The following is a 48,218-nucleotide window of genomic DNA, read 5'->3' as shown; positions in this document are numbered from 1 at the left end:
CAGGGTGCGCAGGGAGCCCAGGGTGCGCAGGGTGCGCAGGGTGCGCAGGGTCCTCGGGGTTACCAGGGTGCGCAGGGTGCCCAGGGTGCCCAGGGTGCGCAGGGTGCCCAGGGAGCCCAGGGTGCGCAGGGAGCCCAGGGTGCGCAGGGAGCCCAGGGTGCGCAGGGTGCGCAGGGTGCGCAGGGTCCTCGGGGTTACCAGGGTGCGCAGGGAGCCCAGGGTGCGCAGGGAGCCCAGGGTGCGCAGGGTGCTCAGGGTCCTCGGGGTTACCAGGGTGCTCAGGGTGCGCAGGGAGCCCAGGGTGCGCAGGGAGCCCAGGGTGCGCAGGGTGCGCAGGGAGCGCAGGGAGCCCAGGGAGCCCAGGGTGCGCAGGGTGCGCAGGGTGCGCAGGGTGCCCAGGGAGCCCAGGGTCCTCGGGGTTACCAGGGTTACCAGGGTGCGCAGGGTCCGAGTGTTGGCAGGAGCAGCTTCGTGGTCTCGGCCACGGCCCTGCGCACCGCCTACGCGTTCTGCCCGGCGGGCACCGCCGCCATCGGCGGCGGCGGCCTCTCGTCGAACGGCAGCGCTCTGACGGCATCGGTTCCGGTGCCGCTCAACGGCGCACCGGCCACCGGGTGGGCAGCGCGGCACAACGCCAACACGAACATCACGGCCTACGCGATCTGCGCGGTGTGAGCCGCGGCGGTCCGGTGCCTCGCCCGCCCGGAGCACCGGACCGCACCCACACCGCGTGGTCGTGCTGCCACGACGTCACGTAGGCAGTACCCTTCGCGTGCCCGACGGCCCCTGACCCACCGGACGGCCTAGCTGAGTGGCCGAAGTTCGAGGTCCGAGGCTCGAGATCCGAAGTGCAACGCCAAAGATCCAAGGTGCTCGGGGGCACCCAGGCATTCGCTCCGGAGCAGATTCCGTCCTGCGCCGGAGCCCGTCGGACAGGTACTGAGCGATGACATCACCCGCCCCCACCTTCTCGGTGTTCACCCCCAGCCACCAGCCGCGCTTCCTCGATGAGTGCCTGCAGAGCCTGCGCGCGCAGAGCCGCTCCGACTGGGAGTGGATCGTGCTGCTCAACAGCGGCGCCCGCTGGCGGCCCGAGGTCCCGGACGACCGGGTCCGGGTGGAGATCGCCGACAGTCTGCGCGGCGTGGGTGCCGTCAAACGGCGGGCCTGCGAGCTGGCCAGCGGCGAAATACTGGTCGAACTCGATCACGACGACCTGTTGGCGAAGGACTGCCTTGCGGAGCTGGCCACGGCGTTTGACCAGAACCCGTCCGCGGGCCTGGTCTACAGCGACGCCGCGCAGATCACGCTGGGCGGGGAACGGGATGACAGTCGGTTCGACGAGATGCACGGCTGGGAATACCAGGAGACAACCGTCGACGACCGACCGGTCCTGCAGGCCTTCTCGCTGCCACCGACTCCGCACAACATCTCCTACATCTGGTATGCGCCGAATCATGTGCGGTCATTTCGGCGTCAGGTCTACGAGCAGATCGGCGGATACGACGCGAGCCTCACGGTGCTTGACGACCAGGACCTGATGTGTCGTCTTTATCAGGTGGGGGATTTCCACCGGATTCCGCGCTGCCTCTACCTGCAGCGGATCCACGAGGGGAACACGCAGAGCGACGCCGAGGTCAACGGCCATATCCAGCGGGAGACCGTCGTTCTCTACGACCGTCACATCGAGGCCAACGCGCTTGCCTGGGCGCGCCGTCGTGGACTGCTTGCACTCGACCTGGGCGCGGCCCATCGCAAGCCGGCGGGTTTCCTGGGAGTGGACCAGTACCCAGGCGACGCAGTGGATATCGTCGCCACGCTGCCCGATCGCTTGGACCTGCCGGACGGATCGGTGGGTGTTATCCGGGCCGTCGACTTCCTGGAGTACGTACCAGCCAAGATTCCTCTGATCAACGAGCTGTACCGCCTGCTGGCGCCGGGAGGAATGCTCCTGACACTGACCCCGAGCTCGGACGGACGGGGCGCCTATCAGGATCCGATGCATCTCGCCTTCTACAACGAGAACTCGTTCTGGTACTACACCGATGACCAGTACCGCACCTTTGTCCCGGAGATCGAAGCCCGGTTCCAGAGCTCCCGTCTTGTCACCTACTACCCGAGTGAGTGGCACGCCGCCAATCACATCCCGTATGTGGCGGCCAACCTCATCGCGGTCAAGGAGGGCACCGAGCGCTGCGGGGGGCCGCTGCTGTGCGACCCTCGTGCTGATGTGCGTGCGCTGGTGGGCGGCCCGCCGTGGGCCCGGGCCGGCGGTGTCGACGTACCGATGGTTCCGAAGGCCCGGGATGGTCGCAGCGGGGAGCGGGAGACCGCCGGGCAGGAGATCGCCGGGTGAGACCGGCCGGTGGGGATCCGCGGCCGTGGGTGGGCCGCTGGGCGCGCCGGGAGAGCGGTGAAATTGGAGTAACCCGGCGCGGGTGATTGGCGCAAGCTGTGCCGATCCGGAGCGCGAGAGAACTTCCCTAGTGAGGTGGGCGTGTTCATCCCGGTATTTCCGTGAGTGGAGGTGCGGGCTTCGTCGCGTTTTAGCCGCGGCCCACGGGAAAGGCCAACTCTGGTAGCGACCGCCTGCTCGCGGCGGGCCGGCCGTCGGGTCGGGCTGCCGCGAGCAGGCGGTGAACGACGGTCGGGCGCTCGCGGTAACCGCATCGGAGCTGGTCGGGACGCCGGTCGCGGTCAGGGCGGTGACGTATGTCTGTGCCGACGCGCGCGCATAATGTCGATCAGGTGACGCGGGCGGCTTCCGTCCAGCCGGGCCGCGCGGGAGGTTCGCGCGCGAGCCGTCATGGTCGGTGACCGCCAACGGCCTACCTCGCCCGTCGCCGCGACCAGCTGGGATGAAGCCGGTCGCCGCCGTCTTCTCGGCAGGCGCGGTCGGCGTACAGGCGGCGTTGCGCCAGCTTGATCCTCGCATGGCCGAGAATCTGGATGTCCCGGTCCGGTACGGAAGTCAAGCCCAGCCGACCTAACCAAGCCCGACCTGGGCTTTTGCGCTTGTCGGCGCGAACTGCCAAGGACTGCCCAGCCCGCCACGAATGGCGGACACCCGGGATCTCCGTCTCGTTCCCGCCGACGGCTCGGCTTGCCGGCGGCCGGCGGGATGGCCGTGAAAATTGGTTTGTGATACATACTATATGTGGAGCCCATCAAAACGTCGACGGCTGCAACGCCGGCGACGACACCGACAGAGCCAGCAGCGACGGAGGCGGACGCGGCGGTGGGGGAGACCCGGGCCGCGGTAGCGGTGGCGCGGCCGCACGTGCCGCTGGCCGCGGTCGTCGCCCTCGCGTGCACGGCGCAGTTCATGGTGGTGCTGGACACCACGATCGTGAACGTCGCGCTGCCGGACATGCGCCGCGCGCTCGGACTGTCGGTGGCCGGGCAGCAGTGGGTGGTCACTGCCTATCTGGTGACCTTCGGTGGTCTGCTGCTGCTCGCTGCCCGTGCGGGCGACCTGCTCGGACGGCGGCTGGTCTTCCAGGTCGGTCTGGTCGTGTTCGGTCTCGCGAGCCTTGCCGGGGGGCTTGCTGGTAACGGCGCGACCCTGCTGGCCGCGCGGGCCGTGCAGGGGATCGGCGCCGCCGCACTGGCACCGGCCAGTCTGAGCCTGATCACCGCCAGTCACCACGAGCCGGCCGCGCGCACTCGTGCGCTGAGTTTCTGGAGTGCCGCGGCGTCCGGCGCCGGCGCGGTGGGGATGATCCTCGGCGGTGTGCTGACCGACGGCCTGAGCTGGCGGTGGGTGCTGTTCGTCAACGTTCCCATCGGGGTCGGGCTCCTGCTGGCCACGATCAGGGTGCTCGCCCCGTCCGAGCGGGGTCACGGCCGGAGCCTGGACGTGCCCGGGGCGGTCGTCATCACCGCGGCGGTCGCCACGTTGGTGTTCGCCGTCTCGCGGGCGACACAGAGCGGATGGGGATCGGCCCAGGTCATCGCCGGGCTGGCGGCCGCCGTCGTGCTGCTTGGCGTGTTCGCGGTGCTCCAGGTGCGGGTGGTGCAGCCGCTGGACGGCCAGCCTCAGACGAGCATCGTCTGGCCGCACGCCGACGACCAGCACATCCTGGTCGGGACCCAGACCGGCCGGCAGAAGTACCGAGACATCCTCGCTGACCCGCGGGCCACCATCCTGCTGCACGACAGCGCCAACCCGCGCCGTTACATCGAGGTCCGTGGCCGGATCGTCGCCACCGAGACCGGGCCGTCCGCCATCGACCTCGCCCACCTCACGTTCACCAGGTGGACCGGCGGCCCGACCCTGCGCCAGGCCGAGGGCGAACGGGTTCTGCTGCGGCTGCGAGCCGACCACATCCACCGAAAGGGCTCCCGGTGAGTTCACCCCTGTCGTCCGACCCGGCCCCGGGCCCGGCCGCCGACCGAGACCCGAACGGCGCCGCTCGCGCGGGCAGCCACGACACCTGCCCGCACCAGGAGGCGACGCGATGAGCGCGCTGTCCGGGACGCGGCTTGTGTTCGGGGCCGGTGGTGTGGTCAGCGGACTGTCGGCGGCGCAGACCCTCGATCTCGCCCAGGGGGCCGACGAGCTTGGCTACGACCTGTTCAGTCTCAGCGACCACCTGCACAGCGAGCGTCCCACCGACGATCCGTTCACCACGCTGAGCTGGCTGGCCGGCCAGACCCGCCGCATCGAACTGGCCACGAACGTCCTGGCCCTGCCCTACCGGCCACCGCCCGTGGTCGCGAAGATCGCCGAGACCCTCGACCGGCTCTCCGGTGGACGGTTCGTCCTCGGCCTCGGCGGCGGCGGGTACGACGCGGAGTTCCACGCCTTCGGCCTCACCGAACGCACCGGTGGGCAGAAGATCGTCGGGCAGCGGGAGGCCATCACGATCCTGCGAGGTCTGTGGTCGGGGAAGCCGACCACCCTGGCCGGCCAGGAGTTCTCCGTGCACGGCGCCCGGATCGACCCGCCCGCTGCCCGCCCGATCCCGATCTGGCTCGGCGCGTACGGGCCGCGCGCGCTGGCGCTCACCGGCGAACTCGCCGACGGCTGGCTTCCCTCCATCGGACGGGTCGGCCTCGACGGCGCCCGTCGGATGCGCACGGCCGTCCTGACCGCCGCCACCCGGGCCGGCCGTGACCCCGCGTCGATCGTCTGCGCCACCAACGTGATCGTGCGGCTCGGCCAGCAGGCACCGCCGGGATCGGGGGTGGTCAGCGGCAGCGTCACCGAGGTGATCGACCAGCTCGTGGACATCGTGGCCGTGGGGTTCACCGCCCTGCTACTCGCCGTGCCCACCGTCGGCGAGCTCGAGACCCTGGCCCGCGACGTCCTACCCGCCGTCCGCGCCCAGGCCGCTGCCCGCACCGCATCGTCGTAACCGTCGCCATGGCCGTCGCGGTGGCCGTCGCGGTGGCCGTCGCGGCACAGTGGCGAGCCAGCCGGCTCGGCCGGCTCATGCCGAGGGTTGTTCGGGATGTCAGGCCGGAAAACCAGAACAGCCCTCGGCATCCTCCCCAATAACCCTCGGCGTGTCGGAATCGGCCGCCGGTATGGCGGTGTCGATCCTCAGCGTGGCGGATCGGGTCTCGGCATGGCGGGTTGGTCAGACGCGACGTCGTCGATCCGTAGCTGTATGTGCCTGGTTGGTGATCTGTCGTGGCGCGCTGCGATCGAGGGAGCCACAGCGACGTTGTGGCAGTGGATGTTCGAGTGGGGCGCCAGGTGCCACCGGGGGAGGGGCCGCGTGATGGTGGCGGGGCAGTTGCTTTGTGCTCGGATGAAGTCGCGCATCGTCGTCTCGCCGGAAATGGGCGGCTAACCCGAGGCAGGTGAAACCAGGGTCGGCGGAGGGTCGGAAACGTGACGGGCTGCCGGCGGTCACCGGGATGATCCCGGCCTGGTGCTTCGTGGCACGTCATGCTGCGGGCTTCGTCACGTTTTAGCGGCGGGGTCCGTGGGAGAGGAATCCGAGGAGACCGCGGCCGCCCGATCGCGGCGGGCCGGCCGACGGACCGGGCTGTCACGATTGTCCTGCAGGGCGCTACGGGCACCGCATCGGAGCAGGTCGGGACGCCGGCCCACGGCCAGAGCGGGTGGCGTATGCCGGTATCACAGCGTGTGGGTAATGGTGGTGTGCGCAACGGTGACGGACGCCGTAGCGGTGGACGGATCAGTGCCGGTCACAGCGCTGACGGACGCGGCGCTGGCGAGCGCGGCCACGACGGACCCGGCCAGGACGGACATAATGGCAGATCCGGACCCGGAGATACCTGCCCGTCATGCATGTGTAACCGGCTGGTCGTAGCGTAGCCGGCCATGAGCGACGCGCGAATGGTTTCCGTCGGCGTCGAGGAGGAGTTCCACATCCTCGATCTCAACACCCGTCAGCTTGTTCCCCGTGCGGAGGAAATACTCGCTCGGCTCGATGGCGACTCGTTCTCCCCGGAACTGCTCAAATCGGTCGTGGAGACGAACAGTCGGCCGACGGTGGATCTGCTGGCGTTGCGGACGAACCTGCTTGATCTGCGCCGCCGGCTGGCCGAGGCGGCCGGGGAGCTGGGGCTCGGGCCGGCGGCGTCGGGCACCGTGCCGATCCTCGACGTGGACGCGCTCGACGTCTCCCGTGACGCCCGCTACGAGCAGATGACCGAGGACTATCAGATCGTCGCCCGCGAGCAGTTGATCTGCGGTGCGCAGGTGCACGTCGACGTCGCCGATCGTGATCTGGCGATGGCGGTGGTGGCCTGGACGGCGCCGTGGCTGCCGATGCTGCTGGCGCTGTCGGCCAGCTCGCCGTACTGGCTTGGCGCCGACAGCGGCTATGCGAGCATGCGCACGCTGGTCTGGCAGCGCTGGCCGACGGCGGGGGTGGCCGGGTCGTTCCGTACCGCCGCCGAGTACGACCAGCTCATCGCCGATCTGATCAAGTCCGGGGTGATCAGCGACCCGGGCATGGTCTACTTCGACGTCCGCCCGTCGGCGCACCTGCCGACCGTGGAGCTGCGCATCTGCGACGCCTGCCCGGACGTCGACAACGTCATTCTCATCGCGGGTCTGTTCCGCGCGCTGGTCTGCCGGGCGGTGGAGCAGATCGCGGCGGGCGGCCAGGCGCCGCCGCCGCGCGCCGAGCTGCTGCGCGCCGCGACCTGGCGGGCGGCCCGGTCGGGGCTGGAGGGCGACCTCGTCGACATTCTCGGCGCGGGGCCGGGGCCGGTGCCGGCACGGGCGATGCTGCGCCGGCTGCTGGAGGAGGTCCGTCCGCAGCTGGAGCAGTACGACGACTGGGAGCTCATCGACAACCTCGCCGAGCAGGCCGCCGGGCGCGGCAGCTCCGCGCAGCGCCAGCGTCGTGCGTTCGCCCGCCGTGGGCTGCTCACCGATGTCGCCGACCTGATCCTGGCCGAGACCCGGGACGTCCCGCCGGCCGGTGCGGTGATCGGTGTGGCGCCGGCGGTGTCGGCTCCCGACCAGATCGCGCCCACGCTGCTCGAGCGCTACCAGCCGACCGGCTACGACGAGGTCGTCGACGACCGCGGTGCGGTGCGGCCCCAGTACCGGGCGGTGATGCGCACCCTGGAACGGCTCGGCCCGGACATGCTCGACGAACGGGTCGGCACCCGCGAGGCCGAGCAGCACGACCGCGGCATCGTGTTCAAGGTCGCCGGGGACGAGCGCAGCCGACCGTTCCCGTTCGACATCGTGCCGCGGATCATCGCAGCCCAGGACTGGGCGGTGCTGCGCTCGGGCCTGACCCAGCGGGTCCGGGCGCTGGAGGCGTTCCTGCGCGACGTCTACGGCGAGCGCGCGGCCGTCGCCGACGGTGTGGTGCCACCCTGGGTCGTCAACGACGCACCCGGGTTGCGCCACGGCGGACGGGCGGTGGCCGACGAGGCGATCCGGGTGACCACCGCCGGGATCGACCTGGTCCGCGGCGCGGACGGCGGCTGGCTGGTGCTCGAGGACAACCTGCGGGTGCCCTCCGGGATCGCCTACGCCCTGGAGGGACGCCGGCTCGCCGAGTCGGTGCTGCCCGAACTCGGGCCGCCCAGCGGCATCCTGCGCCTGGACGGCATCCCGGCGCTGTTGCACGAGGCGCTGCTGGCCGCCGCCCCGGCCCGTCCCGGCGGCGGGAGCAGCACCGGTGGCGGCCGGGCCAGCGGTGGCGGTGAGCCGGTGGTGGCGGTGCTCTCCGGCGGGCCGGGTGACTCGGCCTACTTCGAGCACACCATGCTCGCCGAGCAGATGGGGGTGGCGCTGGTCGAACCGGGCGAGCTGCTCGTCGACGACGACGGCGCGCACCGCGTCGACGGCGCCACCCGGCACCGCGTGGACGTGCTCTACCGACGCATCGACGAGGACGAACTGTTCAACGCGGTCGGCGCGGACGGCGCGCCGCTGGGCCCGGCGTTGCTGAGGGCGATGCGTGCCGGGCTGGTCAGTGTCGCCAACGCGCCCGGCAACGGGGTCGGCGACGACAAGGTCACCTATGCCTTCGTGCCGCGGATGGTCACCTACTACCTGGGTGAGCAGCCGGTGCTCGACGACGTGCCCACCTACGTCTGCGGCGACCCGGAGCAGTGCGAACACGTGCTGGCCAACCTCGACCAGCTGGTCGTCAAGCCGGTGGACGGCTTCGGCGGCGCGGGCGTGCTGATCGGCCCGCACGCCGAGCCGTACCAGCTCACCGAGGCGCGCGAACAGATCCTGGCCGACCCGCGACGCTGGATCGGTCAGGAGGTGGTGGCCCTGTCCACCCATCCCACCTGGCATGACAGCCAGCTCCAGCCCTGCGCGGTGGATCTGCGGGCGTTCGTCTACGCCGGGTCCGAACCGGTGGTGATCCCCGCGGCGCTGTCCCGGGTCGCCCCGCCCGGCAGCCTCATCGTCAACTCCTCACGCGGCGGCGGCTCCAAGGACACCTGGATCCCGCGCCGCTGACGGAACCGCGGTCGGCGATCGGCGGTCGTCCGCGGGTGGTGAACGCCCGCGGACGCCGACGGTCGGCGCCACGTTCCCGAACGGTCGGTGACCAGCTCGGCCGCACCGGCCCGGTGGTGCCGACGGTGCGAAGCGGGGCCGCTACGGCCTGCGCGGATGTGGACCGTGCGTGACCGCAACCGGGCCGACACGACTGTGAAACGTCCGGCATCGATCGTGTGGGGACGACGAAGTCTCTCGACGCCGGGCAGGTACGTCCGGAGAAGGGATCATGCCTGATCCCAGTAACCCGACGGGAGCGCTATGTGTGGGCTTAGTGGCGAGCTGAGGTTCGACGGCCGGGCGGCCGACGTCGACGCCGTGGTTCGGATGACGGCGACGATGGTGGCGCGCGGTCCGGACGGCGTCGGGATCTGGGCGTCCGGGCCGGTGGCGTTCGGCCACCGCCGACTGAGGATCATCGATCTGTCCGAGCGGGGCGCGCAGCCCATGGTCGACAGCGAACTGGGCCTCACGACCGCGTTCAACGGGTGCATCTACAACTACCAGCAGCTGCGGGACGAGCTCACCGCCGCCGGTTACCGGTTCTTCTCCACCTCCGACACCGAGGTGATCGGCAAGGCCTACCACCGGTGGGGCGTCCGCTGCGTCGACCACTTCGTCGGCATGTTCGCCTTCGCCGTCGCCGAACGCGACACCGGCCGGCTCGTGCTCGCCCGCGACCGGCTCGGCATCAAGCCGCTCTACTACGCGGTGGACGCCGAGCGGCTGCGGTTCGCCTCCACCCTGCCGGCGCTGCTGGCCGGCGGCGGGATCAGCTCCGATCTGGACCTCGTCGCCCTGCACCACTACTTCTCGTTCCACTCGGTGGTGCCGGCGCCGCACACCATCCTCGCCGGGGTGCGCAAGCTGCCCGCGGCGACCGTGCGGGTCGTCGAGCCGGACGGTCAGTACACCGACGAGGTGTACTGGAGCCCGTCGTTCACCCGCGACGACGCCTACGCCGGCTGGGACGCCGGTGACTGGCAGGACGCGATCGCCGCCCGGCTGCGCACCGCGGTGCGCCGGCGGATGGTCGCCGACGTGCCCGTGGGCGTGCTGCTCTCCGGCGGGCTGGACTCCAGCCTGATCGTCGCGCTGCTGGCCGAGGCCGGGCAGACGGGCCTGGCGACCTTCAGCGTCGGGTTCGAGGCGGCCGGCGGCGAGTCCGGCGACGAGTTCGCCTACTCGGACATCATCGCCGAACACTTCGGCACCGATCACCATCAGATCCGGGTGCCCGGCAGCCGGCTGCTGCCCGCCGTCGACGCCGCCATCGCCGCGATGAGCGAGCCGATGGTCAGCCACGACTGCGTGGCGTTCTACCTGCTCTCGCAGGAGGTGTCCCGCCACGTGAAGGTGGTGCAGTCCGGGCAGGGCGCCGACGAGGTGTTCGCCGGCTACTCCTGGTATCCGCCGCTGGCCGACGTCCCCCGTGAGGCGGCTGTCGACGCCTACCTGTCGGTGTTCGCCGACCGGCCGCACCGCGACCTGCCGGCCATGGTGGAGCCGTCCTACCTGCTGGAACGGGACGCCAGCCGCGACTTCGTCGCCGCCCACTTCGCCCATCCGGGGGCGGCGACGTCCGTGGACGCGGCGTTGCGCATCGACTCGGCCGTCATGCTCATCGACGACCCGGTCAAGCGGGTCGACAACATGACGATGGCCGCCGGCCTCGAGGCCCGCACCCCGTTCCTCGACCACGAACTCGTCGAACTCGCCGCGGCCTGCCCGCCCGAACTCAAACTCGCCTCCGGCGGCAAGGGCGTCCTCAAGGACATCGGGCGCCCGCTGATGCCGGTGGACGTCATCGACCGGCCCAAGGGCTACTTCCCGGTGCCGGCGATCCGTCACCTGAACGGCCCGTTCCTCGAGCGGGTCCGCGAGGCGCTGTTCGACCCGGCGGCCAAGGCCCGCGGGCTCTACCGGCCGTCCTGGGTGCAGTCGATGCTCGCCGCCCCCAACGACAACCGCACCACCCTTGGGGCGAATGCGCTCTGGCAGGCTGCGCTGCTCGAGATGTGGTTGCAGAATCATGGCCTGACCTGATCCGACCGACCCGACCGGCCAGCCCAAGCCGAGCCGAGCCGATGCCGTAGGGAGTTGAGATGACCCGAGCCTCCTACCCCGAGGACCTGACCGCGTCGACGCAGGCCCTGGCCCGCGATGTGCCGGCGCAGCGTCCCGCCGTCCTGGACGTGCTGGCACCGCTGCCGACGGACCTCCCGAACGCCTGGGCGACGGCGGTCGGCGTGCGCGCACCGGCCCTGGCCGCCGACGGTCGGCTCGCCTACATCGCGGACGGACCCACCGGCCCACGGCTGTGGGTCCGCGCGATGGCCGTGCCCGCCGGATCCGGCAGCGTCGACGGTGCCGGGAACATCGACGGCGCCGGGGCTGTGGGCGGCGTCGGGGAGGGCGGTGCCGACGGTGACGGTGTCGGGTACGGGGTGGCCGTCGACACCGGGCCGGGGCATGTGCGGGCCGCGATGTGGTCACCGGGCGGGGAGCTGCTGGCGGTGCAGGTCGCGCCGGGCGGCGGGGAGCTCACCGAGGTGCGGATCGTCGATCCTGCGTCCGGGCTCGGCGCGGGTGGCCGTCCCGGCGGGGCATGGCGGCTCGCGGGCGGCGACGGATGGGCCGCCGCCCCGGCGCGGTGGACCACCGACGGCCAGGCGCTGCTGGTCACCGAGTCCGACCGGACCGACCCGTCCGGACACACCGTGGCAGTGCTGATCACCCTGGACGGACGGCGGGTCGTGCTCGCCGAGGGCGTCGCCCTGCAGATCCTCGATGCCGTCGCCATCGCGGATGGCCACCGACTGCTGCTGCGGGAGGGGCCGCGGGGGGTCCGCCGGGCCCTGATCGTCGACGCCCGGCTCACCACCGCGGCCGAGGACGGCACCACCTACGCGTCCTGGGAGCTGCCGGGCGGGCGGGCGACCGTGCTGTCCGGCCGGTTCGTCGCCGGCGGGCACCGTGCCCTGCTCGTCACCGATCTCGGCGGTCGTGAGCGCGCCGCCCTGCTCGACGTGGCGGTCGACGGTCCGGGCCCCGCCCGGGTGCTCGCCGCCCGCCCGGACGCCGATGTCGAACGCATCGCCCTGCTCGACACTCCCACCGGACAGGTGGCCGCCCCCCGCCCGGAACTGGCCGGTGTGGAGCTGGTCGACACGGCTCTGGGCGGGATGGGTCGGGGCGGGACGGGACGGGGCGCGACGGCACGGGCCGAGGCGGAGCTGATCGGGACGGGGCTGGGCGCCGCCGGCCTGGGACGGGCCGTCGTCGCGTGGAACGTGGCGGGACGCAGCGAGCTCACCGGAGTGGATCTGTCCACCGGCGAGGTCCACCCGTTGCCCGCCCCGCCGCGGGCGGTGATCACCGCGCTGCTGGGTCGCCCCGGTGGACGGGAGCTCGTCCTCGCCGTCGAGGACGCCACCGTGCCCGCCGAGCTCTGGACCTGCCACCTCGGCGCCGACTCAGGAGATGCCGACGCGGGGGATGCGCGGTGGGGCGCCGTCCACCGATGTCTGGTGTCGCGCGCACCCCGGCAGCCGCGCGCGCTCGTCGAACCGGAACCGCGCACCCTGGTCGCCCATGACGGGCTCACCCTGTCGGGCTTCTGGTACCGCCCGCCGGCGCCGTCCGGGCCGATGCCGACCCTGATCTACCTGCACGGCGGGCCCGAAGCGCAGGAACGGCCCACGTTCAACCCGCTGATCCACGCGCTGAACGCCCGGGGAGTCGCGGTGTTCGCGGCGAACGTGCGCGGCTCCACCGGCTACGGCCGCTCCTTCGAGGAGGCCGACCATCTGCACCACCGCTTCGACGGCATCGAGGACGTCGCGAGCTGCGTGCGCGATCTCGTCGCCGCCGGACTCGCCGACCCACAGCGCATCGCCGTCGCCGGCCGGTCCTACGGCGGCTACCTGACGCTGGCCGCCCTCGTCGCACACCCCGAGCTGTTCCGCGCCGGCGTCGACGTCTGCGGGATGGTCGACCTGGAGACCTTCTACCAGCACACCGAGCCGTGGATCGCGGCCAGCGCCGTCACCAAGTACGGTGACCCGCGGACCGACCCGGCCCTGCTGCGGGCGCTGTCCCCGCTGCACCGGATGAGCCGGCTCGCCGCACCCCTGCTGGTCGTGCACGGCGAGAACGACACGAACGTGCCCGTTCACGAGGCCGAGCAGACCATCGCCGCCGCCCAGGCCCGCGGGGTGCCGTGTCGTTACCTGCTGTTCCCGGACGAGGGCCACGAGGTGGTCGGACTCGCCGGCCGCCTGCGGTTCGTCCGTGAGACCGTCTCCTGGCTCGCCGCCCAGCTTCTCGCCGATCGCCAGTCCGAGGACGCCGTCGCCTAGACACCTCCACCCGCCGTGCCGCCTGGCCTCATCCACAGGCCACATCCACCAGGCGAATCCGTCAGTCGAATCCGTGGATAGCGGGTGGAGTCGGCACGTCACACCGGGTGGGCGAAGCGCTCCCAGGAAGGTACTGACAGAATACGGACCGTGAAGATCGAGGAGCTGGAGGCGGACCGGACCTGGCTGGCGTTCGACCCCATGCGACAGCTACGACCCCACCTGACCTCGACGGGGTTCGTCCGCCTCGTCAACGAGGTGCAGCGCCCCGAGGGCTACCGGCTGATCGCGTCCTGGGACGGCGAACTCGGCCGGGTCGCCAGCGCGCTCGGCTTCCGCCAGGTGACCTCGCTGGCCAGCGGACGGCATCTCGCCGTCGATGACCTGACTACCATCCTCGTCGCCCGCGGCCGCGGCCACGCCACCCGCCTGCTCGCCTGGGCCGACCGGGAGGCCCGCCGTCTGGGCTGCGAACACATCCAGCTCGGCATCGATACCCACCGCCACGAGGCCCACCGCTTGGCGCTGCGCACCGGCTACGCCATCTCCACCTTCGGCCTCACTCGCCGCCTGTGAGTCGCTGGTCACCGACGCGTGTTGTTCGGCTGTGTCCGCAGCCATCGACCCCATCGAGTCCGACCGTTTCCTGCCCCCGGAGCTGACCCGAACATGAGCGGGAGGAACTGCCAGACGTCAAAGCGCTCGACGCCGTGACGGCTGTCGCGATGGGTCAGCCGCATCTCCAGGCCATCCCCGCGAAGCTCGCCCCAGTAGTCGACCTGGCCATGCTGACTGGTACTGCTGACCGTGATCTGCTGCCCGGCGATCCGGTAGTGGCCGCCGACGGGCGGCCGGGGCACCAGCATCTCGGCCACCGCGGGCAGCGACTGGTTGCTGGTGGTTCCGCACGCCGAGCCGTGGCTGAAGAAGCGAAGGTAGAAGTTCCACCCCGGCTCCGGCCCGGCTGCCACATACAGCCCGTCGAAACGCGGCGCCACCTGCGCGATCCGTGGCAACGACGGTAGCGTAGGCAGCGGCGGCATCGACCAGCCCTGCGGGTTCTGCGGAAAGACCATGGTTCCCCCCAGCCATGCGACGAGAGATCAGCGGTGCGCGGCGAGTGCGGCCCTGCTGAGGCGATCTGCTGCTCGGGTCGTTTCGGGAAGCCGGTACTTCGGGCATAGTTCGAGAACCCACCGGCAGGCTGAGTCGAGATTGGACCGGTGCCCTACCGATAGGTACACCTCCCGAACGCCATCGCGAGTGCGAAGCGCAGCCCCGACGGGCTCCCCGTCGAGCAGGATTTCTGTGCGCTCGCCACGCCGCTGCCCAGGAGAAGTGTGTGTGCCGACGAAGGGTGTCTTTGCAACCCCGATCGTCGGTAGATTAAGGGTGATGCCGAGATGGCAGGCCAGCCCGAAACGCCGTGGGTGGGCGATCCCGTGGCCATCGCAGAGTACCAGGTCGGGGGGTGTCGACAGCTTCGGAAGCACCTCGTCCCATGCGTCGAGCAGCGGCGGCAGCTCCCGAAAGGAAAGCAGCCCGGGAACATAGGGGAATGCTGCCCGGCCCACTGTCGTCGCTGAACCGACGACCTCCCAGGTCGGTGCTGCAAGGATGACGACTGCGCCGGCTACCACGTCGGATTCGGTGTCGTAGGCGACGTCAAATCCGGCGACTGTCGTGACTTGATCCGGACCGGCAACATCGGCTTGGACGTGCCCCCTCAGCTGAAGCTGCAGTGCCTCCGCCTCCGCGATTTGCAGCACCATTTCCTCTGCGGCGTGCATCGCAAGGATCCCTCGCTGTCATCGCTCGACGTCTGGAACTTCCGGGCCTGGAATTATTTTACTCGAGCGCCATCCTCCGCCCACAGGATCTCTTCCAGAACGACACCCCTCCTGTATCGCGTCTCGCTTTTTAGCTGACCATTGGGGAACCAGGTCCGCCCGACCCCCTCCCAGCCTCCGTCTATGTTCTCGTGTTCCGACTTGATCGATCCATCGGCGTAGAACGAACGTTCTACGCCGCTCTTACGGCCGCCTTTGTAGGTCTCCGTCTTGCAGATCTGGCCGTTTTTGTAGTAGTCGACCGCCTGGCCGGTGAAAAGCTTTCCTTCGAAAGTGACGAACAGATCGTCTGTGTATTCTATGTCGTCCATGTTCACGGTCTGGCTGGAATTTACTTCCATCGCCTACCTGTCTGTCAGTCGATTTGAAATTTTCCCCGGAATTGATTCTACCCCTTCACTGTCGCCAAGTATAGCAGTGCAGTTCGCGCAGCATGGAGCTGCCGACTTCTCGCTCGGCCGGTACGGGAAGTAGTTGTCGACAGTCATTTCGTGGAGTGAATCCGATGTCGCCGGGTATCCCAGCGCCTCTCGGTCGTGCAGTGCGCGGCTCGCATTGTGTACTTCGGCGTGGGTTCCTGCGACGCTGAAGTGCGGATACCCTCCGCGTGTTCCGTCGCTGTACTCGTATCCCTCGGGATTTCCTTCGGCTGTCCTGTTCAGTTGGTCCAGGCGCTCCTGTAAAATCGGGTGGAGGTCTCGAGGTGGCTCGGCGCTGTTGACGGACTCATACAGGCGTCCGGTGCGTCGGTCGAGGAGATCAGACACAACTGGAGCTACCTCCGATCGTGGGATGGATCCATTCTCACGGGCGTCCTGATAGCCTTGCCGTCGCTCGCCGGCAAGCTGGTGAAGATAGTCATTCGCGGACCTCCCATCGATCGAGTCGATCAGACCGTCTGGCCCTCGTCGGACCTGGTCTTCACTCAGCGTGGGTAGGAGTTTTTCTCGATCAAGTGGAGATCTGGTCGGGGAAATTTCGCCGTGCCGGGGAGATCCATCTGCCGGGTCTCGGGCAGATGTGCTTTCTGGTAGTCCTTCGTTTGTGGTCGTCTGATCTGGCTGATGAGGCTGCGGGCCGAGCGGTGGGTCCCTGCGGCCGGTATCGACCAACCGGTCGGCGACAGCTTGTGCCGGGATGTCGGCTGAAGGCGGTTCGGTGCTGCCGTCGCCACGTGCGGGGGGCTCATCGACTTCGATGCTCTCCTCGGAAAACTTGCTGACCAGCGGCGAGGGCTCGGCCTCGTGCAGAGGACTCGGCTTGCTGAGAGGCCACACCACATCGTTATGCCCCTCGTCCGGCGCAGGCGGATCGCTCTGCCTGAGCGGCTCACTTCCAGGATCTCCCGAAGGCATGAGGGTCGGGTGCTCGTGGACAGTCTCGATACTTCTGACCGACTCCCGCACCTCGGCTGTTGTCACTGGTGCCCGTGTTGTCGAACCGGAATTTTCGCTGCTGGTAGCAGCATCGGTTGAACCGTGTACGGAACCGGACTCGGGATTCCGGGCGTGTTGGGGTCGGGCGTCTTGGGGCACCGTGCTGTCCGTCGTGCTCCTGCGTTCGTCCAGCGCGGCCTGGAACTCGGGTTTCGGCTCGAGACCCTGGCGCGGTGGCTCGAGGCCCTGCGGTTCGTGGTCCGCGGACTGTTGTGGTGTGGCCGGCCGCTCGGTGTCGGTCTCTTCGGTGCTGCGCGGGACGGACTCGAGCGGCGCGCCGTCCTGCTGCTCGAGGCTGGGGGGTTGCTCGCCGTCCAGCGCGGTAGCCTTGTCCTGAGCGGTCCGCGCGGCTGGCTGAAAAGCGGGTATGTCGGTGCGCTTCGGAGCCTCACCAGGCTTGGGCCGAGCGGTCCTGCCGTCGTCGCCTGATGACGCAGCTTCGTGGTCTCCGGATTCCGCAGTGCCGGCACCGTCGAGCACGGCAGCCTTGTCCTGAGTGGCCGTCGGAGCCGAGGATGTGCCCTCGCTTTCGGGCTCAGGGGCGGCGTCGCCAAGGGACCTGCTGCCCTCTTGGTGGTCGCCGGTGTCGGTCGGGTTCTCGCGGACCGTGCCCAGCCGGTCGGTGTCGGCTTCCTGAGCGGATCTCGGACCGGCCTCCCCCCTGCTGCCAGCTGTCTGTTGCTGCTCGTGTCCGGAGCTCTGGACACGGTCGCCGCCATCCAGTGCGGCGGTTTTGTCTCGGGTTGAGGTGTCGGGTGGAGGCGGCGGTGGGGGAGGAGGCGGAGCGTCGGTCGTCGACGGAGTATCGGTGGCCATCGGATGTCAGCGCCCTTCACCGGCGACACGGGATTTCGGCACGCTCGTGACCTGGAATCGGATGGGCGGCCAGGGCGCCGGAGCATTCCGTCGTAGCGGCTACTGGCTTTCGAGGGCGAGGCTGGCCGATCGAATTGTTTCCTTCGCTGGCGCCACGTAGCGGAAGTCCCGGCTGCGAAGATAATGGAGGAACTCCGGTTCGGGTGGGAGTTCGTGTTCTTCCAGGTAGTAGGCGACGGAGGCACTCCACACCCACTCGCCGTCCGTGTGAAACGCAATCGGGACGGACTTTCCACGGCTGGCGTCGAGACGATCCACTGACCGTCCGGCGGCGCGCAGGACGACCGCACCCCCGTCGAGATAGGCGAGGAGCTTCGATCTTTCCGAGCCGGCTGGAAGTGCGGGACGATCGCTGACGAACGGAGTGCCGTCGCGGGTTCCGTCGAAGAGCTTTGCGATTTTGAAACCGTTGATGACCTCAGGCATTCATTTCCCCTTTCGGGTCGGGGTGGAAATCGATCCATATTCCGTCGTAGGGAACTGTCTGTACAAGGCGACCGTATTCGTTCTCGGTCATCGACGTCGTCCAGACCCTACCGGTCTCCTGGTCGGAGAACGCGAGTTCGGTAGGTGCCGTGACCACGACCCCCAGCTCGTTGGCCAGCTTCTGCGCTACCGGGTCGTCGCCCTGGCCGGTCTCGCAGGACATGAGTCGTACCGGTCGGCTCTTCCAGGCATCGTCCCGGCGAATAAGGGAGGCGAGGTCGCTGGCGTCGAGGTCGACGTTGCCGACGTGGAACGCGTCAGGGCTGCCATGCAGATCCGCGGTGTAGCAGCCTGGCTCCGTATCTGCGGTGGCGGCAGCTCGGCGCATCGTGTGATCCGTGACAGAGTAAAAGGCGCGGCCGTCCGACGTGGCCTTGCTGGTGTGCCAGATCCACGCCATGCGCAGGCCGGACACCTCGGAACTGTCCGGCTTACGGGCAGCATCCCGGTCTCCCGTCGGCCCGCCTTTGTGCGTGTCCGCTGCGTTGTGTTCGACCGGAGGCGGGTCCTCGCTGTCGGAGTCGGCTGAGGGCTGTGTTGCCGGCCCGTCCGACCACTGCGGTGTCTGCGGTGGGTCCTCCAGGCCAGGCTGTTGTGATGGCCGGTCGACCTCGGGCTCGGTTGACCCGGTCCGATCGGATTCGGCTGCAGGTTGTTCTCCCACCTGGTCATGGCCATCGGCCATGGGAGCGCGGTCACCGGCGTGCTCTCTCGAGCCCTCGCCCGTGGCCGGTGCGGTCGCACGGTTGCCGGGGACCGAGCGAACATCGGGTTCCCTGGGCTCGAGGTCGGGTTCGGGATCTGTCGCTCGGGATTCCTCCCGCAGTTCCTGGCCCGGAAGCGGCGCATCCTCGGGTGTATCTCGATGGGCGGTCGGTGCATCCGACTCCGGTGATGCTGGAGTGGTACCCGGGTCTGTGCCGGTGGCCGGATCGGCGGGATCGGCCCGGCGGGCGTCGATCGCGACTTTACGTTCATCGAGGGCGGCCTGGAACTCCGGCGTGGGTTCGAGACCCTGACGGGGCGGTTCAAGGCCCTGCGGTTCGTGCTCCGCGGGCTGCCGAGTGTCGAACGGTGTATTGCCCTGATGCTCGAGACCTGAAGGTGGGTCACCGTCCAACGCGGCAGCCCTGTCCTGTGTGGTCTGGGGGGCCGGTTGCACGGCAGGCGTGTCGGTGGGCTTCGGCGTCTCAGCGGGCATTGGCCGGAGGGTTCTCGCGTCATGCCCGGACCGTGTGGCCTCGTGCTGGCCGGAGGCCCCGGCGTCAGTCCTGGCACCGTTGCCCGAGTCGTCCAGCGCGGAAGCCTTTTCTCGGATGCCGGTGGCTGCCGAGAAGGTGGTCTGGGCGGTTCCTGTCTGCGACTCACGGCCGGCCACCTGAGTGTCGCCTCCGGAGGGTTGAACACCATCGCCACCGTCCAGCGCGGAGGCCTTGTCCCGGGTGGAGGTATCGGGTGGTGGCGTCGGCGGAGTGTCAGTCGTCGTCGGAGTATCGGTGGCCATGACGTCAGGTCCCCCCGCCCGCGACGTATGCGTCCAGCAGGCTTGTGACCTGGAAGCGCAGGGCGGCCAGGTCCGCGTCGGCACAGGCCTGGCGTAGCGCCAGGCGCAGGTGCTCCGCGGACGTGCCGCCGGTCAGGGAACACACCGCGCTAGCAAGACCGCTGGTGGCCAGGTCGCCGAGGCTGACGGCGTCGAGACCAGGGGCGTAGTACGGGCTGCGGGCGATCTCGTCGAACTGCGCGGCGATGGTGGTGCCGGTCAGGGACAGACCGCGGTGTTGCCATTCGGCAGTCAGCGGATGTGGTCGCTCCGCGCCGGGGCGGCGGCGAGCCTCGGTCAGAGCACGGCGAACGTCCTGATAGCGGTAGGAGCCGGCGGTCCAGCGGCGGGTGTCCACGGTGCCCGCATCAGAATCGGCTGGGGCGCCGGTGAGCAGCTGGCGCAGCGTCTCGTGGAGCTGGCTGGCGAAGTCGTCCGGGTCCACGTATCCGCGCAGCACAGTGGCGCGGGCGGCCACGGACCGGTCGACGGCGTGGGCGAGCAGACAGTCCCGTGTGCGGACCGGCTGGGCGAGCAGCTCGTCCCGCAGCGCCGGGGTCGGCGTGGGAGGTGCCTCGCCGAGGAGGTGGGCGAGGCCGATGACCTGGTGTGCGGCCACCGCCTCGACCCAGACGACCAGCAGCGGGTCGGCAGCCAGATGCGCGGCGTCGTTGACCTGGCCGAGTGTGCAGGCGCCGCGGGTGGTGCAGTCGGTGCCGCACAGCAGGCTGCGCCGACCCGTCAGCGGGATGTTGTCGTGGCGGGCGGCCTGCACCGACTCGCGGTGTCCGCCGGGCAGCATCCGGGTGAGGACCGGGCGGTCCATGCCGTCCACGGTGACCGCGGCCACGCCCGGGGGCAGGGCGACGACGAGTTCGGACTGTTCGTCGCGCAGGTTCATGGTGGCGCCGACGGCCTGGCGGTCCTCGGCGGAGGGCAGCCGGTGCATCACCTTGAGGGCGGTGTTCTTCAGGACGTCCGGCAGGATCTTCGAGGGGATCTGCTCGACGACGAGCACACCCTCGCCGTAGGCGCGGATCTCGGCGAGCAGTGAGGCGAACAGCTCGACGGCGGCCGCGGCCGGGCCGTCCGTGACGTTCCTGAGCAACCGATGGGCCTCTTCGACGACGAGGACGTGGCGCAGCTCGTCGGTACCGGAACTGCCGTGGCGCACCCGCAGGTGCTCGACGATGCGGATCAGGATCGCGCCGAGCAGGAACGCCTTGTCCTGGTCACTGGTGATGTCCTCGAGTTCGACGACGACGTTGCGGGTCAGCAGCGCGCCGATGTCGAGGGGATGGCCGCCCTCGAAGAACCGGCCGGGGGTGCCCTCGCGCAGCGAGCCGATCCGCACGTCGACGAAGCCACGGACGTCGGCGGTCACCTCGGCGCCGTAGCCGATGGTCTCGACCACCCGGGTGGCGGTGCGTTGCAGGTCGCCGAGGTTCGGATAGCGGCGTCGGGCCACCACCAGCGGCTCGTCGTCGCGGAACCTGGGTCGGTGCTCGGGGCGCATCCGGCCGGCGACGAGATCCCAGCCGGCGTCGGTGTAGCAGACGGTCAACGCCCGGGCCAGCACCTGCGGGAACGGCTCGTGCGCCTCGAACGCGGCCAGGAACAGGGCCCGGACCAGGTCGATGTGGCTCTGCAGCGGGAAACCCGGCTCCGGTTCGAGCGGGTTGAGCCCGGCCGGCGGCGCATCCAGGCGCCCCGGTCGGATGACGAGGACCTCGGCGTGGCCGGCGAGCCGTCCGGCCATCCGGGCGTATTCGGCCTTGGCCGGCTCCAACACGAGCCACGGGACGGGACTTGCGGCCCGCGCGAGCGACTCCAGCAGTGACCGGACCGTCTGCGACTTACCCGAGCCGGTCGCCCCGCAGACGAAGCCATGCCGGTTCAGGGTGGCGCGGGGTACCGCCAGCACGCCGGCCGGTGACCAGCCGGCGTCGAGTACCTGGCCGAGCACCAGCGCCTGGTCGCCTCCGGAGGAGCCCGCGTCGGCCCTCTCGGTGCCCGCGAGCAGGCTTGGCGCTGGCGCCATCGGTGGACGTCTGCGCAGGTCCCCTTCGGGCGTGACATCGAAGGTGTGGGCGGTGACCAGCGTGATACCGGGCAGTTCGCGCCGGGGCGGCCGGGCCAGCGCCGCCACCAGTTCGCCTCCGGCCCGGAACGGATACCGCGCCTCGACGCCGGCGGTGGCCGCGCCACCCAGGCGCGGCTCCGGTGGCTGCCCGGGTGGCCCGGCGGATCGCGCGGTACCAGCCGGTCCTGGCGGGCCAGCCGGTCCGGGCGGGCCGGGCGGACCGGGCGGTCCGGGCGGTCCGGGTCGGCCGAAGCCGGGTTGCGACGGGGCCGGTCGCACGTTGAGGAGACCTCCCCTGGCACCGGTGCCACCGACCCCACCGCCCGAGGCCCCACCGCCGGGTTCCGTACCCGGCCAGTAGTCGGCGCCGATGGCTGAACCGGGGTGCCCGTGGACGCCATAACCGGAGGTCGTCGGCCCGTGGGGACCGGTGTGCCCGTCGGTCCCCGGCCGACCACTGGCCGCTGGTCCCGCGTCCGGAGCCTGCCCGTGGTCGGGGCGGCCGATGCCGAGAGCCCGCGGTGGCGGGCCGGAACCGCCGGCTGATCCGGGCAGGTCGAGCGGTTCGAGCGCCTCGGCGAGTGAGACCGGCCGGGTGCGCTGCGCGGAGATCAGGTAAGGCAGATCGTCAAGTTCACCGGAGCCGCACAGGAGGGCGGCGGTCAGTCGGGCCTCGGTAGCCGTCGACGCACCCACGAGGACCCGCACATCCCACAGGCCGGCGGCGGACGAGCGGGTCAGCTCGCGGTACCGCGCCTCGGCGCGTTCCAGTTCGAGGCGGGCATGCCCATCCTGTTCGCGCCGCCGCAGAAACGGGATCATGCGCACCAGGTCGCCTCGCTCGGCGTCGACGACGTCGGCGGGTACCGGCTGCGCGATCACCAGCCAGGCGAAGGCGCCGGGCAGATGGGCGGCGAAGTCGTCGAAGGAGCCGTGCCGGGTCGGACCGCTGTCAGGGTCGCGACCCGTGACACCGGACCGGTCGGCGGCCCACAGCGCGTCCGCTGTTCCGGCGCACCGCAACCAGTGGGGGAAGCCGGCCATCGCCGTGACAACCTCACCGGTGTCCACCGCGACACCGGTGCTGCCCGGCGGATACAGCACCGGCACGGGCGAACTCCATCCCGCGACCCCCGGCGTGGGCGCATCCGGTGCCGGGATCGTGCCGGCCAGGGGAACGCCGGCCGTGGCCGGGCGCGCCGGCGGGAAGGTGGGCGTCCCCCCGACGAGAACCCGCAGGTGCGGATCGCCAGGCACCCGCAACCAGGCGACCGCGATCGCCGGCGGATCGACCGCACCGTCCTCGGCGGCGCAGGTCAGATCGGCGTGGGCGGCGATGAGTGCGGCGAACAGCTGCGCCGGCGCCGGGTCGGGCCCGTCCGCCGCCGCGGGAGGCCGAGGGACGGTGAGGAGTCGATGGAAACGCAACCTGTCCAGCATGCCGGCGCCCGAGCTACCACTGGCCAGGCTGCTGGTACGGGTAGCCGCCGTGACCGGATGGCTGCCCGCCCTGCCCGCCCTGCCCGCCCTGGGAGTACGGGTAGGCCCCCGGGTAGGCCTGCGGCGGTGCCTGATGGGTGGGCTGCGGCGCGCCGATCTGCTGGGTCGCGGTGGTGGCGCCGTGGGTGAGGGCACCCGGGTCCCGTGAATGCGGAGCGGCGCTGAAGTCCCGTGGTGTGCTGGCCACCCTGGGCAGCAGGACGAGGCCCGGGTTGCAGTCACCGGGACGCACGCGCCCGGGCCCGCCACCGGTGCCGACGAGGATGAACGCGGTGGCCGCGAGGCTCTGCAGGGTTGTCGGTTCGACCATGAAGTCCTTTTCCCGTTGCATGGTCGTGCCGGCGTTCTGGTTCACGGTGTTCGACACGTTGACGGTGTTCGTCCAGGACGCCGAGTGCGAGGTGGTGGTCGACTGGTTCCAGTTGTCGCCGCTGGTGTGCCCCCCAGCTCCCAGCCCGCGGCTGCCGCCGGTGCCTTCGGTGTAGGAGGTGCCGTCCTGCTCGCCGTAGCTGTTGGCGAAGCCCTCGGTGAAGCTGGTGCCGACCTGGTTGGTCACCTGGGAGAGCACGAAGCGGAAGCCCCGGCCGATGTGCTCGGCAGCGGCGGCGGCCTCGCGGGCATTGCCCAACCGCATGAAGATGGCGGCGCTGTGGCCGGTGCCGATGAGCGCCTGCGCATCGTTGCTGAGGCTCTTGAACAGCAGGATCAGCCGGACCTGGGCCCGCTCGGCCTGCTGGGTCAGGGCGGTCAGGGTCTCCTGGCCGAGCTGGTCGGCGCCGGCGATGACGGCGACGTCACCGACGTCACCGTCCATCCCACGGGCGTCGTTGCGAAGTCGGTAGAGCAGGGTCTGCACGAGGACCCGGTCGATCAGCAGTTTGCGGCGCGCCGAGCTGTCACGGCCCGCGCTGGTTGTCCCCAGCACCCGCAGCCCGCCGCGCGGCCACCACCGCGCCGCCGGATCGACCTCCGCCGCCTTGCTGGTGGCAGCCGCTGTGGCTGGCTCGGCGCCGGCCAGGGTCTCCAGCTCGGTGCGCAGGAAACCGATCTGCTCCGCGGTCCGCTCCCGCTGCCCCAGGTCGTGCAGGCGCTGTTGCAACGCGTCGATCTCGTACGCGTCGAACACGCCCTCGTGGATCGCGGTGCTCTGGTTGTCCAGGATGCGCAGGGCGGCGGCGAGACGAGCGAAGGTCACCGGGGCGTGGATCGAGGATGTCGCGACCCGCAGGATGTTGACGTCGATGGCGCGCAGCGCGCGGTCACCGCCGCCGCGACGGTCGGCGTCGAAGGCATCGGCCAGTAGTTCGGCGATCTCGCGGGGTTCGAGCCCGTCGAGCAGACCGAGGCGTTCCAGCGCGGCGGGCAGCTCACGGACCTCGACCGGTGACGCCTGAGCCGCGGCGTTCGCCGCCTCGTTGGCGAGCATGACCAGCCCCGCGCCGACGCTCTGTTCGGACAGGTCGAGCAGCAGGATGCCGGCACCGCCGCCGAGCAGGGATGCGCCACCCGTGGCCAGGATGCTGGTCCAGCCGGCGCCGGTGCCGCCGAAGACGTCGACCCGGGCCGGACCCAGCGGGTCGAGCGGATAGAAGTCCATCGCGGTGGCGACCCGGTGGCGCTCGGCCTCGTCATGCTGGTGAACCCGCTGCTGCCAGGCCGCGTAGACGCCCTGGAACTCGTGCTGGCGGCGGGCGAGCTCGGCCTCGTAGGCCGCCAGGTACTCCTTCTTCTGCCGGCTCAGCGCGGTCAGCGGCAGGACGTACCAGACGATCAGAGCGACACCAATGATCAGGATGAACAGCCCGCCCCCGGGTGACTCGCCCAGCGCACCCAGGCCGGAGAGGGTCAGCAGGCCACCGACCGCCGGCTTCCAGACCTTCCTCGCCAGATACTGGCGGCGGAACTCCAGCCCGCGCAGGTCCGGCGGGGGCACCGGGAACTGCGACGGCGGCTGGTGGGCCTCGGGATGGGGCACCGGCGGATGCGCCGGTGCGAACTCCCAACCCCAGCGCTCGGCCGGGCTGAAGATCCGCGCGACCAGCTCCCTGCCGAGCGCATCCGGTTGTGGTGCTGTCATGCGATCACCCGTCCGACCCCCCGATACGGATCTGCTCCGACTGAGCAGTTCTCGGATGTAACCACCATCCGTGTGCAAAGGGTAGCGAAAAACGCTATCCCTTTACGCCCCACGTATGCAGTCAGATCGGGAGAGTCATGTCCAGGGGGTGATCCCGCGCGGCCTCGCCGCAGGTCAGCGGAACCAGCCGCGGCGGCGACCGAGATGTTCGAGCTGCTGGTGGAGCAGGCCGCCGAGGGCCTGGCGGTCGAGGTCCTGGTGGGACAGGCGGAAGCGGGTGAGCTCGTCGCCGCCCGAGGACAGCAGGCCGCCGCGGCGGTCGGCCTCGAGCACGACGTCGGTGCCGGCGCCGTCGACCAGGAAGGTCACCTCCAGCTCGCGGATCCGCCGGGCGTAGTCACCGGAGGGGCGCAGTTCGATCTCCTGGTAGAACGGCAGATCCGAACCGTGCAGGCGACCCTTCTCGACATCGGCGGAGTGGAACTGGAAGCCCAGGTCGCCGAGCGCGGCCAGCACCGCCTCCTGGATCGGCAGCGGATGCACCTCGACCGGGTCGAGGTCACCCGGGTCGACCGCGCCGGGGATCGCGAGCTTCGTGCGCACCCCGATCTTCATTCCGCGCAGCTGCCAGTCACCGACCGTGGTGATCGGGGTCTGCCACGGCACGGCCAGCTCGAACCGACCGCCGATCCGCTGGCCGGGGGCCACCGTAAAGCCACCCCCGACCTGCTGGGTACCGAACGTCACCTGCTCATACCAGGTGGAGTCGTCCCGCTCGACCTCGACGGTGGCCTCCAACGAGACCAGCACCTTCTCGATCTCCTGCTCGACCTTTCCGCCGACGATGTTCGTCACGCCGGTGACAACCGTGCCCGGCTGGGCCTGCGGCCGGTCCAGCACCGTGTCCACCTCGGCCGCGCCCACCCCGAGCCGCGACATGAACCGCTTCATCACCATCGCCGTTGCTTCCCTCTCGTCCCGGCCTCATCGCCTGGCTGTCTGACTCTCTGACTGGCCGCGGCCAGGCCACGGCTGGCCGCCCGGTCGCCGGCTCGTGCCGCTCGCCCACGTCCGCGCATGCCGCGCCGACGGCTGTCCCGAGCCGTCATGGTCAAGCCTTTCATGCCAGGCCGCCGGGACGGCTGAACCGTCGCCTTCAAGACGGTCCGTGACGAAGACGACGGAGGCTGACGGGTGGGGCATCCGCCTGCGGTCAGAACCGGTACCATCCCGCTTCGTGACCTGCATCGTCGGTGTACAGAAAGACGGCCGGGTCGTCATCGGTGGGGACAGCGCCGGCGTGGCCGGCTGGTCCGTCACCGTGCGTGCGGACACCAAGGTGTTTCGCAACGGTGAGTTCCTGATGGGCTTCACCGACTCGTTCCGGATGGGCCAGTTGCTGCGGTACAGCCTCGTGCCGCCCGTCCCGCAGGACTGGGATCTCGACCGGTTCATGTCGACGGAGTTCATCGCCGTGGTCCGGGACTGCCTGCGCGACGGCGGCTTCGCCCGCAACGAGTCGGGCAACGAAAGCGGCGGGCTGTTCCTGGTGGGTATCCGCGGGCACCTGTACCGGATCGACTCGGACTACCAGATCGGCCGCAGCGTCGACGACTACTACGCGATCGGCAGCGGCGACGAGTACGCCAGCGGCTCGCTGCACACCACCGCCGGCCTCGACGCCGACGAGCGGGTCCGGCTGGCCCTGGAAGCCGCCGCCCACCACTCCACCGGTGTCTGCCCGCCCTTCCACTACATCACGTCCGACGACGTCTACGCCCCCGACGGCACCGTCCGCGCCCCCTGACAGCACGGCCCCTGACACCGGGGGCGTCCGCGGCAGCGTGGGTGGGTCAGGGCAGTTCGGCGTCGCCGTCGAGATTGGCGATCATGCGGCGCAGGACGGTGAGGGCAGCCGCGTACTGCTCGGTGGTGATGCCCTGGTGCATCTGGGCATGGGCCTGACGGGTCCGCTCGACGGCCCGTGCCCGTCCGGCTTCGCCTGCCTCGGTGAGCGTGAACACGGGTGTTCCTGCCGGCTGCGGCGAGGGTGTCAGCCAGCCACGGGCGAGCAGATCGTCGAGGACGGCGTCGAAGTCGGTGCCGAGATCGTCGAAGCGGGCCAGCCGGCGGATCAGCCCTGGCCGGTCCCACCGGGCGGGAGCTCCGGCCACATGGTTGAGGATCCACCAGTGTGGCTGGGTGAGATCGTCGACGGCGAGTTCGGCGCGGATGCGGCCCACGATCGTGCGGTGGGCCGCACCGGTCCAGTAGCCGGCCGGCTGGCGGGCCAGCACCTCGTCCGGATGGGGCGTGATGTCGGTGGCCATGGGTGCTCCCGCCGGCGACGCCCGGCAGCCCGTACCGCCGGGTGGCAACGTCGCGCTGTCGTCGGACGGTGACGCTAGAACATGAACGTGGGTTCAGGTCAACAGGGGCCCGCGGGGGCGTGCGCGGTCAGCGGCGCAGGGCCTGGGTGGCGAGGGCGGTGGCGGCGGCGCGGCCGGCCACGGGGGTGAACCGCTCCGAGGCGGTGGTGAGCGCGGCGTACTCGTCGTCGGCGAGGGTGATGTCGGCGGCCGCGGCATTGCTCTCGACCTGGGCGACACTGGACGCCCCGGGGATCGCGATCACCTGGGGATGGTGGATCGCCCAGGCCAGGGCGATCTGTGCCGGCGTCGCGTCGTGGGCGGCGGCGACGTCGCGCAGGGTGTCGAGCAGGGGCAGCACCCGGTCGAGGTTCTCGGGCAGGAACAGCGAGTTGGCGGAACGGACCCGGCCGGCGGGCCGGTGGGTGGCGGAGTAACGGCCCGACAGCAGGCCCTGGGCCAGCGGGCTGTAGGCGATGACGATCCGGTTTTCGGCCGCGGCGAACTCGAGCAGCGCGGCGCCCCTGCGGGGCCGGGCAAGGCTGTACTCGACCTGGTTGGACAGCACCGGCGCACCGAGCGCCGCGTCCGCCTCCTGCCAGCGTTGCAGCGAGTAGTTGCTCACGCCGACGTCCCCGACGAGCCCGACGGTGCGCAGCGCCCGCATTCCCGGCATCGTCCACCGGTCGCGGACCAGCGGGTTCGGCTGGTGCACCTGGTACAGGTCCAGGTGACGGACGCCGAGCCGGTTCGCGCTGGCGACGGCCCGCTGCTCGACGACGGCCGCCACCGGCAGCACCGGCATGATCTTCGTCGCGAGGTACACCTCCTGGGAGGTGCCTGCGGCGAGGGCCGCGCCGAGGATGCGTTCGCTGCGTCCGAAACCGTATGCCTCGGCGGTGTCGAACACGGTGATCCCGAGTTCGAGCGCCCGCCGGACGACCTGGGCCGCGCCCTGGTCGGCGTATTCGCTGCCGTAGCCCCACTCCCGGGATCCGAACTGCCAGGTCCCCAGGCCGATCTTCGACAGGCGTTTCGGGCTGCTGCTGACGCTGTGCTCGACGTGGCGCATGCGTCCAGTCAACGCCACCGGTGCATCCAGTGGCGAGACGGCTGCCGTCCGAAGTGATGTGAACGGGCGTGCGCGACGCAGCCAGCGGCCGGTCGGGCCGGGCTGGGCGAAAACGCGAGGTGGGGTGGCCCGGGCGCGCGCACAACCGGGAGATGTGGTGGGTGTCCCGTCCACGACAGGCCCTGGATGGTCGGCGTGTGCCGTGGGGCCGGTGGGTAGCTGCTAGTTTGCCCGCAGGTCCGGCGAACATCCGGGCATGGCGTGGCCCGGCGGCCCACGGGCGGCGGCAGGCGAGTGAGGGGAGTGCCGTGGTCACCCAGTTCAGTCGCGGGCAGAAGACCCAGCTGTCGGCAGTCACCCCGAACACCGACCTGTACGTCGGCGTGCAGATCAGCGCGCCGGGGGAGTGGGACATCTCCTGCTTCGGGCTCGACACCGGTGACCGGCTCTCCGACGACCGGTACTTCATCTTCTTCAACCAGCCGTCCTCGCCGGAGGGTTCGGTCCGCCAGGTCGGTCCGCAGCCGGGCGACAGCCAGGGATTCCAGGTCAGTCTGGACCGGGTGCCGGCGTCGATCGGCCGGCTGTCGTTCTGCGCCGCCCTCGACGGGGCGGGCAGCGCCGCGGCCATCGCCTCCGGCTACCTGCGCATCGTCGCCGGCGGGGTGGAGGTGCTGCGCTACGCGTTCACGGGTGCCGACTTCACCAGTGAACGTGCGGTGATGATCGGCGATGTCTACCGCAAGGGCGTGTGGCGGGTCGCCGCGGTCGGCCAGGGTTTCCAGGGCGGGCTCGCCGAACTGATCCGCTCCTACGGCGGCGAGGTCGCCGACGAGCCCGAGGCCGCCGCGCCGCCGCCGCCCCCACCCCCGGCCCAGCCGGTCCATGACCGGCACAAGGCGCAGCCGCCCGCCGCGCCGCCGCCACCCCCGCCGCCGTCCGGTGGCCAGCCGGGCTATGGAACGCCACCCGGCCAGCCGGGCTATGGCGCCCCACCCGGCCAGCCGGGATACGGCACCCCCCCAGGTCAGCCGGGATACGGCGGCACCCCATCGGGTCAGCCGGGTCAGCCGGGTCAGCCGGGCTACGGTGGCCAGCCCGGTTACGGCGGTCAGCCGGCGCCGGGCGGGCAGCCGGCCTACGCCGGCGCGGCGGCGGGTGGCATGCCGGGCGGCCAGCCGCCGGTGCCCGGTGCCGGGTTCGGTGGGCCGGAGCCGCTGCCGTCGCAGGTGCAGCCGACCCAGCCGGGGGCGCTCAACAGCCTCGCGCCCTACCGGGAGCGCCCGACCGCCGGTCGCTGGACGCAGCAGAACGGCAAACTCGTCAAGGTGACCCTGGGCGAGGACGCGCTGGCGCTGCGCGGCGCCATGGTCGCCTACCAGGGCGACGTGGAGTTCGACTACAAAAGCGGCGGCCTGCGCGGCATGATCGAGGGCAAGCTGACCGGCCAGAAGCTCAAGCTGATGACCTGCAAGGGCGTCGGCGAGGTCTTCCTCGCCCAGGACGCCGCCGACCTGCACATCGTGGAGCTCGGCAGCTCGTCGTTGTGCATCAACGCCAACAACCTGCTGGCCATGGACGCGACCGTGCGCACCGAGGTACGCCGGATCGAAAGCCCCGGCATTCCCGGTGGCGGCCTGTTCCATTTCGAGGTGTCCGGCCCGGGGTCGGTGGTCGTCATGACCAGGGGCACGCCGATGACGCTGCCGGTGGCCGGACCGACGTTCGCCGACATGAACGCCCTGGTCGCCTGGACGACGGGGATGCGGGTCAGCGTCTCCACCCAGGTCCGGATCTCACGTCAGATCTACGCTGGCAGCAGCGGAGAGGCACTGGCCCTGCAGTTCATGGGCTTCGCCGGGCACTTCGTCGTCGTCCAGCCCTACGAGGTGTGAGCATGTACGGCAGCCTGATGGACCACTACGGGCCGACGCCCGTCATGGAACGGATGAGCAAGCACGGCTCCAAGATCGTCAAGGTGGTGATGAATCCCGGGCAGGACCTGTTCGCCCGCACCGGGTCCATGATCGCCTACGAGGGTCTGATCGACTTCAACCCGCAGCCCCCGCAGCTGGGCCGGATCGCGTCCTCCTGGGCGACCGGCGAGGGTGTGCCGCTGATGACCGCCACCGGGCAGGGCCTGCTCTACCTGGCCGACTACGGCAAGGAGGTCATCGTCGCCCAGCTCGCCGGCGAGGGCCTGTCGGTCAACGGCAAGAACATCCTGGCGTTCGACGCGTCGTTGCAGTGGAACATCGAACGGGTCCGGGGCATCACGATGCTGTCCGGGATGGGCATGTTCAACGTGGTGCTGCGCGGCCACGGCTGGGTGGCGCTCACCGCGAAGGGCAACCCGATCGTGCTCGACACCCGCGAGGCCCCGACCTTCGTCGACACCGACGCGCTCGTCGCCTACACCGACGGCCTCCAGGTGCAGCCGCGGCGCACCGCGCGCCTGGGCGGGCTGATCGGGCGGGGCTCCGGCGAGGCGTTCCAGCTCGGCTTCTCCGGGCAGGGTTTCGTCGTCGTCCAGCCCAGCGAGGACGAACGCCCCACCATGTCGCTGCGGGGTTAGCGGACATGCGCCGCGGCAACCGAATCCAGTGGATCCCCTGCCGGCCGGGGACGGCGGAGAGGACGAGGACATGACGCAGGGTGGGTACGGCAATCATCCCGGCGGACCAGGCGGCTACCCCGGCGGGCAGGGCTATCCGCCGCCCGGGCAGGGCTATCCGCCGCCTCCGCCCGGGCAGGGCTACCCGCCACAGCCTCCGCCCGGGCAGGGCTATCCGCCGGGAGGTCAGGGGCCAGGTGGCTATCCGCCGGCCGGGCCAGGCCAGGGCTATCCGCCTGGGCCAGGCCAGGGCTATCCGCCTGGGTCAGGTGGCGGCTACCCGGGTGGGCCCGGCACGCCACCCGGTGGGCCGGGTGGGCCCGGGGGGATGCCGCCCGGCGCGGGCGGACCAGCCGGGGGGATTCGCTCCAGCCTGCTGGACAATCCCGAGCGGCAGTCCAACGAGCCGTTCTCGCTGCAGAACTCCAAGCTGCTACGCGCGAACCTGGGCCCGAGCGGCATGCGTGAGTTCTACGCCCGCAAGGGTGCCATGGTCGCCTACCAGGGCGGCGTGAACTTCGACGCGCACTGGGAGGGCTGGGGCGGGCAGTTCCGCAGCTTCTTCAGCGGCGGTGAGGGCCTGAACCTGATGAAGGTCTCCGGCTCGGGCAACGTCTTCCTCGCCAACCAGGCCCAGGACATCCACCTGCTCGACCTCGACGGTCGTGACGGGCTGACCGTCGACGGCAAGAACGTGCTCGCCTTCAGCACCGAGCTCAACTGGGACCTGGTCCGCGTCGACACCCAGGTCGGCATCGCCGGCGTCGGGTCGTACCAGATCGAACTACGGGGCGCCGGACGGGTCGCGGTCTGCACCTCGGGTGCGCCCCTGGTGATGCGGGTGACCTACCAGAACTACTACTTCGCCGATGCCGACGCGGTCGTCGGCTGGTCGGCGGGCCTCCAGGTGAGCATGCAGGCGGCGGTGACCTCCTCGTCGGTGTGGCGGCCGCGGGGCAACACCGGTGAGAGCTGGCAGATGCAGTTCAGCGGCGACGGCTACGTCATCGTCCAGCCGTGTGAGCTGTTGCCGCCGTACAACGCGCTGGCGGGGGCCGGTGCGGCCGGCCACTTCGGATTCGGTGACCAGGGCTTCCAGGGCAACCAGCTGGGGGGCCACGGCGGCGGTCAGCAGGGTGGGCCCGGCGGCGGGTTCGGCAACCTCGGCGGCCTGGGCGGCCTGTTCGGCAACCGCTGAGCAGGTGGCTGGCGCGGCGCGGTGCGTCGTGGGCGGGGCAGGGCGGCGGGGCGGGACAGCAGATACACGCCGCTGATCACGAGTCCCGCCGCGACGGCCACACCTGCGGTCACCCCGGGTTGCCGAGGTGTGGGCACGTCGAACACCGACAGGCCAAGCGCGTAGGCCGCGGTCGGATTGGTAATGGTCATTGCGGTGATCGCCGCGGCCAGCGGGCCCACCGCGAAGGCCGCCTGACCCAGCCACAGGCTCGTCAGTGTGACCCCGCACAGGGCATATGCGGGCCAGCGCGTGACTGTTGCGTGCAACCCGTTTGTGAGGGTTACGTCGGTGGTCTCTTTGAGCAGGAGCGCGCTCAGCGCGTAGAGCAGGCCGGCCGCCGTGCCGAGCAGCGCCGCCCGCGCCGCCGGCCGCCGCGCGTACGACACCCCGACCAGCGTGACCACCGCGACCGCGATCGCCGCGGTGGCGATCACCATCCGGGTCCGGTCCAGCGGTGCGTGCGCGGGCGGATGATCCTGCACGGCGAGCAGCAGAGCGAGCCCGGCGCAGATCGCCGCGATCGCCCACCAGGCCGTGCGGGCCATCCGTAGCCGGGTTCCGACGAGCGCCAGCGGGAGCGCGAAGACGAGCTGGGTGACCATCAGCGGCTGCACCTGCGTGAGCGTGCCCAGGTGCAGGGCCGCGGCCTGCATGAGAAATCCCGCGAGGTTGAGCAGCCAGCCCACCAGCCACAGGGGCCGGGTCACGAGGTCGAGGAAGTGGCCTGGTCCGGGCACGACGGCCCGCGCGTCGTCGTCGGCGACGTAGTGGCTGCGTGCGGCGGCGCGCTGCTGCACCGCCGCGGACGAGGCCAGCAGGAACGCGGCGAGAAGCGAGAGTGGAACGAAGGTGGGCACCGGCGACCGCGGCAATCAGAGGGTGACGCGACGGTGGGAACGTGCGGGTCCGGACGACCGGGACACATCGACCGGACCGGAAATGGTGGACACGATGGCGCGAATGTACCGGTCCGGCGCCGGCCGCGGGGGTAACCACGAACACCTGGCCAGGGCATGCACCCCCCGATTCGGCTAACCGTCGCGGTGTGAGCGCATCGGGCTGTACCCGGGCCATCCCTTCGTACCGTGTCAACTGCCCGCAAGAACCATGACGACGCGGGACCGATCGGGCCTGGACGCCTCTGCCAGAAGTAACGGGGGCGGGTCCTCGGTGACCTGTTCGGGGGGGAAGGACGGCGATGCTGACGCCGGCAATGATCCTGCTGGGATTTCTCGTCGCGCTCGCGGCGGCGGAGCGGCGCTTGCGCCGACGGACCGCGAGGACGGCGCTCCCACGCCACTGTCCACCAGAAGACGTCTCCACACGCGCGCAGCCGTCCCAGGACGGCGCACCATCTGACCCGCGACCCACCACCGGGAGTTCGAGCGAGGGTGCCTCCTCGCTGGCCAGCGTCTCGCTGCCGGCCAGCACCTCGATGACGACGACCCTGACCCCGTCGGTCACCGAGGTGATCCCGCCAGCTCCCGCGGTGGGTTCCCGTCCGCTCGATATAACCTCCTCGGCCAGCGTTGCCCCGCTCGCCGAGGCCCCTCCCGCGGCGGAGGTGGCACCGGGTAGCGACACCGGTTCGCTCACCATCCCGATGATCAGACGTGCCGCCCTGCCCACCGCGAGCACCGGCACCATCCCGGAGGGAACGCCCGAGCGGCCAACGACGCCACCGGCATCGACGCCAGCTGGGACACCGCCGACGACCGCCCCGACGACCGCCCCGACCCAGCGTCCGTCGATCCCGGCGCTGCCGCACCGACAGCGACCACTGACGCCGCCGACCGTCCCCGGACAGCGCCCGGCGATACCACCGCGACTGCCCCGACAGCGGCCACCGGGCGCCGCGCTGCCGCCCTGGCATCCCTCCTTCCCGACGCTGCCGCCCCGGCCCGCGCCCCGGCCCGCGCCACCCACGGCCGGCCAGCCATCGGCGCACCTGCCAGCGCGGCCGCCACGTCGGCCGGGATCCTCGGGGCCGGGTCAGCCGCCCAAACCGTCCTCGGGTATCCCCCCGCGGCCGGACATCCCGTCGCAGTCCGGTCCGCCGGACGCGGCCGCCCGCGGGAACTTCGCCCCGCGGGCGATCAGCCCACGCCAGCCCCGCTGCCTGCGTCCGACGCTGGTGCCGCGGCGGCGTACCACCTCGACCCCGGTCACCGGCAACGACGCCGGCTGACCTCGCCCACCGCCCGGCCGCGGCGCCGTCCACGGCGACCGCCGGTGCGGCCTTGATGTCCGGACGCCCTGCCCCGCCGTCCGGCGGCTCGTCCAGGGCCGAAAACGTCCTCCCTCCCCGTCGAACCTGGCGGGGAGGGAGGACGCCGGGCTGCGCCGAAGAGCTCGGGGTCCAGCCGAAGGGCTCGCGGCTGCGCCGAAGGGCTCGCGGGTCAGCCGGCAGGCTTGCGGGTGATCCGGTAGTGCAGGACGAGAAACGGAATACCGAAGATCGCGAAGGCGTGTTCGGCGCGTAGCTCACCGTCGACGGTGTGGACCTCCAACGTCTCGGCGAAACCATGGACGGCCAGCGCCGTCAGCCGGCCATCCGAGGAGTCCCGGGTGGCCAGGTAATGGCCGGGATGGTCGAGTTCACTGCGACTGGTCAGGACGAGACCCCCACCGGGCCGGGCCTGTGGCACCAGCGTCGCGGTGAAACTGGCCTGCGGCAGCGGAAAGCCGACACTGACATAGCCACGGTCGCCGAACCGGTACGTCGTGTAGATGCCGACGTAGATCGGCTCGTCGGTGTCGGCGAACGAGCGAATCCAGCCGCGCACCGCCACCGGCGCCACCGCCTCTGACTCCACCGGCTCTGACTCCACCGCCTCCGACCCCACCGGGGCTGAGGCTGGCTGACCGGAGACCGGCCGGGCCGAGCCGGGCGGGGTGGCCGCGGGCAGGGTGATGGTGTCGATGCGGCTGTGGATGCCGCGCTGGGTCTCACGCTGGTTCATCGGCACGTTCGCCTGCCCGAGCGGGCGGGCCAGCAGCGTCCGGTAGAGCAGGTAGCCGGGGCGCACCCACATCCGCCAGCGCGGCTCGATGTCGAGGGCGAACCGGGTGGTGTGCTCGTAGAACTCGCGGACCAGCGGGTCGACGCCGGCGGGGTCGAACTCCGGCCCGGCGAGTTCCCCGAGATCGGCGACGATGCCGACGTCGGCCGCGGCAGCCTCGTACCGTCCGCCCAGCTCATCGGCCAGGTCCCGGATGTATCCGGTGCCGACCCGGCGGGCGGTGGCCTGGCGGGGCACGACGAACGGGAGGTCCGCCGGGTCCACCCGCTCGGCGAGCAGGCTGACCTGGGCGTCCCGGAAGAGCAGCGCCGACAGGGTGCGCCAGCTCGCCATCGTCGTCGCGGCGACCACCGCGCCCGGCACCGGACGTCGCCCGGGCAGCCGGGCCGCACCGGCGCCGAGGGCCGCGCCGAACAACGGTCCGAGCAGGACCTTCTGCGGACGTAGCCCGAGCAGCCCGGCCACCGAACCGGTCGCCGCCCCGACGGTGCGCGGGCTCGCACCGGTGACCTGCTCGGCGGCCCATCCGACCGGGGCCATCAGCGCCGCGGCCGTGGCGATCCGCTGCCAGAGCGCGGGGATCTCCCCGGGTCGCTGCCGGGTCCGGGCCAGCGCCTCGGATGCCCCCAGCGCCACCCCGCCGGCCAGCGCACCCCCCGCCGTGGCCCGCCGACCGCGGCCCGCGGCCAGCGCCGCACCCGCCACACCCCCGATGACCACGGCCGAGCCGACCGCCACCCGCAGGTCCGGTCCGGGCAGGTCCGGACCGGGCGGGTTCGGCTCGGGCGGGTTCGGCTCGGGGATGCGTCCCGTCTCGTCGACCGTCACGGGCACCAAACTACGACCTGCGTGGATACCGCCGGATGAGGTTGGACAGGTGCCGTCCGTGGGCGTTGCCCGCCGTGCGACCGGCGGTGGGCGCTAAAGTCCCCCGCGTGCTGATCGGTGAGGTCGAGTCGCGGTGATGGGTCGGACGCACGCGTTGAGCGGGGCGGTGCTGTGGCTGGCGGCCGCACCCCTGCTGGCGCGGGAGCAGTGGTGGGGGTCGCACGCGTTGTCGCTGTCGACCGGGCAGGTGATCGCCGGGGCGGTGGTGGCCGCGGGCGCGGGCCTGCTGCCGGACATGGACCATCCGTCGGGACGGATCGCGGGGACGCTCGGGCCGATCTCGCGCCAGTTCTGCCGGTGGGTGAGCCGGCTCAGCGGGGGGCATCGCCATGCCACCCACTCGTTGCTGTTCGCCTTCGCCATGGGCTACGCGATGTCGATGTTGGCCATCCATTTTCGCTATGGCTGGTGGGCGGCGCTGTTCATCCTGGTCGGCTTCGGGCTGCGTGGCCTTGGTCTGGACTTCGAGGGCCACGAGTTCTGGTCCGGACTCAAGGACTGCGTGACGGCCGCCGGCGCGGTCTGGGCCATGCACGACCTGGACATGGGCTTCGCCGGTTACCCCGTGGCCATCGGCTGCCTCGCCCATCTGCTCGGCGACTGCCTCACCCCACGCGGCTGTCTGCTGCTGTGGCCGGTGCCCTGGCGGATGGAGACGGTGCTGGTGCCCCGCACCGACGGCCGGGTGGAACGGCTGGTCGTCGTGCCGCTGCTGGCCTGCGCCGGGGTCGTCCTGACCGTCCAGGTCCTCAGCGGCGGCGCGCTCTACCACTGGGTGCGCTGACCAGCGGGAAGCGAGCCGATCCGCGGGTGATGTCGGTTCCGCGGGTGGTGTCGGTTCCGCGGGTGGTGTCGGGTCAGGCGGTGGCGTAGCGGTTCGCGGGGCGGGCCAGGCCGAGGTGGCCGCGCAGCGTGGTGGCGGTGTAGTCGGTGCGGAACCGGCCGCGCGCGGCGAGTTCGGGGGCGAGCTCGCGGGTGATGGCCCGCAGGTCGTCGGGCAGGACGGCGGGACGGAGCCGGTAACCGGTGATCCCCGCGTCCTGCCAGTCCAGCAGCAGGTCGGCGAGGTCCGCGGGCGTCCCGGTGAAGATCCGGGCGTCGGAGCGGTACGGCTTGTCCAGCCGCTCGTCCAGACGAGCCCGCCGGGCGGCGGCGGCCTCGGTGGTGCCGGCCAGCAGGACGTCCAGATCGGCGAAGACCTGCACGGTCTCGCCGCCCCGACCGGCCCGGTCCTGCTCGTCCCGGACCTCGGCGACGATCGACCGCGCGTGGTCGGCGTCCAACGGGGTGACGTGGACGATGTCGGCGGCGCGGGCGGCGAACCGGTAGGGGACGCTGGCGTGCGCCAGCGCGGTGACCACCGGCTGGCCCTGCGGCGGGCGCGGGGTGATCGACGGGCCGCGCACGTTGAACCAGCGGCCGGCGAACTCGATGTGGTGCAGCTTGTCGCGGTCGACGAACCGCCCGGTGGCGACGTCGCGGATCTCCGCGTCGTCCTGCCAGCTGTCCCACAACCGGCGCACGACCTCGACGTGGTCGGCGGCCTCGTCGAACCAGTCGACGAGGAGCGCCTCGTGCTCAGGGCTGGTGCGGTTGTCCCGGGTGAGCGTCACCGGCGCCCGCCGGCCGAGGTGGGGGATCTCCCCGGGCCGGCCGAGCTGAACCCGCCAGCCTGCGCGCCCGGCGCTGACATAGTCCAGGGTCGCGATGGCCTTGGAGATGTGGAACGGTTCGGTGGCCAGCGCCGACGTGCTCGGTACCAGCCCGATCCGTGAGGTCGTCGGCGCCACCCGGGAGGCGATCAGGACCGCGTCCAGACGGCCCTGGACCCGGTCGGTGCGTCCGTCCGGGCCGGAGAAACGGGCCGACTGCAGCGCGAGGGCGTCCTCGATCGTGACGAAGTCCAGCCGGCCGCGTTCGGCCTCGGCGACCAGCTCCGTCCAGTAACCGGCGGTGAACAGCTGCGCGGGCCGGGCGTTCGGCTCGCGCCAGGCCGCCGGATGCCATCCCGCGCCGTCCAGCGCGGCGGCGAGATGCAGCGGAGCCGATCCGGTCATGAGGTCCTCTTTCGATCTGGCGTCGGTACGCCGGCTCGGTCAGGGTGGCGGACGGGTCAGCCGGCGTGCCCGCGGCGGCGCCACTCCCTGGCGAGCAGTTCGTACGAGCGGACCCGGTCGGCATGCTGGTGGGTGATCGTCGTGATGGCCAGTTCCTGGGCGCCGGTGGCCTCCAGCAACTGCTCGAGGCGGTCGGCGACGGTGCTCGGCGAACCGACCAGCTGCGTCTCGGTGCGGTCGACGACCAGATCCCGGTCCTCGTCGGTCCACACATGCGCGGCGACCTGCTCCGGGGTCGGGAACCGGATGGCGCCCGCGCCCGTGCGGATGCTGCGGACCCACAGGCCGTAGCCGGCGGCGAGGTGGGCGGCCCGGGCGTCGTCCTCGGCGACGACGACGTCCGCGGAGACCGACAGATGCGGCTCGGCCAGTTCGGCGGAGGGCCGAAAGGCCTTGCGGTAGGCGTCGACCGCGTCCAGCACGGTGCTCGGGCTGTGATGGTAGGACGCGGCGAACCGCAGACCGCGTGCCCCGGCGACCTCGGCGCTCGACCCCCCCGAGGCACCCAGGATCCAGACCTCCACGTCCGCGCCCTCGCCGGGGCTCGCGTGCGCCTCCTGGCCGTCCGGCGAACGGTACGTCCCGGCCAGCAGCGCCAGGATCTCGTCGACCTGTTCGGCGTAGTCCTGGCTGTAGGCGCCGGGTTGTTGGAGCAGTCCCGTGATCAGGTTGATCTTGGCGGGGGACAGCAGCTTCGAGATGTCGACCTGCCTGGGCAGCAGCAGGCCGTTCGCGGCCCGCGCCTCGACGCTGTGATCGCCACCGCCGCGCGAGGCCCGGTAGGCCTCCAGCACACTGACGGCCGCCGCGTCACGCTGCTGGGACGCGGCGCCGTTCGCCGACCCCGCCGACCCCGCCGACCCCGGGCCGTCCGGTGAGCTCGCGGAACCGCTGGCGTCCGGCGAGTCAGGACCGGCCGCGGGGCCCTTGCCGGCCGCGGGTGTCGCCCCGCCCGGGGACGCCTGGGGTGGACGTCGGCCGAAGGACCGCCCGATACCGAGGTCGAGGCGACCTGGGTGCAGCGCCGAGATCAGGCCGAACTCCTCGACCACCGACAGCGGGGTGCGGTGGCCGGCCTGCACGCCGGCCGACCCCAGCCGGATGCTCGAGGTCGCGCCGGCGACCAGGGCGATGGACACCGCCGGCGACGAGCCGAGCACACCCGGATTGAGATGGTGCTCGGCGAACCAGTAGCGGTGATATCCGAGTCGCTCCGCGACCTGCACCAGGTCGACGGTGTTGCGCAACGCCGCGCCGCTGGTCGAACCATCACTGAGCGGAACGAGGTCGAGGACTGCCAGCGGAATCGCACTCATGGCTGGACCCTTCTTCGGCGGGCGAGAAACTCATGGCCTCGGGACGTGTCGCCGAGGGAACACGACCGGCGCCGAAGGTGCGACCGCGTGGCGGGCTTCGCACGAGGCCGAGGGGCACGACCCCAGGAACACGGCAGATGACCGGGACGGCGCAGGTCAGACGAACTGGTGGTGGCGGTGGGAGACGCGGCGACGCCAGGCGGCGCCCTGGCTGAGGCGGGGACACAGCGCGCTGGACGAGCGAAGCAGGTCGATCTGCAGCCGCCGGATCAGATGCCGGTGGGCCTGGCGGAGATGCCGGTGGCCGGCGGGCGCGGGGAGCCGGCCGGCGGGGGAGGAAACCGTTGACATGGTCATCCCTTCCCGCGGCCGAGGCCCGACGGCCGGCCTGACATCGCCCTACCGTTGCTGGGCAGCATCACCACCTGCGCCGGCCCGACTGGTGGACGGCCCATCCGCGTGGCGAACCTGATCCCGCCACGAACGTAACCCGCTGCCGGCACCTTGTCTACGGACTTGGTGGGGTTCGGGGCGCGACTGGCGCCGCGGCCGGCGGTTCAGGCTGGCGGGAACTGCCCGCCGGACGGGGGCTGGTACTGCGGGTCGACCGGGGGATCGCCCGGCCCCGGCTGCCCCTGCCAGTACTGCTGGGGGTGGGACGGGTTCTGCTGCTCCCACGGCGCACTGTTCTGCTGCTGGTACGGGGCCTGCGGATGCCACTGCTGGGGCCCGCCCGGGCCGATCGGTGGCGGCGGCGCCGCTGCGCCGGGATGGACCTGCACGTTCTGGGACCCGTGGTTCGTACTGACCGCGAGCGCGAGAGCGACCACCCAGCCGACGAGTGTCCACCCGAGAAAGATGTTGATCACGAGGACCGAGGCCGACTGGCGTCCCCGGACCAGGGCGACAATGCTCGGAAGCACATAGAGCACCACCGCTATGAGAATGAAGAATATCCCGGCTGCCTTCACGGAAATCCCCCGATCTTCGTGCGTAAGGAACGGTGCTCTTCGCGATCCAGGCAGTCGATCGTACTCTCGGCAGAGTAACACAATTGTTGCTTTCGGTACCCACTCCGTTTCTGTCATGACCATCCGTGACCATCCGTGGCCAATGTCGCTGTCCAAGCTGTCGGTCAGCGGCGCCCGAAGCTGCTGGTCAGCGACTTGTCTAGGCACGGTTACACCTGCGTGGACGCACCACCTCCCGTCGAGTCGTCACGCCGATCCGGATTGACGGCTGCGACGTCTACGCGCCGCGCCGCGGGTGTGCGACGGCGAGCACCAGGCCGTCACGGTTGACGGCTCGCACCACGTCGATGGCGTCCGTCTGGATCGAGCTCGCCCCGACGACACTGGCCTTCGACGTCGGTGTCGACGACCAGCTGGCCGCTCTTTCCGTCGTGCCGTTGATGCTGGCGACCTCCAGGGCGAAGGGGCCGCTGCCGGGAAGGCTGGTGAAGGCCGCAGCCAGCGACGTTCCCCATGGTTTCGAGGTGAGCGTGGCACGACCGGTGATCGTCGTGCCCGCCGCGGCGACGAAAGAGACTGACTGCCCCGTCGGCGCGTTGGCCGCGGGACTGTTCACGACGAGACCGATTCCAGCGCACAGGACGAGCACGGCAGCGACCGCCGCGAGGCGCCAGGAGCGGGTTCGGCGAACCGACCGTCGTTCGGCGCGCACCCGCTGGAGCAGATCGTCCAGGGAGCGTTCACCGCCCCCCGCGGGGCCCGGCAGACGTCGGAGCAGCGCGGGAACCGACGCGGTCTCCTCGAGTTCGGCGCGGCAGCCGGGGCAGCCGGCGAGATGGGCGTCGACGGCGTTCCGGTCATCGACCTCCAGACCGCCCAGGACGAAGGCCCCGAGCAGGAACCTGACCTCGTCGTGCCCGGGTGTCATCGACCGACCCCCATCTCCTCGAACGCGTCACGCAGCGCACGGATCGCATAGTAGGCACGGGACTTGACGGTGCCTTCTGGCAGCGAAAGGCGGGCCGCCGTCTCGCGTACGGTCCTTCCCTCGTAGTACAGCTCCTGAACGACGGCCCGGTGCGCGGGCGAAATACGATCCAGCGCTTCCTTGACCACCCACGCCTCGATGGCCTGGCTCACGTCGTCGACGACGGGCACGGTCGCCACGACTTCGCCGCCGTGGTCGACAAGGGACGGCCGTCGCCGCTCGGCCCGCCAGGCGTCCGTGATGACGTTTCTGGCGATCGTGAACAGGTAAGAACGAACTCCGTCGGGCCGGAGCGAGTCGAGATTGCGCCAGGCTCGCAGCAGCGTCTCCTGCGCGATGTCCTCGGCGCGGTGACGGTCGTCGACGTGCTTGCCGATGAACGACAACAGCACCCTGTGATGGTCCCGGTACAACCGGGCCATCGCTTCCTCCTCCGCGTCCGACGCTTCGAGGGAAACCCTTCTTCGCATGACACCCCTGACAGAGGACGACCCTGACGGAGAACGACGGTCGCCGCCTGCTCCTGGTGTACGACGGCCGGCTCAGTTCGGTTCAACGGTTCGAGGGAGTGGCCCTGTCGCGGCGGCCGGCGGTCCCAAGTGACGCTCGTCACCGTTGGTGTCGTTGAACCGATTCGGGACGCGGGCTCGTAGAGCTACGGGACGAATCAGCACGCGAACGCCGCCTGGCAGCGGACGCCCTGTCCGCGGTGCCGGCGCCCGAATCGGGAGACCGCATGAAGAAGATCGTTGCGATGGTTCTGTCCCTTGGCGCGACAGGACTCGTCCTGGTGGCCTGCGGCAGCGACGGGGAGTCGGCCACCGCCGCGGGCAGCACGACAGCCGCGACGACCTCGTCGGCTCCGGCGGCATCGCCGACCAGCACCCCGGCCATCGGCGGCGCGACCGCCTCCGGCCCGGCGGCCACGCTGGACGTCAGCACCAGCCGGTTCGGCACGATCCTGGTCGACGGCGGTGGTCGGACGCTCTACCTGTTCGGAGCCGATCAGGGCGTCACCTCCATGTGTTCGGAGAACTGCGCGAAGGCATGGCCGCCCTACGTCGTGTCCCAGGCGCCGGAAGCCGGTTCCGGGGTCACGTCGAGCGAGATCGCCACGACCACCCGAGCGGACGGCACCCTTCAGGTGACCTACCATGGTCATCCTTTGTACTACTTCGCCAAGGACACCACGGCCGGGGCCGCCATGGGACAGGGAATCGACAAGTTCGGTGGCAAGTGGTTCGTCGTCGGACCCGACGGCAACCCGATCGAAGGCAGCTGACCCCAACACCCTCCGACGAGGGTTCCGAGTATTCTCGCGACGCCGAGTGGCTCTTGACAGGTTGAGGGCCCCGGACGTGGTCCGGGGCCCCACGCAATACTGCCAGTGAGTCGGCGAATCAGGACGCTGGTAGTTGTCCCTGGCAGCCCAGGTATCGCTGTTTCAGGCCGGCGGATATTGAACCGGATCGGGACCGGTGTCGTATCAGGAGGCATGAGAGAAGACCGCCGCACCACCCAGGCGCTGCCGATTCCGCCCGCTGCTCCGCTCGACTTGTCCGAAGGAGGTGCCACCCTCAAACGGCGCACCCACGCCAGGCAGGACGGGCTGCGCAAGCTGATTGTCGGCAGCTTCGTGGCGCTGGTACTGGCGATGTCCGCAGGTGTCGCCCAAGCCGCCGAGGAGACCCAGTTCTACAGCAACATCAGTCTCGGCTACCCGACCTACCCGACCTACTACGCCGAAGGCGACACCGAGCTCGCCGACGACGTTCCTTTCAGCGGTAGCCATCTGATCAGCTCCTTCGCCTTCGGCTACCAGTCACCAGAGCCGGTGCATGCCACCTTCCGCTTCTACGGGGTGAATTCGGCCACCGGGCTGCCGGGCGAGCGGGTTGCCCAGATCGAACGCGACTTCCCCGCCGTGAGCGATGCCACCCCGACCGTCACGCTGAGCGAGGCGGAGCAGTTCTGGTGGACTGCCGGAGCCAACCTGTATCCGGGCGAGTTCAACGGCAGCGTTCCCACCGGAGGCTGGTACAGCATCCAGTTCTCCACCGCCGACGGCGGATATCCGGAGGCGCGCTTCCGTCTCGCCATGGGCACCAGCAACCCGAAAATGCTGAATGTCGAGACGGGTGCCCTCACCGCCCCCGTTGACACGAACGGCTCCACGCCGACATCCATGTACCTGCAGGTGCGCGACGCCGGGAGCAGCGGCGAGGTGCAGCCGACGTTGATCAGTCTGACTGCGTCTCCGGCGACGGTCAAGGCCGGTAACAGCCTCGGCAACACGGCCAAGCTGTTCCCGGTCCTGAGCAGCGGCGCGCTGGCGGGGGGAACGACGGTCACTCTCAGCTCCAGCAACCCGCAGGTCGCCAGGGTCCCATCGCAGGTCGTCATTCCGGCCGGGGGCTCCAACCTCACGGTCAATGTCACAACCGCGCGGCGGGTCAGCACCACGAAGACCGTCACCTTCACCGCGACGGCCAACGGCACCAGCGTCAGCACTCAGCTGACGGTCACGCCATAGCCGTGGTGCGGCCCGGCGCCTGTAGACGATCGGCCTCGGTACAGGCCTGGGCCGGGTGCTGACCCCGTTTTTCGACCAGCGTGGCATCCGCCACCGGCGACAGGCCACAGCCTGGTCGTGATGCAGACCCTCCTCGTCGTAGACCACACGCCCTCACCCGCGATGCCGGCGATGGTGGAGGTGGTGCTCGCCGGGGCGCGCGACGACGCGATCGAGGGCGTCGACGTCGTCGCGCGACCGGCGCTCGCGGCCACCGCCGCCGACGTGCTGGCCGCGGACGGTTGTCTTCTCGGCACCCGGCCAACATCGGTTGCATGTCCGGCGCGCTCAAGCACTTCTTCGACCAGAAGTTTCGGAAACTCACCTACGGGATGGTGATGTAGTGTCACCACCCCGTGTGGATTGAGTTAGGCCGCTGCGGCTACTGGCCAGTCCCGTAGCAGTTCGCGAGCCAGGATCTTCATAAAGTGAAACTCGTGCTGGCCGGCGCGGCGCCAGGTGTCAGCTGTGAGGCCGCTGGTCCCCAGGATGGACAGCGCTCGTTGCCGGCGCGGTCCAGCGCTGATGCCGCTCGGCCGGTGGCCGATCACAAGCAGACAGGCGTAGGCGTCGCGGACACGGTCGGCGGCGAAGACCGTGGACCGTGTAGGTGCCATCGAGACGGGCCATAGCGGCTCGAATGAGGCCAAGAACCGCGTTCGCTCGCGTCTGCGGGCTACATTCATCGCCCAGCCTGGGCAGTCGCGTGCGCACCGCGCCGAGCGCGACCAGTCGTGCGCATTCGGCTTCGAGTGTGGCGAGGCGCTCTTCACCCACGGGCCCGGGGCCGACCCTCACGTCAGGATGCAGCCGATTCTTGGCGACCTTTCCTTCGGGAACGCGCTGAAAGAACAGTCGTGGACCTACAGCTATGGCCCCCCGGAAGCCGCCGCTGCGTCGTGCAGTCACAGGGGCCGCGCCGTGCGTGTGCAACGCGGGTATGGGCCCGTTTCTCGCCCGATTGTCAAAGATGCTGGTGAGAAGCCTGAACCTACACCAGCACGATCGGTACCCCCCCGGACTGCCCCCGGAGCATCCTGCTCGTTGCCCGGGGACAGGGCCGGGCAGTGGAACGCCTGGTACTTCGAAGCGAGATCCCACTCGCGGAGTCACAAGTCAGCCGACGCTCCACAGGCGGACCAGGTGGTCGCCGCCGGCGGTGACGAGGGTGTGTCCGTCCGGTGAGAAGTCGACCGAGATGAAGCCGGGGCTGGTCAGCGGCTCACCGAGCCGGCTTGGCGCGGCGGGGTTCGTGACGTCCCAGAGCAGTACCGTGTGGTCGTCGCTGGCGGTGGCCATCGTGCGCCCGTCCGGTGCGAAGGCCACCGAGACGACGGTCGCGGTGTGGTCGGTCAGCGGTGGGCCGAGGGGGCGGGGCGTCGCCCGGTTGGTGACGTCCCACAGCTGGACCGTTCTGGCGTCCCCGGCGGTGGCGAGCACCCGGCCGTCCGGGGAGTAGGCGAGGCCGTAGACATAGGCGGCGGCTGCGGAGGGCAGCTCGGCCAGCGGGCTGGCGTTGTTCGGCGTCGAGGCGTCCCACAGCAGGACCCGTGGACCGTTGCCGCTGGCCAGGCTGCGCCCATCCGGCGCGAAGGCCACCGCGGCCGTGCTGCCGTCATACCGCGTCAGCAGCACCGGTCTGGTCCGGTCCGACACATCCCAGAGAACGAGCGAGTCGTTGCCACCGCCGGACGCGAGCCGCCTGCCGTCCGGTGAGAACGCGATCGAGTACACGTAGCCGAGGTGGCCGCTCAACGGCTGGCCGATGGCACGCGGGGCAGTCGGTTCGCTGATGTCCCACAGCCGCAGCGTGCGGTCGCCGCCGACGGCGAGAGTGCGGCCGTCCGGGGCGAACGCGACCTCCTCCACTCGGCCCGGATGCGTGATTGCCCTGGTCCCGAGGTCACGGGGCGCGGCGGGGTCGGACACATCCCACAGCAGGACGACCTGGTCGTCACCGGCGGTCGCCATCAGCCTGCCGTTCGGCGAGAACCGCGCCGTCCACAACGCCGCGGTGTGCGCGGTCAGCGGGGAGCCCAGCAGCCGGGGGGCGTTCCTGGTACCGGGCGGCGCCGGCTGCCTGTCGGTGGTGGACGTCGATGGCGAGGCACCGGACCGCGGCTCCTTCGACGCCGGTGGGGGGAGCCGCGGGTCGTTCGACGGCTGCGCGGTGAGCCGCGGATCGGCCGACGGGCCCTGCGTGCCGGCCGTGGCCACGCGTGTTCCGGCGGCGCCGTCGCTGTCATCACCGTCGTTCAGGGTGATGGTCAGCAGGGTCCCGATTCCGGCGAGCAGCGCGATCACGATCGCCGCGGCGACGGGACGGCTGGGGTGCCGGAGACCGGCCAGCGGGCTTCCACCGCTTCCCGGCCCCGCGGAGCCACCCGCGTCAGGCGCGGGACGCGGGGTCGGGGTCGGGGTCGGAGGTGCGCCCGGTGTCGCGTGCGCGCCCTGGAATGCGTGCGGTGCCGGGGTCACGTCCGCGGTCGGGGTCTCGCTCGCGGTCGGGGTCTCGCCTGCGGGCGGGACGACACCTGGTGTCGGGGTGACGTCCGGTGTTGGGGTGATGCCTGGTGTCGGGGTGACGCCCGGGGTCGGGTGTGGGTGACTGTTGGCTGCCGCGCGGATGTCGTCGTCGAGGCGCGCCGGGATCCCGGAGCGGGCCAGCCAGCCCGGGCCGAGCTCGGTGGCGGCGGCCTGGGCCAGCTCCAGGGCGAAGGCGTGGGCGGACGGCTGACGGGCCGCGGGCTCCTTGGCGAGTGCGCGCATCAGTACCTGGGAGATACGGGCGGGAACACCGTCCGGCGGTGGCGCCGGAACGTTCAGGTGGTGGGCGATGAGCGACGGAGCGGACAGCCCGGCGCCGTACGGCGGTCGTCCGCTGAACAGCTCGTACAGCATCGTCCCGAGGGAGTACAGGTCGGTGGCGGCGCTGAGCCGTCCCGCGAGCAGCTGTTCGGGGGCCATGTACCGGGGCGTGCCGACGACGGCGCTTGCGCTCGCGTCCGCCGCCGCGCCTTCCACCATCTTCGCGATGCCGAAGTCGGTGACCTTCAGCAGCCCGGAGCGGTCGAAGAGGATGTTCTCCGGCTTGATGTCGCGGTGCAGCACCCCGTTGCGGTGGGCGCACTCCAGCGCGTCCGCCACCGCCAGCCCGACCGCGCACGTGGCCTCAGTGGTGATCCCCGCCGCGCGGCGGGTCAGCGTTCCGCCCGGCAGCAGCTCCATCACGATCAGATGGAGGTCGTCCACGGTAACGGCGTCGAAGACCCGAACGATGTGTGGATGGTCCAGGAGCGCGAGCAGCCGAGCCTCGGATGTCCCTGTCTGCCTGATCGGCAGAACCTTGATGGCGACGTCCCGGCCCAGCTCACGGTGCCGACCGGCCAGGACGACTCCGAACGCCCCCCGACCGAGATGGGGGCCCAGATCGTAGGCGGGCAGCGCCGCAGCGAGCTGCGCCTCGTTGAGAATCACACTGCAAACCTTGCACAGGCCGTTGGCGGGCATCGCGAGACCCATGGAATTCGGGACGTGCCCGGGCCTTCGGGGACCGGCGCCCGGCGATTCACCGGGGGACATCACTGGCGGCAGTCGGCGCGATCCTGTCCGCCCGTACGTGAGGGTCACGGCGCTACGCTGGCTGGGATGGCCGGGCCCCGTTCAGCTTCGGTAACAGAAGGCGCGCCATCGCCGCCGAGATGATCTCTTCCGCCTGGATGCACGAACAGGTCAAGGCGCAGCAGTACGGCGTCGTGTGAGCCCGCGGCGCACACGACTTTCCGCAAGTTCTGCGACTGGAGCGTTCCCGCTTTTGTAGACAATCCTAACTATGCCGCACGGAGGTCTTGTCCGTCAAATTCTTCCTCGAACT

At 70.9% G+C, this 48,218-nt stretch carries 37 protein-coding genes and 2 pseudogenes; 17 read left to right on the top strand and 22 right to left on the bottom strand.

What is annotated here, in order from left to right; genetic code table 11:
* Positions 1 to 630 (bottom strand): hypothetical protein (locus MXD59_RS21865; protein ID WP_248826497.1); only part of this gene is annotated, 630 nt, incomplete at its 3' end.
* Positions 631 to 946: 316 nt separating this feature from the next.
* Between MXD59_RS21865 and MXD59_RS21860 the strand changes: the two genes are divergently transcribed.
* The 7 genes from MXD59_RS21860 (at position 947) to MXD59_RS21830 (ending at position 13,899) form a co-directional block, all read left to right on the top strand.
* Positions 947 to 2,356: a glycosyltransferase gene (locus MXD59_RS21860; RefSeq protein ID WP_248826496.1), complete on the top strand. Its 1,410-nt coding sequence runs from the start codon at positions 947 to 949 to the stop codon at positions 2,354 to 2,356.
* A gap of 882 nt (positions 2,357 to 3,238) precedes the next feature.
* Positions 3,239 to 4,351, top strand: a complete 1,113-nt coding sequence (locus MXD59_RS21855) for an MFS transporter (protein ID WP_248826495.1) — start codon at positions 3,239 to 3,241, stop codon at positions 4,349 to 4,351.
* 109 nt (positions 4,352 to 4,460) lie between these two features.
* Positions 4,461 to 5,360, top strand: a complete 900-nt coding sequence (locus MXD59_RS21850) for an LLM class flavin-dependent oxidoreductase (RefSeq protein WP_248826494.1) — start codon at positions 4,461 to 4,463, stop codon at positions 5,358 to 5,360.
* A 938-nt stretch (positions 5,361 to 6,298) separates the two neighbouring features.
* Positions 6,299 to 8,920, top strand: a complete 2,622-nt coding sequence (locus MXD59_RS21845) for a carboxylate--amine ligase/circularly permuted type 2 ATP-grasp protein (protein ID WP_248826493.1) — start codon at positions 6,299 to 6,301, stop codon at positions 8,918 to 8,920.
* 303 nt (positions 8,921 to 9,223) lie between these two features.
* Positions 9,224 to 11,008 (top strand): N-acetylglutaminylglutamine amidotransferase, encoded by a 1,785-nt coding sequence (locus MXD59_RS21840; RefSeq protein WP_248826492.1) that lies wholly within the window; start codon positions 9,224 to 9,226, stop codon positions 11,006 to 11,008.
* Between the two features lie 59 nt (positions 11,009 to 11,067).
* Positions 11,068 to 13,323, top strand: coding sequence for a S9 family peptidase (locus tag MXD59_RS21835; RefSeq protein WP_248826491.1), 2,256 nt, complete (start codon positions 11,068 to 11,070; stop codon positions 13,321 to 13,323).
* Positions 13,324 to 13,473: 150 nt separating this feature from the next.
* Complete coding sequence (locus MXD59_RS21830; protein WP_248826490.1) at positions 13,474 to 13,899, top strand: GNAT family N-acetyltransferase; 426 nt, start codon at positions 13,474 to 13,476, stop codon at positions 13,897 to 13,899.
* An 8-nt stretch (positions 13,900 to 13,907) separates the two neighbouring features.
* Here the strand turns inward: MXD59_RS21830 and MXD59_RS21825 are convergent, their stop codons facing one another.
* The 3 genes from MXD59_RS21825 to MXD59_RS21815 are packed head-to-tail and all read right to left on the bottom strand — an operon-like array spanning position 13,908 to position 15,514.
* Positions 13,908 to 14,399, bottom strand: coding sequence for a hypothetical protein (locus MXD59_RS21825; protein ID WP_248826489.1), 492 nt, complete (start codon positions 14,397 to 14,399; stop codon positions 13,908 to 13,910).
* Between the two features lie 27 nt (positions 14,400 to 14,426).
* Positions 14,427 to 15,113 carry an endonuclease V gene (locus MXD59_RS21820; RefSeq protein WP_248826488.1) on the bottom strand — a complete coding sequence of 229 codons (687 nt, stop codon included), beginning with the start codon at positions 15,111 to 15,113 and terminating at the stop codon, positions 14,427 to 14,429.
* A gap of 53 nt (positions 15,114 to 15,166) precedes the next feature.
* The gene (locus tag MXD59_RS21815; RefSeq protein ID WP_248826487.1) at positions 15,167 to 15,514 is read right to left on the bottom strand and encodes a toxin-antitoxin system YwqK family antitoxin; all 348 of its coding nucleotides are present in this window, start codon (positions 15,512 to 15,514) and stop codon (positions 15,167 to 15,169) included.
* A 1,185-nt stretch (positions 15,515 to 16,699) separates the two neighbouring features.
* Between MXD59_RS21815 and MXD59_RS21810 the strand changes: the two genes are divergently transcribed.
* Positions 16,700 to 17,038 carry a hypothetical protein gene (locus MXD59_RS21810; RefSeq protein ID WP_248826486.1) on the top strand — a complete coding sequence of 113 codons (339 nt, stop codon included), beginning with the start codon at positions 16,700 to 16,702 and terminating at the stop codon, positions 17,036 to 17,038.
* 486 nt (positions 17,039 to 17,524) lie between these two features.
* Here the strand turns inward: MXD59_RS21810 and MXD59_RS21805 are convergent, their stop codons facing one another.
* The 5 genes from MXD59_RS21805 to MXD59_RS21785 all read right to left on the bottom strand — a co-directional run bounded on the left by MXD59_RS21805 (position 17,525) and on the right by MXD59_RS21785 (position 26,131).
* Positions 17,525 to 17,911 (bottom strand): hypothetical protein, encoded by a 387-nt coding sequence (locus MXD59_RS21805; protein ID WP_248826485.1) that lies wholly within the window; start codon positions 17,909 to 17,911, stop codon positions 17,525 to 17,527.
* Positions 17,904 to 19,349, bottom strand: a complete 1,446-nt coding sequence (locus MXD59_RS21800) for a DUF8616 domain-containing protein (RefSeq protein WP_248826484.1) — start codon at positions 19,347 to 19,349, stop codon at positions 17,904 to 17,906. The genes MXD59_RS21805 and MXD59_RS21800 overlap by 8 nt, the downstream gene beginning before the upstream one ends.
* A 130-nt stretch (positions 19,350 to 19,479) precedes the next feature.
* Positions 19,480 to 23,037, bottom strand: a complete 3,558-nt coding sequence (locus MXD59_RS21795; RefSeq protein ID WP_248826483.1) for an ATP-binding protein — start codon at positions 23,035 to 23,037, stop codon at positions 19,480 to 19,482.
* A gap of 13 nt (positions 23,038 to 23,050) precedes the next feature.
* Positions 23,051 to 25,174 (bottom strand): hypothetical protein, encoded by a 2,124-nt coding sequence (locus MXD59_RS21790; protein ID WP_248826482.1) that lies wholly within the window; start codon positions 25,172 to 25,174, stop codon positions 23,051 to 23,053.
* A 174-nt stretch (positions 25,175 to 25,348) separates the two neighbouring features.
* Entirely contained in the window at positions 25,349 to 26,131 is a 783-nt protein-coding gene (locus MXD59_RS21785) for a sporulation protein (protein ID WP_248826481.1), read from the bottom strand.
* 280 nt (positions 26,132 to 26,411) lie between these two features.
* Here MXD59_RS21785 and MXD59_RS21780 point away from each other — a divergent pair, with 280 nt between their 5' ends.
* The gene (locus MXD59_RS21780; protein WP_248816245.1) at positions 26,412 to 26,981 is read left to right on the top strand and encodes an Ntn hydrolase family protein; all 570 of its coding nucleotides are present in this window, start codon (positions 26,412 to 26,414) and stop codon (positions 26,979 to 26,981) included.
* 46 nt (positions 26,982 to 27,027) lie between these two features.
* Here the strand turns inward: MXD59_RS21780 and MXD59_RS21775 are convergent, their stop codons facing one another.
* Both MXD59_RS21775 and MXD59_RS21770 read right to left on the bottom strand, forming a co-directional pair.
* Positions 27,028 to 27,504 carry a winged helix DNA-binding protein gene (locus MXD59_RS21775; RefSeq protein ID WP_248826480.1) on the bottom strand — a complete coding sequence of 159 codons (477 nt, stop codon included), beginning with the start codon at positions 27,502 to 27,504 and terminating at the stop codon, positions 27,028 to 27,030.
* A 127-nt stretch (positions 27,505 to 27,631) separates the two neighbouring features.
* Positions 27,632 to 28,633 carry an aldo/keto reductase gene (locus MXD59_RS21770; protein WP_308301757.1) on the bottom strand — a complete coding sequence of 334 codons (1,002 nt, stop codon included), beginning with the start codon at positions 28,631 to 28,633 and terminating at the stop codon, positions 27,632 to 27,634.
* Between the two features lie 290 nt (positions 28,634 to 28,923).
* On the opposite strand from MXD59_RS21770, the gene MXD59_RS21765 reads away from it, so the two are divergent.
* From MXD59_RS21765 to MXD59_RS21755, 3 genes are all read left to right on the top strand, one after another.
* Positions 28,924 to 30,510 (top strand): TerD family protein, encoded by a 1,587-nt coding sequence (locus MXD59_RS21765; RefSeq protein ID WP_248826479.1) that lies wholly within the window; start codon positions 28,924 to 28,926, stop codon positions 30,508 to 30,510.
* A gap of 2 nt (positions 30,511 to 30,512) precedes the next feature.
* Complete coding sequence (locus MXD59_RS21760) at positions 30,513 to 31,190, top strand: AIM24 family protein (RefSeq protein WP_163550206.1); 678 nt, start codon at positions 30,513 to 30,515, stop codon at positions 31,188 to 31,190.
* 70 nt (positions 31,191 to 31,260) lie between these two features.
* Positions 31,261 to 32,427 carry an AIM24 family protein gene (locus MXD59_RS21755; RefSeq protein ID WP_248826478.1) on the top strand — a complete coding sequence of 389 codons (1,167 nt, stop codon included), beginning with the start codon at positions 31,261 to 31,263 and terminating at the stop codon, positions 32,425 to 32,427.
* Here MXD59_RS21755 and MXD59_RS21750 read toward each other — a convergent pair.
* Positions 32,358 to 33,326 carry a DMT family transporter gene (locus tag MXD59_RS21750; protein WP_248826477.1) on the bottom strand — a complete coding sequence of 323 codons (969 nt, stop codon included), beginning with the start codon at positions 33,324 to 33,326 and terminating at the stop codon, positions 32,358 to 32,360. The genes MXD59_RS21755 and MXD59_RS21750 overlap by 70 nt on opposite strands.
* 341 nt (positions 33,327 to 33,667) lie before the next feature.
* Here MXD59_RS21750 and MXD59_RS21745 point away from each other — a divergent pair, with 341 nt between their 5' ends.
* Entirely contained in the window at positions 33,668 to 34,657 is a 990-nt protein-coding gene (locus MXD59_RS21745) for a hypothetical protein (RefSeq protein WP_248826476.1), read from the top strand.
* Positions 34,658 to 34,868: 211 nt separating this feature from the next.
* Here the strand turns inward: MXD59_RS21745 and MXD59_RS21740 are convergent, their stop codons facing one another.
* A complete protein-coding gene (locus MXD59_RS21740; RefSeq protein WP_248826475.1) occupies positions 34,869 to 36,320 on the bottom strand; it encodes a hypothetical protein in 1,452 nt (483 codons plus the stop codon).
* A 136-nt stretch (positions 36,321 to 36,456) separates the two neighbouring features.
* Between MXD59_RS21740 and MXD59_RS21735 the strand changes: the two genes are divergently transcribed.
* Entirely contained in the window at positions 36,457 to 37,164 is a 708-nt protein-coding gene (locus MXD59_RS21735; RefSeq protein WP_248816239.1) for a metal-dependent hydrolase, read from the top strand.
* A gap of 73 nt (positions 37,165 to 37,237) precedes the next feature.
* On the opposite strand, the gene MXD59_RS21730 is transcribed toward MXD59_RS21735, so the two are convergent.
* The 6 genes from MXD59_RS21730 to MXD59_RS21705 all read right to left on the bottom strand — a co-directional run bounded on the left by MXD59_RS21730 (position 37,238) and on the right by MXD59_RS21705 (position 42,194).
* Complete coding sequence (locus MXD59_RS21730; RefSeq protein ID WP_248826474.1) at positions 37,238 to 38,437, bottom strand: LLM class flavin-dependent oxidoreductase; 1,200 nt, start codon at positions 38,435 to 38,437, stop codon at positions 37,238 to 37,240.
* Positions 38,438 to 38,493: 56 nt separating this feature from the next.
* Complete coding sequence (locus MXD59_RS21725; protein ID WP_248826473.1) at positions 38,494 to 39,813, bottom strand: LLM class flavin-dependent oxidoreductase; 1,320 nt, start codon at positions 39,811 to 39,813, stop codon at positions 38,494 to 38,496.
* Positions 39,814 to 39,969: 156 nt separating this feature from the next.
* Positions 39,970 to 40,164 (bottom strand): hypothetical protein, encoded by a 195-nt coding sequence (locus MXD59_RS21720; protein ID WP_248826472.1) that lies wholly within the window; start codon positions 40,162 to 40,164, stop codon positions 39,970 to 39,972.
* Positions 40,165 to 40,370: 206 nt separating this feature from the next.
* Positions 40,371 to 40,784 carry a superinfection immunity protein gene (locus MXD59_RS21715; protein ID WP_248826471.1) on the bottom strand — a complete coding sequence of 138 codons (414 nt, stop codon included), beginning with the start codon at positions 40,782 to 40,784 and terminating at the stop codon, positions 40,371 to 40,373.
* 277 nt (positions 40,785 to 41,061) lie between these two features.
* Positions 41,062 to 41,712 carry an anti-sigma factor family protein gene (locus MXD59_RS21710; protein WP_248826470.1) on the bottom strand — a complete coding sequence of 217 codons (651 nt, stop codon included), beginning with the start codon at positions 41,710 to 41,712 and terminating at the stop codon, positions 41,062 to 41,064.
* Positions 41,709 to 42,194, bottom strand: a complete 486-nt coding sequence (locus MXD59_RS21705; RefSeq protein WP_248826469.1) for a sigma-70 family RNA polymerase sigma factor — start codon at positions 42,192 to 42,194, stop codon at positions 41,709 to 41,711. Before MXD59_RS21705 ends, MXD59_RS21710 begins: the two co-directional genes overlap by 4 nt.
* A 332-nt stretch (positions 42,195 to 42,526) precedes the next feature.
* On the opposite strand from MXD59_RS21705, the gene MXD59_RS21700 reads away from it, so the two are divergent.
* The 3 genes and pseudogenes from MXD59_RS21700 to MXD59_RS21690 all read left to right on the top strand — a co-directional run.
* On the top strand, positions 42,527 to 43,054 hold the full coding sequence (locus MXD59_RS21700; RefSeq protein WP_248826468.1) for a COG4315 family predicted lipoprotein: 528 nt from the start codon (positions 42,527 to 42,529) through the stop codon (positions 43,052 to 43,054).
* A 213-nt stretch (positions 43,055 to 43,267) separates the two neighbouring features.
* Positions 43,268 to 44,305 (top strand): hypothetical protein, encoded by a 1,038-nt coding sequence (locus MXD59_RS21695; RefSeq protein WP_248826467.1) that lies wholly within the window; start codon positions 43,268 to 43,270, stop codon positions 44,303 to 44,305.
* Positions 44,306 to 44,416: 111 nt separating this feature from the next.
* Positions 44,417 to 44,652: pseudogene (locus tag MXD59_RS21690) on the top strand (flavodoxin); the annotation flags it as partial.
* Between the two features lie 60 nt (positions 44,653 to 44,712).
* Here the strand turns inward: MXD59_RS21690 and MXD59_RS21685 are convergent.
* The 3 genes and pseudogenes from MXD59_RS21685 to MXD59_RS21675 all read right to left on the bottom strand — a co-directional run bounded on the left by MXD59_RS21685 (position 44,713) and on the right by MXD59_RS21675 (position 47,821).
* Positions 44,713 to 44,961, bottom strand: coding sequence for a hypothetical protein (locus MXD59_RS21685; protein ID WP_248826506.1), 249 nt, complete (start codon positions 44,959 to 44,961; stop codon positions 44,713 to 44,715).
* Between the two features lie 85 nt (positions 44,962 to 45,046).
* Positions 45,047 to 45,208 (bottom strand): annotated as a pseudogene (locus MXD59_RS27075) (VOC family protein); the annotation flags it as partial.
* 252 nt (positions 45,209 to 45,460) lie between these two features.
* Positions 45,461 to 47,821: a WD40 repeat domain-containing serine/threonine protein kinase gene (locus tag MXD59_RS21675; RefSeq protein WP_248826466.1), complete on the bottom strand. Its 2,361-nt coding sequence runs from the start codon at positions 47,819 to 47,821 to the stop codon at positions 45,461 to 45,463.
* Between the last annotated feature and the right edge of the window lie 397 nt (positions 47,822 to 48,218).

The organism is Frankia umida, assembly GCF_023242945.1.
Taxonomy (GTDB): domain Bacteria; phylum Actinomycetota; class Actinomycetes; order Frankiales; family Frankiaceae; genus Frankia; species Frankia umida.
Note: the sequence above shows the minus strand (reverse complement) of the source record. Positions and strands in the feature narration are given on the sequence as shown.

Bases quoted from the DNA above. Each gene is read 5' to 3' on its own strand.
- MXD59_RS21785 (WP_248826481.1), bottom strand. From the start codon at position 26,131: ATGGTGATGAAGCGGTTCATGTCGCGGCTCGGGGTGGGCGCGGCCGAG.
- MXD59_RS21795 (WP_248826483.1), bottom strand. From the start codon at position 23,037: ATGCTGGACAGGTTGCGTTTCCATCGACTCCTCACCGTCCCTCGGCCT.
- MXD59_RS21695 (WP_248826467.1), top strand. From the start codon at position 43,268: ATGAGAGAAGACCGCCGCACCACCCAGGCGCTGCCGATTCCGCCCGCT.
- MXD59_RS21825 (WP_248826489.1), bottom strand. From the start codon at position 14,399: ATGGTCTTTCCGCAGAACCCGCAGGGCTGGTCGATGCCGCCGCTGCCT.
- MXD59_RS21700 (WP_248826468.1), top strand. From the start codon at position 42,527: ATGGTTCTGTCCCTTGGCGCGACAGGACTCGTCCTGGTGGCCTGCGGC.
- MXD59_RS21820 (WP_248826488.1), bottom strand. From the start codon at position 15,113: ATGCACGCCGCAGAGGAAATGGTGCTGCAAATCGCGGAGGCGGAGGCA.
- MXD59_RS21815 (WP_248826487.1), bottom strand. From the start codon at position 15,514: ATGGAAGTAAATTCCAGCCAGACCGTGAACATGGACGACATAGAATAC.
- MXD59_RS21790 (WP_248826482.1), bottom strand. From the start codon at position 25,174: ATGACAGCACCACAACCGGATGCGCTCGGCAGGGAGCTGGTCGCGCGG.
- MXD59_RS21720 (WP_248826472.1), bottom strand. From the start codon at position 40,164: ATGTCAACGGTTTCCTCCCCCGCCGGCCGGCTCCCCGCGCCCGCCGGC.
- MXD59_RS21775 (WP_248826480.1), bottom strand. From the start codon at position 27,504: ATGGCCACCGACATCACGCCCCATCCGGACGAGGTGCTGGCCCGCCAG.
- MXD59_RS21710 (WP_248826470.1), bottom strand. From the start codon at position 41,712: ATGACACCCGGGCACGACGAGGTCAGGTTCCTGCTCGGGGCCTTCGTC.
- MXD59_RS21850 (WP_248826494.1), top strand. From the start codon at position 4,461: ATGAGCGCGCTGTCCGGGACGCGGCTTGTGTTCGGGGCCGGTGGTGTG.
- MXD59_RS21745 (WP_248826476.1), top strand. From the start codon at position 33,668: ATGCTGACGCCGGCAATGATCCTGCTGGGATTTCTCGTCGCGCTCGCG.
- MXD59_RS21730 (WP_248826474.1), bottom strand. From the start codon at position 38,437: ATGACCGGATCGGCTCCGCTGCATCTCGCCGCCGCGCTGGACGGCGCG.
- MXD59_RS21840 (WP_248826492.1), top strand. From the start codon at position 9,224: ATGTGTGGGCTTAGTGGCGAGCTGAGGTTCGACGGCCGGGCGGCCGAC.
- MXD59_RS21835 (WP_248826491.1), top strand. From the start codon at position 11,068: ATGACCCGAGCCTCCTACCCCGAGGACCTGACCGCGTCGACGCAGGCC.
- MXD59_RS21860 (WP_248826496.1), top strand. From the start codon at position 947: ATGACATCACCCGCCCCCACCTTCTCGGTGTTCACCCCCAGCCACCAG.
- MXD59_RS21845 (WP_248826493.1), top strand. From the start codon at position 6,299: ATGAGCGACGCGCGAATGGTTTCCGTCGGCGTCGAGGAGGAGTTCCAC.
- MXD59_RS21760 (WP_163550206.1), top strand. From the start codon at position 30,513: ATGTACGGCAGCCTGATGGACCACTACGGGCCGACGCCCGTCATGGAA.
- MXD59_RS21705 (WP_248826469.1), bottom strand. From the start codon at position 42,194: ATGGCCCGGTTGTACCGGGACCATCACAGGGTGCTGTTGTCGTTCATC.
- MXD59_RS21805 (WP_248826485.1), bottom strand. From the start codon at position 17,911: ATGCCTGAGGTCATCAACGGTTTCAAAATCGCAAAGCTCTTCGACGGA.
- MXD59_RS21685 (WP_248826506.1), bottom strand. From the start codon at position 44,961: ATGGCACCTACACGGTCCACGGTCTTCGCCGCCGACCGTGTCCGCGAC.
- MXD59_RS21735 (WP_248816239.1), top strand. From the start codon at position 36,457: ATGGGTCGGACGCACGCGTTGAGCGGGGCGGTGCTGTGGCTGGCGGCC.
- MXD59_RS21725 (WP_248826473.1), bottom strand. From the start codon at position 39,813: ATGAGTGCGATTCCGCTGGCAGTCCTCGACCTCGTTCCGCTCAGTGAT.
- MXD59_RS21755 (WP_248826478.1), top strand. From the start codon at position 31,261: ATGACGCAGGGTGGGTACGGCAATCATCCCGGCGGACCAGGCGGCTAC.